General features: G+C 69.5%; 53 protein-coding genes and 4 tRNA genes (2 of these 57 cut by a window edge). 22 read left to right on the plus strand and 35 right to left on the minus strand.

Going from position 1 to position 55331, the window contains the following annotated elements:
• A protein-coding gene (gene mobA / locus AC07PR_RS21255; protein WP_495136474.1) for a molybdenum cofactor guanylyltransferase MobA crosses the window boundary here: on the plus strand, positions 1-283 show its 3' end. Its footprint begins 335 nt before the window's first position; only the last 283 of its 618 coding nucleotides appear in the window; its start codon lies off the left edge, out of view; it ends in the stop codon at positions 281-283.
• Entirely contained in the window at positions 258-818 is a 561-nt protein-coding gene (locus AC07PR_RS21260; protein ID WP_377156608.1) for a GNAT family N-acetyltransferase, read from the plus strand. The genes mobA and AC07PR_RS21260 overlap by 26 nt, the downstream gene beginning before the upstream one ends.
• Before the next feature lie 157 nt (positions 819-975).
• Here AC07PR_RS21260 and AC07PR_RS21265 read toward each other — a convergent pair whose 3' ends face one another.
• Positions 976-1755, minus strand: coding sequence for a YceI family protein (locus AC07PR_RS21265; RefSeq protein ID WP_495136475.1), 780 nt, complete (start codon positions 1753-1755; stop codon positions 976-978).
• A gap of 175 nt (positions 1756-1930) precedes the next feature.
• Here AC07PR_RS21265 and AC07PR_RS21270 point away from each other — a divergent pair, with 175 nt between their 5' ends.
• Positions 1931-2461 carry an Mpo1 family 2-hydroxy fatty acid dioxygenase gene (locus AC07PR_RS21270; protein WP_495136476.1) on the plus strand — a complete coding sequence of 177 codons (531 nt, stop codon included), beginning with the start codon at positions 1931-1933 and terminating at the stop codon, positions 2459-2461.
• A 166-nt stretch (positions 2462-2627) separates the two neighbouring features.
• Entirely contained in the window at positions 2628-3056 is a 429-nt protein-coding gene (locus AC07PR_RS21275; RefSeq protein WP_377156613.1) for a CBS domain-containing protein, read from the plus strand.
• Positions 3057-3059: 3 nt separating this feature from the next.
• Here the strand turns inward: AC07PR_RS21275 and AC07PR_RS21280 are convergent, their stop codons facing one another.
• The 19 genes from AC07PR_RS21280 to tolB all read right to left on the minus strand — a co-directional run bounded on the left by AC07PR_RS21280 (position 3060) and on the right by tolB (position 22593).
• Positions 3060-3638 (minus strand): nitroreductase family protein, encoded by a 579-nt coding sequence (locus tag AC07PR_RS21280; RefSeq protein WP_495136477.1) that lies wholly within the window; start codon positions 3636-3638, stop codon positions 3060-3062.
• Positions 3639-3675: 37 nt separating this feature from the next.
• Positions 3676-5310 carry a phosphonate ABC transporter, permease protein PhnE gene (phnE, locus tag AC07PR_RS21285; protein WP_495136478.1) on the minus strand — a complete coding sequence of 545 codons (1635 nt, stop codon included), beginning with the start codon at positions 5308-5310 and terminating at the stop codon, positions 3676-3678.
• Positions 5307-6122, minus strand: coding sequence for a phosphonate ABC transporter ATP-binding protein (locus AC07PR_RS21290; RefSeq protein WP_483105519.1), 816 nt, complete (start codon positions 6120-6122; stop codon positions 5307-5309). Before AC07PR_RS21290 ends, phnE begins: the two co-directional genes overlap by 4 nt.
• Before the next feature lie 15 nt (positions 6123-6137).
• The gene (locus AC07PR_RS21295; RefSeq protein ID WP_495136479.1) at positions 6138-7025 is read right to left on the minus strand and encodes a putative selenate ABC transporter substrate-binding protein; all 888 of its coding nucleotides are present in this window, start codon (positions 7023-7025) and stop codon (positions 6138-6140) included.
• Positions 7026-7210: 185 nt separating this feature from the next.
• Positions 7211-7306, minus strand: a tRNA-Sec gene (locus AC07PR_RS21300).
• Positions 7307-7322: 16 nt separating this feature from the next.
• Positions 7323-9380: a selenocysteine-specific translation elongation factor gene (gene selB, locus AC07PR_RS21305; RefSeq protein ID WP_495136480.1), complete on the minus strand. Its 2058-nt coding sequence runs from the start codon at positions 9378-9380 to the stop codon at positions 7323-7325.
• Positions 9377-10897, minus strand: a complete 1521-nt coding sequence (gene selA, locus AC07PR_RS21310; protein WP_495136555.1) for an L-seryl-tRNA(Sec) selenium transferase — start codon at positions 10895-10897, stop codon at positions 9377-9379. The genes selB and selA overlap by 4 nt, the downstream gene beginning before the upstream one ends.
• Positions 10898-10917: 20 nt before the next feature.
• Positions 10918-11925: a formate dehydrogenase accessory protein FdhE gene (fdhE, locus tag AC07PR_RS21315; protein ID WP_377156624.1), complete on the minus strand. Its 1008-nt coding sequence runs from the start codon at positions 11923-11925 to the stop codon at positions 10918-10920.
• On the minus strand, positions 11922-12542 hold the full coding sequence (locus tag AC07PR_RS21320) for a formate dehydrogenase subunit gamma (protein WP_377162058.1): 621 nt from the start codon (positions 12540-12542) through the stop codon (positions 11922-11924). The genes fdhE and AC07PR_RS21320 overlap by 4 nt, the downstream gene beginning before the upstream one ends.
• A 17-nt stretch (positions 12543-12559) precedes the next feature.
• A complete protein-coding gene (gene fdxH, locus AC07PR_RS21325; RefSeq protein ID WP_495136481.1) occupies positions 12560-13540 on the minus strand; it encodes a formate dehydrogenase subunit beta in 981 nt (326 codons plus the stop codon).
• 12 nt (positions 13541-13552) lie between these two features.
• Positions 13553-16621: a formate dehydrogenase-N subunit alpha gene (fdnG, locus tag AC07PR_RS21330; RefSeq protein WP_483105513.1), complete on the minus strand. Its 3069-nt coding sequence runs from the start codon at positions 16619-16621 to the stop codon at positions 13553-13555.
• Positions 16622-16966: 345 nt separating this feature from the next.
• Positions 16967-18070 (minus strand): iron-sulfur cluster carrier protein ApbC, encoded by a 1104-nt coding sequence (apbC, locus tag AC07PR_RS21335; protein ID WP_495136482.1) that lies wholly within the window; start codon positions 18068-18070, stop codon positions 16967-16969.
• 170 nt (positions 18071-18240) lie between these two features.
• Positions 18241-18316 (minus strand) — tRNA-Lys (locus AC07PR_RS21340).
• A 177-nt stretch (positions 18317-18493) separates the two neighbouring features.
• Positions 18494-18569 (minus strand) — tRNA-Lys (locus tag AC07PR_RS21345).
• 34 nt (positions 18570-18603) lie between these two features.
• Positions 18604-18679 (minus strand) — tRNA-Lys (locus tag AC07PR_RS21350).
• 100 nt (positions 18680-18779) lie between these two features.
• On the minus strand, positions 18780-19592 hold the full coding sequence (locus tag AC07PR_RS21355; RefSeq protein WP_377156628.1) for a tRNA threonylcarbamoyladenosine dehydratase: 813 nt from the start codon (positions 19590-19592) through the stop codon (positions 18780-18782).
• Between the two features lie 48 nt (positions 19593-19640).
• Complete coding sequence (gene ybgF, locus AC07PR_RS21360) at positions 19641-20450, minus strand: tol-pal system protein YbgF (RefSeq protein ID WP_377156630.1); 810 nt, start codon at positions 20448-20450, stop codon at positions 19641-19643.
• 9 nt (positions 20451-20459) lie between these two features.
• Entirely contained in the window at positions 20460-20993 is a 534-nt protein-coding gene (gene pal / locus AC07PR_RS21365; RefSeq protein ID WP_495136483.1) for a peptidoglycan-associated lipoprotein Pal, read from the minus strand.
• Positions 20994-21267: 274 nt separating this feature from the next.
• Positions 21268-22593, minus strand: coding sequence for a Tol-Pal system beta propeller repeat protein TolB (tolB, locus tag AC07PR_RS21370; RefSeq protein ID WP_483105511.1), 1326 nt, complete (start codon positions 22591-22593; stop codon positions 21268-21270).
• 249 nt (positions 22594-22842) lie between these two features.
• On the opposite strand from tolB, the gene AC07PR_RS21375 reads away from it, so the two are divergent.
• Entirely contained in the window at positions 22843-23682 is an 840-nt protein-coding gene (locus AC07PR_RS21375; RefSeq protein WP_495136484.1) for a type 2 periplasmic-binding domain-containing protein, read from the plus strand.
• On the plus strand, positions 23679-24281 hold the full coding sequence (locus tag AC07PR_RS21380) for a hypothetical protein (protein ID WP_377156635.1): 603 nt from the start codon (positions 23679-23681) through the stop codon (positions 24279-24281). The genes AC07PR_RS21375 and AC07PR_RS21380 overlap by 4 nt, the downstream gene beginning before the upstream one ends.
• Here the strand turns inward: AC07PR_RS21380 and rng are convergent.
• The 9 genes from rng to AC07PR_RS21425 form a co-directional block, all read right to left on the minus strand.
• The gene (gene rng / locus AC07PR_RS21385) at positions 24260-25753 is read right to left on the minus strand and encodes a ribonuclease G (RefSeq protein WP_495136485.1); all 1494 of its coding nucleotides are present in this window, start codon (positions 25751-25753) and stop codon (positions 24260-24262) included. The genes AC07PR_RS21380 and rng overlap by 22 nt on opposite strands.
• A gap of 127 nt (positions 25754-25880) precedes the next feature.
• Entirely contained in the window at positions 25881-26501 is a 621-nt protein-coding gene (locus tag AC07PR_RS21390; protein WP_495136486.1) for a Maf family protein, read from the minus strand.
• A 56-nt stretch (positions 26502-26557) separates the two neighbouring features.
• Positions 26558-27028: a 23S rRNA (pseudouridine(1915)-N(3))-methyltransferase RlmH gene (rlmH, locus tag AC07PR_RS21395; RefSeq protein ID WP_495136487.1), complete on the minus strand. Its 471-nt coding sequence runs from the start codon at positions 27026-27028 to the stop codon at positions 26558-26560.
• 4 nt (positions 27029-27032) lie between these two features.
• Positions 27033-27983 (minus strand): ribosome silencing factor, encoded by a 951-nt coding sequence (rsfS, locus tag AC07PR_RS21400; protein ID WP_495136488.1) that lies wholly within the window; start codon positions 27981-27983, stop codon positions 27033-27035.
• Entirely contained in the window at positions 27984-28649 is a 666-nt protein-coding gene (gene nadD, locus AC07PR_RS21405; protein ID WP_495136489.1) for a nicotinate (nicotinamide) nucleotide adenylyltransferase, read from the minus strand. It abuts the gene before it with no gap.
• A 10-nt stretch (positions 28650-28659) separates the two neighbouring features.
• Positions 28660-29595: an oxygen-dependent coproporphyrinogen oxidase gene (hemF, locus tag AC07PR_RS21410; RefSeq protein ID WP_377156646.1), complete on the minus strand. Its 936-nt coding sequence runs from the start codon at positions 29593-29595 to the stop codon at positions 28660-28662.
• Positions 29592-30290 carry a 1-acyl-sn-glycerol-3-phosphate acyltransferase gene (locus AC07PR_RS21415; RefSeq protein ID WP_495136490.1) on the minus strand — a complete coding sequence of 233 codons (699 nt, stop codon included), beginning with the start codon at positions 30288-30290 and terminating at the stop codon, positions 29592-29594. The genes hemF and AC07PR_RS21415 overlap by 4 nt, the downstream gene beginning before the upstream one ends.
• Before the next feature lie 6 nt (positions 30291-30296).
• The gene (purD, locus tag AC07PR_RS21420; RefSeq protein ID WP_431102314.1) at positions 30297-31580 is read right to left on the minus strand and encodes a phosphoribosylamine--glycine ligase; all 1284 of its coding nucleotides are present in this window, start codon (positions 31578-31580) and stop codon (positions 30297-30299) included.
• Positions 31577-32302: a YebC/PmpR family DNA-binding transcriptional regulator gene (locus tag AC07PR_RS21425; RefSeq protein ID WP_377156647.1), complete on the minus strand. Its 726-nt coding sequence runs from the start codon at positions 32300-32302 to the stop codon at positions 31577-31579. Before AC07PR_RS21425 ends, purD begins: the two co-directional genes overlap by 4 nt.
• 105 nt (positions 32303-32407) lie before the next feature.
• On the opposite strand from AC07PR_RS21425, the gene AC07PR_RS21430 reads away from it, so the two are divergent.
• The 4 genes from AC07PR_RS21430 to AC07PR_RS21445 all read left to right on the plus strand — a co-directional run bounded on the left by AC07PR_RS21430 (position 32408) and on the right by AC07PR_RS21445 (position 37048).
• Positions 32408-34033 carry a helicase HerA-like C-terminal domain-containing protein gene (locus AC07PR_RS21430; protein ID WP_495136491.1) on the plus strand — a complete coding sequence of 542 codons (1626 nt, stop codon included), beginning with the start codon at positions 32408-32410 and terminating at the stop codon, positions 34031-34033.
• A 375-nt stretch (positions 34034-34408) separates the two neighbouring features.
• Positions 34409-34927 (plus strand): DUF6622 family protein, encoded by a 519-nt coding sequence (locus AC07PR_RS21435; protein ID WP_483105502.1) that lies wholly within the window; start codon positions 34409-34411, stop codon positions 34925-34927.
• 50 nt (positions 34928-34977) lie between these two features.
• Positions 34978-36159 (plus strand): sensor histidine kinase, encoded by a 1182-nt coding sequence (locus AC07PR_RS21440; RefSeq protein ID WP_495136492.1) that lies wholly within the window; start codon positions 34978-34980, stop codon positions 36157-36159.
• Between the two features lie 31 nt (positions 36160-36190).
• Positions 36191-37048 carry a LytR/AlgR family response regulator transcription factor gene (locus tag AC07PR_RS21445; RefSeq protein WP_495136493.1) on the plus strand — a complete coding sequence of 286 codons (858 nt, stop codon included), beginning with the start codon at positions 36191-36193 and terminating at the stop codon, positions 37046-37048.
• Positions 37049-37111: 63 nt separating this feature from the next.
• On the opposite strand, the gene AC07PR_RS21450 is transcribed toward AC07PR_RS21445, so the two are convergent.
• Positions 37112-37915 carry a hypothetical protein gene (locus tag AC07PR_RS21450; RefSeq protein WP_495136494.1) on the minus strand — a complete coding sequence of 268 codons (804 nt, stop codon included), beginning with the start codon at positions 37913-37915 and terminating at the stop codon, positions 37112-37114.
• Between the two features lie 182 nt (positions 37916-38097).
• Between AC07PR_RS21450 and AC07PR_RS21455 the strand changes: the two genes are divergently transcribed.
• Entirely contained in the window at positions 38098-39927 is a 1830-nt protein-coding gene (locus AC07PR_RS21455; protein ID WP_377156655.1) for a glutamine--tRNA ligase/YqeY domain fusion protein, read from the plus strand.
• 19 nt (positions 39928-39946) lie between these two features.
• On the opposite strand, the gene AC07PR_RS21460 is transcribed toward AC07PR_RS21455, so the two are convergent.
• The gene (locus AC07PR_RS21460) at positions 39947-40516 is read right to left on the minus strand and encodes a hypothetical protein (protein ID WP_495136495.1); all 570 of its coding nucleotides are present in this window, start codon (positions 40514-40516) and stop codon (positions 39947-39949) included.
• A gap of 324 nt (positions 40517-40840) precedes the next feature.
• Here AC07PR_RS21460 and AC07PR_RS21465 point away from each other — a divergent pair, with 324 nt between their 5' ends.
• The 7 genes from AC07PR_RS21465 to AC07PR_RS21495 all read left to right on the plus strand — a co-directional run bounded on the left by AC07PR_RS21465 (position 40841) and on the right by AC07PR_RS21495 (position 49772).
• Complete coding sequence (locus AC07PR_RS21465) at positions 40841-42109, plus strand: efflux RND transporter periplasmic adaptor subunit (RefSeq protein ID WP_377156657.1); 1269 nt, start codon at positions 40841-40843, stop codon at positions 42107-42109.
• 86 nt (positions 42110-42195) lie between these two features.
• Complete coding sequence (locus AC07PR_RS21470; RefSeq protein ID WP_495136496.1) at positions 42196-42936, plus strand: ABC transporter ATP-binding protein; 741 nt, start codon at positions 42196-42198, stop codon at positions 42934-42936.
• A gap of 14 nt (positions 42937-42950) precedes the next feature.
• Entirely contained in the window at positions 42951-44273 is a 1323-nt protein-coding gene (locus tag AC07PR_RS21475; protein ID WP_495136497.1) for a TolC family outer membrane protein, read from the plus strand.
• 17 nt (positions 44274-44290) lie between these two features.
• A complete protein-coding gene (locus tag AC07PR_RS21480; protein WP_495136498.1) occupies positions 44291-45604 on the plus strand; it encodes an ABC transporter permease in 1314 nt (437 codons plus the stop codon).
• Between the two features lie 64 nt (positions 45605-45668).
• Positions 45669-46901: an ABC transporter permease gene (locus tag AC07PR_RS21485; RefSeq protein WP_495136499.1), complete on the plus strand. Its 1233-nt coding sequence runs from the start codon at positions 45669-45671 to the stop codon at positions 46899-46901.
• Between the two features lie 106 nt (positions 46902-47007).
• Positions 47008-48357, plus strand: a complete 1350-nt coding sequence (locus tag AC07PR_RS21490) for a sigma-54-dependent transcriptional regulator (RefSeq protein ID WP_495136500.1) — start codon at positions 47008-47010, stop codon at positions 48355-48357.
• The gene (locus AC07PR_RS21495) at positions 48354-49772 is read left to right on the plus strand and encodes a sensor histidine kinase (protein WP_495136501.1); all 1419 of its coding nucleotides are present in this window, start codon (positions 48354-48356) and stop codon (positions 49770-49772) included. The genes AC07PR_RS21490 and AC07PR_RS21495 overlap by 4 nt, the downstream gene beginning before the upstream one ends.
• Positions 49773-49775: 3 nt before the next feature.
• Here AC07PR_RS21495 and AC07PR_RS21500 read toward each other — a convergent pair whose 3' ends face one another.
• On the minus strand, positions 49776-50021 hold the full coding sequence (locus tag AC07PR_RS21500) for a DUF3297 family protein (RefSeq protein ID WP_377156667.1): 246 nt from the start codon (positions 50019-50021) through the stop codon (positions 49776-49778).
• Positions 50022-50190: 169 nt separating this feature from the next.
• Here AC07PR_RS21500 and AC07PR_RS21505 point away from each other — a divergent pair, with 169 nt between their 5' ends.
• On the plus strand, positions 50191-50694 hold the full coding sequence (locus AC07PR_RS21505; protein ID WP_495136556.1) for a DinB family protein: 504 nt from the start codon (positions 50191-50193) through the stop codon (positions 50692-50694).
• A 75-nt stretch (positions 50695-50769) separates the two neighbouring features.
• Here AC07PR_RS21505 and AC07PR_RS21510 read toward each other — a convergent pair whose 3' ends face one another.
• Entirely contained in the window at positions 50770-51036 is a 267-nt protein-coding gene (locus AC07PR_RS21510) for a hypothetical protein (RefSeq protein WP_377156671.1), read from the minus strand.
• A gap of 231 nt (positions 51037-51267) precedes the next feature.
• On the opposite strand from AC07PR_RS21510, the gene AC07PR_RS21515 reads away from it, so the two are divergent.
• The 3 genes from AC07PR_RS21515 to AC07PR_RS21525 all read left to right on the plus strand — a co-directional run bounded on the left by AC07PR_RS21515 (position 51268) and on the right by AC07PR_RS21525 (position 54000).
• Positions 51268-51927, plus strand: coding sequence for a class I SAM-dependent methyltransferase (locus AC07PR_RS21515; protein WP_495136502.1), 660 nt, complete (start codon positions 51268-51270; stop codon positions 51925-51927).
• 67 nt (positions 51928-51994) lie between these two features.
• Positions 51995-53065, plus strand: coding sequence for a type IV toxin-antitoxin system AbiEi family antitoxin (locus tag AC07PR_RS21520; RefSeq protein WP_495136503.1), 1071 nt, complete (start codon positions 51995-51997; stop codon positions 53063-53065).
• Between the two features lie 17 nt (positions 53066-53082).
• Entirely contained in the window at positions 53083-54000 is a 918-nt protein-coding gene (locus AC07PR_RS21525) for an antitoxin (protein ID WP_495136504.1), read from the plus strand.
• Positions 54001-54004: 4 nt separating this feature from the next.
• Here the strand turns inward: AC07PR_RS21525 and AC07PR_RS21530 are convergent, their stop codons facing one another.
• Together AC07PR_RS21530 and AC07PR_RS21535 are read right to left on the minus strand one after the other, a co-directional pair.
• Entirely contained in the window at positions 54005-54349 is a 345-nt protein-coding gene (locus AC07PR_RS21530) for a translation initiation factor Sui1 (RefSeq protein ID WP_495136505.1), read from the minus strand.
• A 30-nt stretch (positions 54350-54379) separates the two neighbouring features.
• On the minus strand, positions 54380-55331 hold the 3' portion of the coding sequence (locus tag AC07PR_RS21535) for an alpha/beta fold hydrolase (protein WP_495136506.1). The gene runs 1358 nt beyond the window's last position; the window shows 952 of its 2310 coding nt (coding positions 1359-2310); the start codon falls outside the window, past its right edge — the gene reads right to left on this strand; its stop codon occupies positions 54380-54382.

Consider the following 55331-nt stretch of genomic DNA (forward strand, 5'->3'; position numbering starts at 1 on the left):
CGCCCGCCTGGCCGAGGGCCTCGCCCCTGACCGGACCGCGGCCATGGCGATGGGCCGCGAGGCGCCGGACGCACCGCTGCGCAGCCAGCCGCTCGCGAGCCTGATCCACGCCGGCCATCGGGCCTCGCTCGATGCCGCGCTGCGTGCGGGCGAGCGGCGCGTCGAGGGCTGGCTGTCCAGCCTGCCGCTGGCGCGCGTCGCCTTCGATCGACCGGGCGACGACCGCGCCTTTGCCAACATCAATGACAGGAGCGAGCTTGAGCGACTCGAACGACTCCGATAGCGCGAACGTCGGCGCCATCACGCTGCGCCTGCTGACCGAAGGCGACCTGGTGGCCTACAAGGCGCTGCGCGACGCCATGTTGGCGAGACACGAGCAGGCCTTCACCTCCGACGCGGAGACCGAACGCGCCCGCGAGGCTGCGAGCTATCGCGTGCGACTGCATCCGCAGGCCGGCGGCAAGTCGCTGTTCACGCTGGGTGCGTGGCGCGGCGAGCAGTTGGTGGGTGCGCTGACCTGCGAGCACGAGAACCGCAAGAAGGTGCAACACATCGCGCATCTGATCGGGATGATGGTGGACGACCGGTTCCGCGGACGCGGCATCGGCAAGCGCCTCTTGCAGCAGGCGCTTGCCTTGCTGCGCCGCGAGCCGCGCCTGGAAACCGTGACGCTCAGCGTCACCGCCGGCAATCAATCCGCCATCGCGGTCTACCGACAGGCCGGCTTCACCCGCTACGGTCACCTTCCCCGCGCCATCCGTCTCTCCGACGGCCGTTACTACGCCAAGGACCTGATGAGTCTCGATCTCCGCGCCTGACCCCGACTCCCAAGGCCCGATCACGGCCAAGGCACCGGGCCGAACTCCCAGGGCCCGATCACAGCGAGTCCCACTGGGGCCGGAATACTGCTTGGGGGTCCTGGAGGGATCCCCCATGCAGTGTGGAGCGCCCGCGCCAGGCCTCCCGCAGCCGACATCAATCGCAGGCCACCGAAGGCCGAGCCGCCACATCGACGTCGACCGTCAGTTCATCCTGGATGGCGAGCAGCCCTCCGAAGACGGAGAACGGCGCGATACCGAAGTCGCTCTGCCGCAGGACGAGCGCGCCTTGGGCGCGCAGCGGCGCATCCCCTGAAGGTCGGGCGACCCGCACGGGCACGTCGATCTCGCGGACCTGCCCATGCCACCGCACCGCGAGCTTGACGGCGAGGACCGGGAACGCACCACCCACCGCCGAGCTGCGCATCGAGATCGCCGGGAAGCGTTCGCCGTCGATGGCGCGGAGCATGTTGGTCCGCGTGCCGGCGACATCGGAGGCCGTCGGCACGCTGGCGAATTCGGGGCCGAGGCTGGCGCGCCATTCGGGCTTGTCGATGCCGATGTCGTCGAGGCGGAACCCGAGTTCGACGCCTGCGCCCGCGATCCCGTCGGCGGGCAGGAAGACGTGGCCGTCGAGCCGTTCGACTCCGAGCACATGGTTGTGGCCGAGCTTGGCGAGCCGTCCGGCGCGGAAGACGTGGATCCGGACCTGCGAGCCTGCGGCGTCAACGCGGTAGAGCCGCCCCTCGCCGCGCTGCTGCGCCGCGAGCCACGTGGGGCATGAGGACGGCGGCGCTTCAGCGCCCGGCGCCGCGCCGGATGCAGTCGATGTGGCCGATGCAGCGGCTGCACTGCGGCCCGTCGTCGACTCCGCTGTCGCCCCGATTGGTGCACTGCCGCATCCTGCGACCGCCAGCGCCACAGCGACGATCGCCACGTGGGCCGCCCCCCGTGTCCACGGGGTCCACAACACCGGAGGCACCTCGCTTGCCCGCGTCAACACTTGCATAGGGGTAAACCAAGAGTGGTCAGACCTGCATTCTGAACGGCACAAACAAGCTGGTCGCACTAGCATTGCGACATCACGACGACACCTCGCACGGAGGACTGCCATGGCACGCCAAGCCAACGACCTGATGGCGCAGTACGCCGCCTACCACCGCGACCGCCGCAACATCGCCACCCACTTCGTCGGCATTCCGCTGATCGTCTTCGCGATCGGCGTGCTGCTGGCGCGGGCGCAATTCCACGTCGCCGACTGGACCGTGTCCGCCGCCTGGGTGGTCTGGGGCGCCGCCACGATCTGGTACCTGACGCGCGGCAACTTCGTGCTCGGCCTGTCCACCGCGATCGTCAACGCGGTACTGATGGCGCTGGCGCATCCGCTGGCGGCGGGTTCCGTCGGCGGCTGGCTCGCCTGGGGACTGGGCAGCTTCCTGGTCGGATGGGTCATCCAGTTCGTCGGTCATTATTACGAGGGGCGCAAGCCCGCCTTCGTGGATGACCTGATCGGGCTGCTGGTCGGGCCGATGTTCGTTGTCGGCGAAGCGCTCTTCGCGATGGGCTGGGGCCGCGACCTGCTCGCCGAGATCGAACGCCGCGCCGGTCCCACCCATCTGCGCGACTTGACCCACCCCGCCTGAGCCTCGCGACATCACGACCTCGCTCCTTTGGGGGTCGGGTCTTGATGGGGCTTGCGGCGCGCCGCCAAGGCGCTTATCTTGGGGCGTCCGAATCCGTCAGCGATTTGCCCAAGTCCCGGCCAGGATTCAAGTCAGGATCCCAGCCAGGATTCCGCCAGGAGGCCCCATGAAACCGGTGTCCGAACTGTTGAAGAACCGCGGCCCGAGCGTCTGGCGCATCACGCCGGAAGCGACGGTGTTCGATGCGCTGCATCTGCTCGCGCAGCATGATGTCGGTGCGCTGCTGGTGATGGAGGGCGAGCGGCTGCTCGGCATCTTCTCGGAGCGCGACTACACCCGCAAGATCGCGCTGCAGGGCAGAGATTCGCGCAACACGCAGGTCAAGGAGGTCATGACGGCCAACGTGTTCGTCGTGAAGCCCGACACCGAGTGCCGCGAGTGCATGAGCCTCATGAGCCAGCGCAAGATCCGCCACCTGCCGGTGGTCGAGGGATCGACCGTCGTGGGCATGCTGTCGATCAGGGACCTGATGGACAACATCATCGCGGACGATGAGCTGACCATCGCTCAATTGCAGAGCTACATCTACGGTTAGGGGCTAACCGCCCCAGAACTGCAACGCGCGGTCGGCGCCGTCCTTGGCGGCGCGCGGCTTGGGCGGCTTGTCCGACGGCGCTGGCGTGCCCATCGCAATCCAGCCGAGCAGCGTCTCGCCCGGCTCGCAGAACGCGGCGATCAGACCCGGATCGCGCGCCTTCGCGCCGCTGAGCATCTTTCCGCCGAAGCCGAGCGCGTGCGCGGCGTTCAGGAAGTTCGTCAGCGCCCCACCCACGCAGGCCCACTGCTCGTGCGCCGGCACCTGCGGATGGCCCAGGTCCAGCCGCACGACGACGGCCACCGTCACCGGCGGACGCAGCGCGCGTTCCTCGTCCATCGCGAGGCCGGCGGCGTCCTTGCCCGCGCGGCGCGCAGCCTCGGCGAAGAGCGCCGCCATCGGGCGCTTCGCCTCGCCGCGCACGACCTTGAACCGGAAGGGCACCAGCCCGGCGTGATCGGGCGCGTGCAGCGCGGCATCGACCATCAGGCGCAGATGCCCGTCGTCGGGCCCGGGTTCGATCAGGTACTTCGGCCCGACCGAAGCACGCGTCAGCAGCAGCTTGAGGGCTTCGTCGTTCATGGCGGCTCACTTCCACGTTGCTCGGCAACGTCTCTCTTCAACGATTCAATTTCCGGCGCGCCGCGTAGGAACAGGCGTCGACCAGCATCACCAGCGCCAGCATCGCCAGCAGCACGGTGCAAGTCTCGCGCATCTGGAACAGGCTGAGGTGCAGGCTCAGCATCTGGCCGAGCCCGCCGGCCCCGACCACCCCCAGCACCGTCGCGGCGCGGATGTTGTTTTCCCACCGGTACAGCGTGTAGCTGAGCAGTTGCGGCGCCGCCTGCGGCAGCGTCGCGAACGCGAAGACCTGCCAGCGTGACGCGCCCGCCCAGCGCAAGGCCTGGGCGGTCTGCGGCGGTGCGTTCTCCAGCGCCTCGGCCATCAGACGGCCGAGCACGCCCGTCGTGTGCAGCGCCAGCGCCAGCGTGCCCGGCATCGGCCCCAGGCCGGCGGCGACCAGCAGGATCGCCGCCCAGACCAGTTCCGGCACGCTGCGCAGCACGTTCAGCAACAGCCGCGAAGTCCAGCGCAGCAGCCCCGGCGGCCGGCTGGCCAGCAGCGCGATCGCGAGCCCGGCCACCGCTGCCAGGACGCTGCCCAGCGCCGACATCGCCAGCGTCTCCAACGCCCCCTGGCCGACGCGTCCGAGAAAGGCCGGCGCCCACTGCGGCGGAAAGAACTCCGCGATGAAGCGCCCCATCTGGGCGAGCGCCCCCGCCCCCAGCAGTTCACCCCAGCGCAGCGGCAGCGTCACGAAGCTCGCGATCAGCAGCGCCAGCAGGCCGATGAGCAGCCCCCGCACGCCCCATCGCGGAGACGGCCGGGCGGTGCGACGGGACGCCTCCGCGCCCTGGCCGGCTTCACGCGCCGGACGCAGCCAGGCGCTGATCCGATCGGCCATCGCCACGAGCGCGATGAACACGAGCAGGATGGTCGCGACCTCGGCGCCGGCGAACATCTTGGTCGCGTTGTCCAGTTGCTGACCGAGCCCGCCCGCGCCGACGAAGCCCAGCACGACCGAGGACCGGATCGCGCATTCCCAGCGGTAGACGGTGTAGCTCACGAGCTCGTCGGCGCATCCGGGCAAGGTGCCGAAGAGCAGCGCCTGCAGACGTCCGGCGCCACCGCGCAGCAGCGCCTGCGTGGGCGCGGCGTCGGCGCTTTCGAGGATCTCGGCGTAGACCTTGCCGAGCATCCCGCCATAGGACAGCGCGATCGCCAGCACGCCGGCGCCGGGGCCGAGACCGATCACGCGGACCAGCATCAGCGCCCAGACCAGCTCCGGGACCGAGCGCAGCACGATGAGCACGAGGCGCACGATCCCGCGCAGCGCCGCCGGCCCCGGGCCCATGCGACCCGCCACCGCGGACACCGACAGCCGCGCCGTCGCCAGCAGCGCCATCGGCACGGCGATCACCCAGGCGAGCGCCATCCCCACCGTCGCCATCGCCACGGTGCGCCACGTGTCGGCGGCGAGCATCGTCAGGAACTCGGCATCCAGGCGCGGCGTCAGGAACTGCGCGCCGAAACGCATCGTCGCGCGCAGGCTGCGTTCATCGAGCAGTTCCCAAGGACGGAACTCGCACCAGACGAGGAGCGGCCACAGCAGCACGAGCAGGCCGACGGCCAGACCGAGTCGTCGCGTGGCGGCGGGATCGCGGCGCCACGGGGCCGCGGCGGCGGCGCTCATCGACACATCGCCTGTGGCAACGACGCCGGCGGCAACGTGTCCTGCGCCACAGGCGGCGGCTCGTTCAGCAGGTCGGCGTAGATCTCGTCCAGTTGACGCGCGCCGAGGTCCCGCGGCGGGCCGTCGTAGACGAGGCGCCCTTCGCGCAGCGCGATCACGCGCGGAAACACCCGGCATGCCAGGTCGACCTGGTGCAGGCTGCAGACCAGCGTGCGGTCCTGGGCGCGGGCCGTGTCTCGCAGGACCTCGAGCACGCGCTGCGCGCGCTGCGGGTCCAGCGCCGACAGCGGCTCGTCGGCGAGCCAGAGCCGCGCCTTCGACACCAGCAGCCGCGCGACCGCGACGCGCTGGCGCTCGCCGCCGGAGAGCTGATCGACGCGCGACCAGAGCCGATCGCCGAGCTCCAGACGGTCCAGCGCGTCGAAGGCGAGCCGCGCCTGCGCCTCGGTCGGGTTGAACAGCATGCGCAGGGTCTGCGCCATCGACGCGCCGGGCAACTGCCCGGCCAGCACTGCGGTGACCACGCGCTGGCGCGGCGGCAGCGGCGGATGCTGCGGCGCCAGCATCAGCTCGCGGCGCAGCCAGTGGCGATCGCGGGACGCCAAGGCCCAGGCGTCCTGCCCCGCCAGGCGCATGGTCCCGCCCACAGGTGCCAGCGCCATCGCCATCGCGTGCAGCAGCGAGGTCTTGCCGGCGCCCGACGCGCCGATCAACGCGACCTGCTCGCCGGTCTCGATGCGCAGCGTCAGCGGCTCGACCAGCGTGCGCGCCCCGGCCCTCAGGTGCAGGCCGTCCAGTTCCAGCAGCGGCATCGCGATCGTCTCAACTCACTTCAGCAGACCGGCGTTCTCGGCGGCGGCCTTGATGCCGGCATAGTTCTCGGGCTGCGTCGGCACGAACTTCGTCGCGCGCTGCAGGTCGAGGATCTCCTTGCCTTCCGGCGTCGACGGGTTGAGCTTCAGGAACGCGGCCTTGAGCTTCTCCTTCGTCGCGGCCGGCATGTCGGCGTGGACGCTCCAGTTGTAGTCGTAGTACGGCGGCGTCGTGAAGAAGACCTTGACGGCCGCGGTGTCGACCTTCTTCTCGGCGACGAGCTTCTCCCAGACGGAGATGTTGAGCGCACCGGCGTCGACCTTGCCCGAGGACACGGCGGCGACGGTGGCGTCATGCGCGCCGGAGAAGGAGATGCGCTTCAGATCCGCGTCGGGGTTGATCTTCGCGGCCAGCAGGAACGAGCGCGGCATCAGGTGACCCGAGGTCGACGACGCGGAACCGAAGCTGAGCGTCTTGCCCTTGAGGTCCTCGAGCTTCGTGATGCCCGACCTGGCGTCGGTGATGAAGACGGAGCGGAACTTCTCGTCCTCCTCGCGCTGGACCAGCGGGACGATCCTGCCGCCCGAGCGCACGTTGGCCTGCACGAAGGTGAAGCCGCCGAACCAGGCCAGGTCGATCTTCTTGTTGACGACGGCCTCGACGGCGGCGGCGTAGTCGGTGACGGGCGTCCACTCGACCTTCACGCCGAGTTCCTTCTCCAGGTACTTGCCGAGCGGCGCGAACTTGCGGGCCAGCTCGGTCGGCGATTCGTCGGGGATGGCGGTCACGCGCAGCACCTGCGGCGTCTGCGCCATCGCCGTTCCGGCGAGACCTGCGGCGATCAGCGACGCGGCGACGATTCCCTGCAGCGCACGGCTGACTTGTCGGAAGAGGCTAGACATCGGAGGCTCCAGTCAAAACGGTCGAAGTCAAAGAAATTGCCGCCCCGAGGGCGGCCGCAAGAACCAGCGACATCGGATGGCCGAAGCGAGCGGCCCGAGCTTGCGCCGAGGCGCGCAGCCGTACGCCCGTACGGCGAGCACCGCAGGCGCAAGATCGGGTCGCGCAGCCGGCAAGCCGATGTTGCTGGCGGAGAGACGTGGGAGTCGAACCCACCCGGCGATGCGTGGCATCACCCACCGGATTTGAAGTCCGGCCGATCCACCAGGATCGTTGTCTCTCCATTGATCGTTGCGCGTTCATGCGGTCTCGACGGCGTCGACGCGCGCGGCGCCGCCCCCCTCATGATCGTCGATGAACAGGCGGCTGTCGGTCCGCAGCCGGTGCGCGTCGCCGACGCGCCGCAGCACGCCGACCTTGTCGAAGAACTCCAGCACCTGGATCGCGCGCTTGCGCCCCAGGCCGCTGCGGTCGCGGAACACCGCGGCCTTCACGTCGCCGCCGATCGCCGAGGCCCGCGCGATGCGCGCCAGCTCATGGATCGCCGTCGGCGCGTAGTACAGGTCCTTCACGACTTGGAACAGCTCGCCCCGCTGCGACAGGCGCGCCAGGGTCGTGCGCACCAGCGCTTCGGGCTCGTGCGCGTCCTTGGCTAGGTCGCGCGCCCAGGCGCCTTCGAAGCCCGCCGACAGCAGCCGCGGCATCACCTTCTGCGCGAGGCGCTCGTCCAGCGCCGACAGCTGGATGCCGTGCGCCGGCAGATGCGCCGACGCGCCGCTGATCGCCACCTGTCCGGCCGACGCCATCCGCCGCACGAGCGACTGCCACAGCGCCTCCGCCATGCGTGGCGCGGCCAGTCGCCGCCAGCGCGCGAGGTCGGGACCGAGCTCCTCGGGCTGTTCCTCGTGATACCGCGCCAACCTGACCAGCGCGACGCCCTCCCACTGCGCCGTCTGCGCGGCGCCGAGCGCCCACGCCGGTCCGTCGGCGCCGGGCACGATCGTCGATGCGCTGTCCGCCGCCAGCTGGGCCGCGCGCGCGTCGCTCGCCACGCCCTGCCCCGCGGCGAATCGCGCGAGATCGACGCCCATCGGCGCCTGCGCCAGCAGGCCGGCCAGCCGTTGCGCGGGCGAGTCCGCCGTCAGCGCGACGAGTTCCGCGAGCCGCTGCGTCGTGCGGCGATAACGTGCCGGCGCGTGCGGATCGAGCACGACCCCGCCGGCCAGCGCGCGCGTCGCGGACGCGTCGCGCAGCACGACGCGGTCGCCGGCCCACGCGCCGATCGGTCGATGCAGCACGAGCTGCACCAAGCCCTCCTCGCCCGGCTGCAGCGCCTCAGCCGGCGCCACAGGGCTCACCCCCTCTCCCGCTTGCGGGAGAGGGCAGGGGTGAGGGCCAGCGGCCTGCGCCGTACCGAGGCGTCCGAGCATCGCCACCGACCCGGTGACCGCTTCCGCGCCGACATGCACGTGCACCGGCAGGCCGCTTCGCAGCGCGCGCGCTTCCTCGGGCCACAGCCGCAGCCGCGCATCGAGGCGGTCCGTCCACTGCGCGACCTCGGGCGCGGCCAGCCATTGGCCGCGCTCGACCTCGTCCTTCTCCAGACCGGCAAGGCCGATGGCGACGCGTTGTCCGGCCGACGCGCGCTCCGCCGGCTCGTTCTGTGCATGCAGGCTGCGCACGCGGCCGCGCCGCGGCGACTGTCCCGGCGCGGGCGGCAACAGCAGGAGTTCGTCGCCGACCGCCACCTCGCCCGCATGCGCGGTGCCGGTGCAGACCGTGCCCACACCGGGCAGGCTGAACACGCGGTCCACCGCGAGCCGGAAGGCCTGTCCCGCGACCTCGTGCGGCGGCAGCGCCTTCGCCTCGGCGATCAGGTGCTCGCGCAACGCGCGCACGCCCTCGCCCGCGGTCGCGGCCACCTCGAAGACCGGTGCGTCCGCCAGCGGCGTACCGGCCACCAGCGCGCGGATCTCCTCGCGCCGCTGCGCGCGCGTCGCGATGTCCACGCGGTCGCACTTCGTCAGCGCGATCGTCCCGCGCGCGATCCCCAGCAGCGACAGCAGCGCCAGATGCTCGCGGGTCTGCGGCATCACGCCGTCGTCGGCGGCCACCAGCAGCAGCGCGTGGTCGATGCCGGTCGCGCCGGACAGCATCGTGTGCACGAGGCGCTCGTGTCCCGGGACGTCGACAAAACCGATGCGCGGGCCCTCGCTCGCGTCCAGGAACGCATACCCGAGCGCGATGCTGATGCCGCGCCGCTTCTCCTCGGGCAGCCGATCCGTGTCGACGCCGGTCAGCGCCTTCACCAGCGTCGTCTTGCCGTGGTCGATGTGGCCGGCGGTTCCGACGATCACGCGAGCGCCTCCTTCAGCTGCGCGAGCTGCTCGAGGAAGTCGGGCTCCTCGCGCGCCTCGTCCAGGCAGCGCAGGTCCATCCAGAGTTCATCGGCCTGCACGCGCGCGATCACGGGCAGCGGCAACCCGCGCAGGGCCGTGAGCAGGTCGTCGAGCGCGCGCCCGATCCCCCGCTTGCCGGGCAGCCGCGGCGTCAGCACCAGCCCCGCCGACGGCAGCGTCTCCACCGGCAACGAGCCCGAGCCGATCTGCCCGCGCATCGCGCTGACGCGCGCGTCGAAGCGCGGTGCGACGGCCTCCTCGACGCGGGCCAGCAGCCGCTGCGCCTGCGCCTCGATCTGGCCCACCGGCCGCGTCAGCAGCCGCAGCGTCGGCAGGTCCTGCGTCAGCCGGTCCGGCTGCAGGTACAGCCGCAGCGTCGCCTCCAACGCGGCCATCGGCAGCTTGGACAGGCGCAACGCGCGCTTCATCGGGAACTTGCGGATCTTCTGCACCAGGTCCTTGCGACCGACGATCAGACCCGCCTGCGGCCCGCCCAGCAGCTTGTCGCCGCTGAAGGTCACGATGTCGCAGCCGTCGGCCAGCATCGCCTGAGGCAGCGGCTCGGCCGGCAGGCCCCATTGCGCCAGGTCGACCAGCGAGCCGCTGCCCAGGTCCGTCATCAGCGGCACGCCCGCGGCCTTCGCGATCGGGGCGAGTTCGGCCTCGCTCACCGACGACGTGAAGCCCTGGATCGCGTAGTTGCTGGTGTGGACCTTCAACAGCAACGCAGTGTCCGGACCGATCGCGGATTGATAGTCCCGCGCATGCGTGCGGTTGGTCGTGCCGACCTCCACCAGCCGCGCCCCCGCCGCCGCCATCACGTCGGGCATGCGGAACGCGCCGCCGATCTCGACCAGCTCGCCGCGCGACACGACGACCTCCTGGCCGCCGGCCAGCGCGGCGATGCCCAGCAGCACCGCGGCGGCGTTGTTGTTGACGACCGTCGCCGCCTCGGCGCCGGTGATGTCGCACAGCAGCGATTCGACGAGGCTGTCGCGGTCGCCGCGCTCACCGCGCGCAAGGTCGAACTCCAGGTTGTTGGGCGAGCTCATGCAGCTCAGCACATGGCGCAGCGCCTCGTCGGCCAGCAGCGCGCGGCCCAGGTTGGTGTGCAGCACCGTGCCGGTGAGGTTGATCACGCGGCGCATGCGCGGCGCGAGGCGCTCGACGCACAGGCGCTCGAGCTCGGACGTCAGGCGCTGAAGCTCCTCCGCCGGCAGCGTGCCCGCCAGCGCGCGCTGGCGCCACGATTCGAGCAGGTGTCGCGCCTGCGCGGCGACGAAGGCGTGACCGTGTCGCGCCATCAGGTGCGTCACCGCCGGATCGCGCAGCAGACGATCAACGGAGGGAAGGTCCTTCGGGGCCGCGGCCGCAGCGCGCGGCGCGGCGTGCCCGCGCGAGGGAACAGAGCGATCGTCGGGCGCGGCTGGGTCCTGACTGCTGACCGGGGAGCCTGCCGTCGGACCATGAACCATGGATGCCTCGGGCTTCATGCTCAGTGTCCTCCGGGGTCCGGAGGAGGCGCCTCGGCCTCGCCGAGGATCAGCAGCGGGTTGAACCCCTGCCTCACGAGGCCGAGTTCGCCGACCAGCAGATCGAGCGTCAGCGTCGCCAGGTCGTCGGCCAGCGGCTCGACCTGCAGGTCCTTTTCCATGTGGACCTGCTTGAGGTAGTGCCCGCAGGTCTCGCAGCACTCGGCCGCGACGGCCTCGGACTTGTTGCCGTCGGCGTCGACGAGGCTCTGGAAGGTGATGCCCTTCGTGCCCTGGCAATGCGTGCACTTGATGCGCACGTAGTGCCACTGCGCGCCGCACAGCGAGCAGGCGAGGAAGCGCTGCCCGGACTGTTCCGCCGCGATGCGCGTGATCGAGGCCACCGGTCGCGAGCCGCAGCACGGACAGACCGTCGGATCGTCGATCATGCCGAAGGGCGCGACGTGCTCGCCCTGGTCGCTGCCGTCGTAGCGCGCCTGCAGCTGCACGACGAGCCGCGCCCAGTACACCTGCAAGGCCGCGGCGATCAGCGGCGCCGCCGCCGGGTCCAGGCCCGGCGCTCCGCCGGCGAGCAACGCGCCCGCCTGCTGCTCCAGCCAGTCGTCGTCGGCTTCGCCCAACTGCGTCACCAGCGCCTTCGCCGGATCGGGGATCGCCGCCGTCGCCATCGCGCGCAACAAGGCGCGGAGTTCCTCGCGCCACACCGGATCGCGCCGGAAGGTCGTCACGTCGAGCGGCGGCAAGCCACCGACCATCGCGCTGTTGACCAGCACCTCGTCCAGCAGCTTCATCGGCTCGGCGCGCCGGAAGCGCTCATGCTGCGCCTGCGCCAGCTCCGCCACGAACAGCAGGTAGTCCCGCATCGCATGCCCCTCGGCCAATTGGCGCAGGCGCAGCGCGCGCTCGGCGAAGAGGCCGGGCTCCGGCACCTTCACCGGCGCGGCGCGTGCGCCGGCGTTGACCGCGATCTCTTCCGGGGTCATGACCCGGACGGGGCTGGGGGATGTCATGCGCGGGGCCGCTCCTTCGCTTCCTTGTGCCACAGCGGGTGATGGTGCGCGGCCCAGGTGTCGGTGACCGTACCACGGGTCATCGCCCGGAACGAGCCCTTGACCCAGATTGCCGCGTAGACATGGATGATGATTGTCAGGATCAGGATCGTCGCCGATACCGAGTGCAGCAACACCGCGATGCGACGCAACATGATGTTGCCTTCCGGGAACCAGGCGTGCCAGAACATGAAGCCGGTGACCAGCAGGAGGATCAGCGTCACGACCATCACCCAGAACACGATCTTCTGGCCGGCGTTGTACTTGGCCGCGGGCTGGACGCCCTCCTTGCCGGCGCCGGTGATCATGGCGGGGCTCTGCCGCATCCATTGCGTGTCGGCGCCGATCCAGAGGTTGTCGCGCCACATCCGCACCGCGAGGAAGGCGAAGGCGATCACCATGCCCACGCCCAGGTAGGGATGCAGCACGCGCGTCCACGGCCCGCCGCCGAAGAGATTGCTGAGGAAGTAGAGGCTCGGGTGGAAGAAGGCCAGGCCCGAGAGCCCGGCGCACAGGAACAGCAGCACGATGAGCCAGTGGTTGAGCCGCTGGCTGTCGCGATAGCGTTGCAGCAACATGGTGAGCTCCCGGTGGGTCACAGGCCGCCGCTGGGCGGGGTGTACGTCGAACGCCGCGGCTCACCGCCCGGCACGCCGTCGGGGCCTTCGCCATGCTTGGCGCGTTCGTAGGCCAGTTCCTCTTCGGGATCCGGCTCGTCGTGCTCCGTCTTCTGCGGGCCGACCTTCATGTAGTGGAAGAAGCCCGCCACCGCCGCGCCGACCATCGCGGCGACCGCCAGCGGCTTGGCCGCGCCCTTCCACAAGGACACCAGCGGACTGATCTGCGGATCCTTCGGCAGCCCGTGATACAGCGTCGGCTGATCCGCATGCTGCAGCACGTACATCACGTGCGTGCCGCCGACGCCCTGCGGGTCGTACACACCGGCGTTCTGGTAGCCGCGCTCCTTCAGGTCGACGATGCGTTCGGCGGCGAACTCGTGCATGTCCTCCTTCGAGCCGAAACGGATCGCCCCCGTCGGGCAGGCCTTCACGCAGGCGGGTTCCAGGCCCACGCCGACGCGGTCCGAGCACAGGCTGCACTTGTAGGCCTTGTTGTCGGCCTTGCTGATGCGCGGCACGTCGAACGGACAGCCGGTCACGCAGTTGCCGCAGCCGACGCAGTGCTCGGAGATGAAGTCGACGATGCCGTTCTGGTACTTCACGATCGCGCCCGGCGCGGGGCAGGCCTTCAGGCAGCCGGGGTCCTCGCAGTGCATGCAGCCGTCCTTGCGGATCAGCCACTCCAGCTTGTTCTCGACGACCTCCACTTCCGAGAAGCGCATCACCGTCCACGACTGCGGGGTCAGGTCGCGCGGGTTGTCGTAGGTGCCGTGGGTCTCACCGACGTCGTCGCGCAGGTCGTTCCACTGCATGCAGGCGACCTGGCAGGCCTTGCAGCCGATGCACGAGGAGACGTCGATCAGCTTGGCGACTTCCGTCGTCGTGCGCCGCGCGTCGGGGCTGGGCAGCGTCGTCGCGGAGCGCTTGGCGATGTCGAGGGATTGCAATGAAGACATGGCTGAGGCTCCTCAAGCTTTCTCGATGTTGACGGTGAAGCTCTTGAACTCCGGCGTCTGGGTATTCGCGTCGCCCACGAACGGGGTCAGCGTATTGACCAGATAACCGGGCTTGGCCACGCCGACGAAGCCCCAGTGGTTCGGCAGGCCCACGGTGTGGACCCGCTTGCCGCCGACATCGAGCGATGCCACGCGCTTGGTCACCACCGCCACGGCCTTGATGAAGCCGCGGTTGGAACTGACCTTCACCTGGTCGCCGTTGCCGATGCCCTTCTCCTTCGCGAGTTCCTCGCCGATCTCCACGAACTGCTGCGGCTGGATGATCGCGCTCGTGCGCACGTTCTTGGTCCAGTAGTGGAAGTGCTCGGTGAGCCGGTAGCTGGTCGCCACGTAGGGGAACTTGTCCGGCTTGCCGAACTGCTCGCGGTCGGCCTTGAACACCCGGCCGGCCGGGTTGTTCATGGCCTTGGCGTTGGTCGGGTGCATCGGGTTGACCGTCAGCGGCGACTCGAAGGGCTCGTAATGCTCCGGCAGCGGGCCGTCGACCATGCCGCTGGGCGCGAACAGGCGCGCCACGCCCTCGGCGGTCATGATGAAGGGCCGCACCGCGTCCTCGTCATTGGGGTTGGCGTCCGGCCGGATGTCCGGCACGTCGGAGCCGCCCCATTTGTCGGTGTAGCTGATCAGTCGCCGCTTCGGATTCCACGGCTTGCCGCTCGGGTCGCAGGACGCGGCGTTGTAGAGCACGCGCCGGTTCGCCGGCCAGGCCCAGGCCCAGTTCAGCGTCTGGCCGATGCCCCACGGGTCGCTGTTGTCGCGCCGGGCCATCTGGTTGCCCGCCTGCGTCCACGCGCCGGCGTAGATCCAGCAGCCGCTGGAGGTCGTGCCGTCGTCGCGCAGCAGGCCGAAGCCGGAGAGCTGCTCGCCCGCCTTCGCCAGGACCTTGGTCGGGTCCTTCGGATCGGTCACGTCGGCCAGCGCCTTGCCGTTGAACTCCATCGCCAGCTCCTCGGCCGAGGGGCTGTGCGGGATCTTGTACGGCCAGCTGAGGTTGACGATCGGATCCGGATACGCACCGCCGTCCTTCTGGTACAGCGCGCGCAGGCGCAGGAAGATCTCCGCGATGATCTCCGCGTCGCCCTTGGCCTCGCCCGGGGGCTCGGCGCCCTTCCAGTGCCACTGCAGCCAGCGTCCGGAGTTGGTCAGCGAGCCGTCCTCCTCCGCGAAGCAGGTGCTCGGGAAGCGGAACACCACGGTCTGGATCTCTTCCGTCTTCACGTCGTTGTGCTCGCCGTAGTTCTTCCAGAACTCGGCGGTCTCCGTGTTGAGCGGATCGATGATCGCGAGGAACTTCAGCTTGGACAGGCTCTCGACCACCTTCTTCTTGTTGGGGAAGGAGCCCACCGGGTTGAAGCCCTGGCAGATGTAGCCGTTGACCTTGCCCTGGTGCATTAGCTCGAAGGCCTGCAGCACGTCGTAGCCCTTGTCCCACTTCGGCAGGTAGTGGTAGGCCCAGTCGTTCTCCTTGGTCGCGGCCTTGCCCCACCACGCCTTCTGCTGGCTGACGAAGAACTTCGGATAGTTCTGCCAGAAGCTCATCTGGTTGGGACGCAGCGGCTTGAGCGCGCGGGTCTTGTAGTAGGTCTCGAGGTCCTGCTCGGAGTCCTTGGCCAGCGACATGTAGCCCGTCAGCGAGGTCGACAGCAGGCCCAGGTCGGTGAGGCCCTGGATGTTGCTGTGGCCGCGCAGCGCGTTCATGCCGCCGCCGGGCTGGCCGATGTTGCCCAGCAGCAGTTGCACCAGCGCGCCGGTGCGGATGATCTGCGAGCCCTGGCTGTGCTGCGTCCAGCCCAGGGCGTACAGGATCGTCATCACCTTGCCGGGGGCCGAGGTCTCGCCGATCTGGCGGCAGATCTCGACGAACCGGTCCTTGGGCGTGCCGGTGATCTCGCTGACCTTCTCGGGCGTGTAGCGCGAGAAATGCTGCTTCATGACGTTGAGCACGCAGCGCGGGTGCTGCATCGTCATGTCGACCTTGGCGAAGCCCTTCTCGTCCATCTCATAGGCCCACGACGCGTTGTTGTAGGCGCGCTTGGCCTCGTCGTAGCCCGAGAAGATGCCATCCTCGAACTTGTAGCCCTCACCGACGATGAACGGGGCGTTCGTGTAGTGCCGGACGTACTCGGTCTGGATCTTGTTGTTGCTCAGCAGGTAGTGGATGACGCCGCCCAGGAAGGCGATGTCGGACCCCGCGCGGATCGGCGCGTAGTAGTCGCTCATCGCGGCCGAGCGCGTGAAGCGCGGGTCGACGACGATCAGCCGGGCCTTGTTGTGATGCTTGGCCTCGATCACCCACTTGAAGCCGCAGGGATGCGCCTCGGCGGCATTGCCGCCCATGATCAGCACGAGATCGGCGTTCTTGATGTCCACCCAGTGGTTGGTCATCGCGCCGCGTCCGAACGTCGGGGCCAGACTGGCCACCGTCGGTCCGTGTCAAACGCGGGCCTGGTTGTCGAACGCGAGCATCCCCGTCGAGCGCATCGCCTTGTGGGTGATGTAGCCCGACTCGTTCGAGGATGCCGAAGCGCAGATCATGCCGGTCGAGAGCCAGCGGTTGACGGTCTTCCCGTCGGCGTTGCTGGCGATGAAGTTGGCGTCGCGGTCGGCCTTGAGCAGCTTCACGAAGCGGTTCATCGCCTCGTCCCAGCTGACGCGCTTCCACTCCTTGGCGCCGGCCTCGCGGATCTCCGGGTACTTCAGCCGGTTGGGGCTGTGGACGAAGTCCAGCAGGCCCGCGCCCTTCGGGCACAAGGTGCCGCGATTGACCGGATGATCGGGGTCGCCCTCGATGTGGATGATCTCGGAACTGACGTTCTTCGCCTTGTCCCCGAGCGAGTACATGATGATCCCGCAACCGACCGAGCAGTAGGGGCAGGTGTTGCGGGTCTCGGTCGCCCGGGCGAGCTTGAACTGGCGCGTCTCGGCCAGTGCGGCAGTCGGAGAGAACCCCAACGCCACGAGGCTCGAGCCCATCACGGCCGCCCCGCTCACCCGGAAGAAGTGCCTCCGGTTCATGTCCATCTTGTGCCTCCTGGGCTCGGCCTCCGCTCACGAAGACCGACCTGGGTGAAATGCACGGCCGTCACGCGGCCCGTTCGAGCATTTCGGCACAAAGCTCCCGCTTTGTCCAATGGGGACTCACCCTCTGACGCGAGGGACAACCGCAGGGCGCACCGCGATAGGCGATGGGATTTTCTGACGGTCCGGTTTGTGCGTTGCAGCGACCGAGCGGCCCGCCGCGCAGGCCGGTGCCCCTCTGCGCTCAATCTCCTCCTCGCCGCTCGGAATTCGCTCCGAGGGGCACCGGCCTGCGCGGCTCCCGTTGCAGTGCAGCACGGCGTGGAGGGACCGCCGCGGGCGGCGGGGTCAGGTGTTTTTCGAGATGGTGATCGTCGGGAATTTCGATGAGTAGTCCTTGGCCTGGCCGGCCAGCTTCACCGCGATCTTGCGCGCGATCTGCTTGTAGGCCTGGGCGTGCGGGCCGTCGGGCTCCGCGACGACCGTCGGCTTGCCGCTGTCCGCCTGCTCGCGGATCGACAGGGCCAGCGGCAGCGAGCCGAGCAGCTCCTGCGAGTACTGGTCCGCCATGCGCTGGCCACCGCCGCTGCCGAAGATGTGCTCGGCATGGCCGCACTGGCTGCAGATGTGGATGGCCATGTTCTCGACGATGCCCAGGATCGGCACGCCGACCTTCTCGAACATCTTCAGACCCTTCTTCGCATCGATCAGCGCGATGTCCTGCGGCGTGGTCACGATCACCGAGCCGCTCACCGGCACGCGCTGCGACAAGGTCAGCTGGATGTCGCCGGTGCCCGGCGGCATGTCGATCACGAGGTAGTCCAGATCGCGCCAGCGCGTCTGGCGCAGCAGCTGATCCAACGCCTGCGTCGCCATCGGACCGCGCCAGACCATCGCCTGGTCGTCCTCGACCAGGAAACCGATCGACATCAGTTGCAGGCCGTGCGATTCCAGCGGCTCCATCGTCTGGCCATCGGTGCTCTCCGGACGCCCATGGATGCCCAGCATCAGCGGCAGGCTGGGGCCGTAGATGTCCGCATCGAGCAGGCCGACGGTCGCGCCTTCGGCCGAGAGCGCCAGCGCCAGGTTGGCGGCCGTCGTGCTCTTGCCGACGCCGCCCTTGCCGGACGCCACCGCGATGATGTTCTTCACCCCCGGCAGCAGTTGCACGCCGCGCTGGACGGCGTGGGCGGTGATCCTGGTCGTCACGCCGACGCTGACGTTGCCGACGCCCGGCACCGACCGCGCCGCCTCGACCAGCGCCGCGCGCAGCGCATCGATCTGGCTGGCGGCGGGGTAGCCCAGCTCGACGTCGAAGCTGACCGCGTCGCCCTGCACCTTGAGGTTGCGGAGTTGCTTCGTGGAGACGAAATCGCGACCGGTGTTGGGATCGACGACCTGCTGCAGGGCCTGCAGCAGCGGCGCTTCTTGAATCTGGGGAGCTTGGGACATGGGCGAAGGTGATCGTGGCGATCAGAGGAATGTCGACGGGCAGTCTAGCCGAGCGGCCAAAACCCGATACTCGAAGGCGGATGCCGGAATCAGTTTCCGGCGCACTTTCCGGGCACATCCGGCGCAGAAAAGGAAAAAGGGGTTGCAGCACTGCTGCAACCCCTTTGTTCTGGTGGGCCCTGAAGGATTCGAACCTTCGACCAACGGATTAAGAGTCCGCTGCTCTACCAACTGAGCTAAGAGCCCGAAATTCTCTTTGTCTTCTTGTCGTCCTGCAGGTTTCTATCGAAACTTGCGAAGCCGAGATTATGTCAGATATTTTGTCCTCGTCACACCAGATCCCCTCTGACATCGTCTCGTCGTCCGTGAATCGCACGCAACATCCTGCGCGTCTTTCACTCTGACGATCCGACAAGGATCGGTTGGTGGGCCCTGAAGGATTCGAACCTTCGACCAACGGATTAAGAGTCCGCTGCTCTACCAACTGAGCTAAGAGCCCCCGAGAACATTCAACTGACTGCCATCTGAAACGATGGTGGGTCGTGCAGGATTCGAACCTGCGACCAACGGATTAAAAGTCCGCTGCTCTACCGACTGAGCTAACGACCCGAAGCCTGCACGCCTAAGCCTGCTTCAAGCAGTGAAAGCCGAGTTGCCCCGGCCTCCGCTGCATCGCTTCGAGGTGTTCGCCCCTCAGCAGAGCCTCACATTATAGGACGGTTTTTTGGGGTCGCGCAAGCGCCTTCAGATACCGTTTCACCAGCTCCGCCGCCGCGACCATGCCGAAGCCGGCAGTGACCGCGACACTCGATCCATACCCATGGCAATTCAGGTTGCCATCCAGGTCGCAGGCATCGACGCCTTCCGGCCGCGTCACCGGCTCTCGCGAGAACACGCAGGTCACGCCCATCGCGCCCTGGCGCGGCGCGGCGTGGAACTTGCGCAGCCGCTGACGCAGGTTGGCCAGCAGCGGATCATGGGTGGTCTCGGACAGGTCCAGGATCTCGACGTCCTGCGGCCGGTGCTTGCCGCCGGCGGCGCCGATGCAGATCTGGGGGAGTTTGAGCGCCCTCGCCCACGCCGCGATCTGCGCCTTGGCGCGGACCTGGTCGCAGGCATCGACGATGCCGTCGACCTGCACGTCGCCGAGCAGCGAGGGCCAGTTCTTGTCGTCGACGAAGTCCTCGATGGTGACGACCTCGCAGCCCGGGTGGATGTCCGCGATGCGCTGCTTCAGCGCTTCCGCCTTGGCCATGCCCAGCGTGCTGCCGAGCGCCTGCACCTGGCGGTTGATGTTGGATTCGGCGACATGGTCGAGGTCGACCAGCACCAGTCGCGCCACCCCCATGCGGGCCAGCGCCTCGACGACCCAGGAGCCCACGCCGCCCAGCCCCACGACGCAGAAACGCGCCGCGCGCAGCCGCGCGTAGTCCCGCTCACCGTGCAGACGGCGCAGACCGCCGAAGCGGCGCTCCGCGTCCGCTTCCAGATCAAGGGGGCCGTGCCCGGTCTCCAGACTCAAGATCGTTGCGCGCCGGAGCGCGTCCTCAGCAGGTCGGCAAGCAGCGGATCAGCGCAGTCCCGCCGCGCGTTCCTTGGCGGCCTTCGCGGCCTCGCTGCCGGGGTAGGCCTTCTGCAGGTCTTCCAGCGTCTTGCGGGCGCTCTTGGTGTCCTTGAGCTCGATCTGGCAGTTGGCGATCGCCAGCAGGCTCTCGGCCGCGCGCGGATGGTCCGGATTCGCGGCGACGAAGGCCTTGAAGGTCGCGATCGCGCCCTTGTAGTCGCGCTTGCCGTATTGCGCGTTGCCCAGCCAGAAGCGCACCGAGTCGGAGAAACCGCTCGCCGGGAAACGCTGCAGGAAGGACGTGAAGGCGGACACCGCCTCGTTGAAGTCGCCGCGGCGGATCAGGCCCATCGCGGCATCGAACTGGCGCTTCTCTTCCGGATCGGCCTGGAATTCCTTGCCGTCCAGCGACACCTTCTGCGGCTCCAGCGGGCGCAGCCGGTTGTCGAGCGTGGCCGACTGGTCGGCCACCTTGCGCTGGGTTTCGGACAGGTCGCGCGCCAGCTGTTCGTTCTGGCCGCGCATCTTGGCCAGGTCCGACTTCAGCGCCTCGATCTGTCCGGACAGGTCCAGCAGACCGCGTCGCGCGGTCTCGAGCTGGCCCTGCAGCTCCGTGACACGGGCACGCTGCGCGTCCTCGTTCTGCGCCATCTTGGTCCGCAGGTCGAGGATGGCCTTGCGGGCCTCGTCGTCCTCGAACAGCGCCGCCCGCGCGGGGCCGGCGGCGCTCAGCGCCATCAGCACGCCGATCAGCGCGGCCTTGGCCGCCGACACCGGCGCGAAGGGGAAGGAACGATGGAATCGCAGCATGCTCATGTCACCGGATCACTTGTCGCGCAGTTCGACGCGACGGTTCTTGGCCCACGCCTCTTCGTTGTGGCCGGTGTCGGTCGGACGCTCCTTGCCGAAGCTCACCGCCTCGACCTGGCCCGAGGACACGCCCAGCAGCGTCAGCGACTTGGCGACGGCTTCGGCACGCTTCTGGCCCAGGGCCAGGTTGTATTCGCGGCCGCCGCGCTCGTCGGCGTGGCCTTCGAGGCTCAGCTGCAGCGACTTCTTGTTGTTCAGGCGCTTGGCGTGGTTCTCGATCAGGCTGCGGTACTCGTCCTTGACGACGAAGCTGTCGAAGTCGAAGAACACGACGCGCTGGTTGGACACGGCGGCGTCCAGCTGGGCGCCCAGGTCGACGGTCTCGACCTTGCGTTGCGCGTTGGCGTTCGGGTCGACCTGCGGGCCGCTCGGCTGCGTCACGACCGGGGTCTTGTTCTCGACCGGGGCCGGTTCATCCAGCTTGGTCGAGCTGCAGGCGGACAGGGCTGCCGCGGCCACCAGGCCAAGCATCAGTTTTTCGAGTTTCATGGGCATACGCTCCTAGAGGTCAAGCGGGCGGGAGTTACGGTCTGGACATGGCGGTGGACAGCGCCGCCGGTGAAGCCGCGGGGAACAGCAATTGTGAATCATCGGCTAACACATCCGTGGGGCCGGCATGCCGGCGCGGAGGGGTCGTCGAATCGTCGCGATCACGCTTCGCACGGGATGGGCGAAGCGCGACGCCAACGTAGGCAATCCATGTGCCCGGCGTTGCGAAATGCGTCGATTTCCCGGACGTACGAGCGCTCGGCACCGGAGGTCCTCAGTTGCCGAAGGGGCCCCACGCGGGTTCCCGGATGTCCGAGACGCCCGGCGTGGCCAGCTTCGCCTTGACCTTGCCGTCGAGCGTCGTCGTCATCAGGACGTCGCGGCCGCCGGCGCGTGTCGCGTAGACGATCAGCTTGCCGTTCGGGGCGAAGCTGGGGCTCTCGTCGTCGCTGGTGTCGGTGATCTGCTGGACCTGGCCGCCGCCGAGGTCCATCACGCACAGCTTGAAGGTGCCGCCGCCCACGCGCGTGACATAGGCCATCGTGCGGCCGTCGGGGCTGATGGACGGGCTGATGTTGTAGTTGCCGCTGAAGGTGACCCGTTCCGCGTTGCCGCCGCCGGCCGGCATGCGGTAGATCTGCGGCGCGCCGCCGCGGTCGCTGACGAAGTAGATCTGCGCGCCGTCGGGCGAGAAGGTCGCCTCGGTGTCGATGGCCGAGGTCTGCGTCAGGCGCTTCGCGCCCGAGCCGTCCTTGTTGATCAGGTACAGCTGCGAGCCGCCTTCGCGCGAGAGCGTGACCACCAGCTGCTGGCCGTTCGGCGAATACGACGGCGCGCTGTTGGTGCCGCGGAAGTCTGCGACCTTGCGGCGCTTGCCGGTGCGCAGGTCCTGGATCCAGACCACCGCCTTGCGCGACTCGAAGCTGACGTAGGCGACCTCGTTGCCGTCCGGCGACCAGGCCGGCGAGATGATCGCCTCGGGGCTGTTGAGCACGGTCTGCTCGCCCTCGCCGTCCGCGTCGGCGACGCGCAGCGAGTAGCGCGGGCCGGCCTTGTTCACGTAGACCAGCCGCGTGGCGAAGACGCCGCGCTCGCCGGTGAGCTTCTGGTAGATCGTGTCGGCGATCTTGTGCGCCGCCAGGCGCAGGTCGCCGGCGACGACGGGGACGCTCTCGCTGCCCAGGTCCGTGCCCTTGACGACGTCCCACAGGCGGTAGCGCACGTCGAAGCGGCCGTCGGCCAGGCGCGTCGCGGAACCGGCCGCCAGCGCGTCGGCGGCGCGCGCGCGCCAGTCGACGAACTGGGGTTGGGAGGTCTCGCTCATGCCGGCCTGGCCGGGCACGATGCTGAACTGGCCGCTGCGCTCGAGGTCGGCGCGGATGATCGCCGCCAGCGGCTGGCCGGTGGCCGATTCGTTGTTGAAGTCGCTGATCGCGATCGGCAGCCGGGTGGCGCCGACACCGGCGATCTCGACCCGGAACTGCGCGAGCGCCGGCATCGCCAGCCCTGCGGCCATGCCGCCGAGCAGTCCACGGCGCGTCAGCGCGCCAATGCCGGGAGGAAGAAGAGCGGAAGGGGTGGCAATCGTCTTGGTGCTCATCGGCTTGCGGAACGAATGGAGGCCTGATTGTGCCCGAGGCCTGTACGGGTGTTTCGGATCGGCGAGGTTACAAAGGGCAAGGCCCTCGGCAAGCCGCGCGCCACCCTGCATGGACAAGTTGGCCGACTACTCGAACCAGTTGATTTCAACGGCGCGTTCCATCAATTGCAGTCATGGCGTCGGATCCGCCCTTTTCCCAGAATCACTTCTTTCGCCCGCGCGCCCCGCCGCGACCACCGAAAGGAAGTCATGTCCCTGCCGCCCTCCGTCCATCGCCCGCCCGCCTGGTCCTGGTGGTCGTTCGTCGGCCGCCTGCTTCTGCCGCGCATGGGCGGCACGGTCCAGGCGTGGCTGATCGCCATCGTGTGCCTGGTGTGCATCGGGCTCTACCGGGCCGTACTGGCCCAGACGCTGCCCTCCGCCACGGACACCCGTGAAGGGTCGTTGACGCTGGTGATCCCGTTCAGTGCCGGCAGCGGACCGGACCATGTCGCGCGCACGATGGCGCTGGTCTGGCGCGAGCGTTCAGGGGAGCAGGTGCTGGTACGCAATCTCCCGGACCGCCAGGGCTACGTCGCGTCGCGCCAGGTGGCGACCGCGCCACCCGACGGACGGATGCTGCTGCTGACCTGCAGCACCTTGCTGGAGCGCCCCGCGCGCCTGGCCGACGACCCGTTCCAGCCCCCGGCCGCTTCGGCGGAGGACTTCACCCCGATCGCGCGCGTCGGCCAGCTCCCGTTCGTCACCGTGTTCCCGCCGCGCATGTTCGGTCGATGGCTGACGCCGCTGTCGACGCCGCCGTCCCTGGCCGGCGTGGCCAGCGCCCTCCCCGCGTCGATCGCCGATCCCCGGTTCGCGGCCGGTGCGGCACTGGCCGATCCGCCGGATCGTGCGGATTTCGACGACCTCGACATGCGTGACGTGCCGGCCTGGAACGCGTTGCTCGCACCGCCGCGACTGCCCGGTGCACTCGCGGCCCGGTTGCGCACGGTCTGGGGGCAGGTCGTGTCCGATGCCCGCGTGCGCCTCGCGCTGGCGCAGAGCGGCACGGAACTGTGGGAACGGATCCCCAAGGAGTCCTCGCGATGACCGGCATTTCCTTCAAGCACGTCGTTGCGGCGACCGCACACTTCCACCGGCTGGTCCGCGCCCGGCTGGTGATCGAGGACGGCCTCGCCCATGCGCAGACGCAGATCCTCGGCGCCGCACGGCTGGCGGGTCTGCTGATGTTCCGCAGCTTCCGCGTCGACATCGCCACGCTCGCGCCGGGCATGCGACTGCCGTCGGAAGAGGCCGAGCTTCACGGTGCCCGGCTGCGCGAGGTCCTGCTGGCGACCTTGCAGCAGCTCGGCCATGCGCTCCACCTCGACGAGGTCGATCATCACTGCAAGAGCGCGGCACTGTCCCGGCTGGCGTTCGTCGAAGTGCACGAGCGCCTCACCCTGCCGGTGCTGGCGTACCTGGAGCAGTCGCCGATGAGCGTGCGCGATGCGGCGGTGGCCGCGGCCACCGCGACCGCCGGCGTGATCCATGACCATGCGCCCGCGATGCCCGCGTACCAGGCCACGGCGCTCGCGCTCCACGGCTTCGAGGAAGGCTTGACGACGGTGCCCTGGCCGCTGGCGTCGACCTGCGCCGCCGCGATCTTCGGCCGGCCCTCCCGGGCCTACATCAGCACGATGTCGTAGTGCTCGGTCTGGTTCGTCGGCTCGGCGGTCAGCGAGATCGGCTTGCCGATGAAGTCCGACAGCCCGGCCAGATGCTGGTTCTCCTCGTCGAGCAGCATCTCGACGACGTTGGCCGCCGCCACCACGCGGAACTCCTTCGGATTGAACTGGCGCGACTCGCGCAGGATCTCCCGCAGGATCTCGTAGCAGATGCTGCGGGCGGTCTTGACCTGGCCGCGGGCCTCGCAGGTCGGGCACGGCTCGCAGAGCATGCGGGCCAGCGACTCGCGGGTGCGCTTGCGCGTCAGCTCGACCAGCCCCAGCTGCGTGAAGCCGCCGATCGTGACCTTGGTGCGATCACGGCTGAGCTGCTTGCGGAACTCCTGCAGCACCGCGGTCTTGTGCTCCTCGCGGGTCATGTCGATGAAGTCGACGATGATGATCCCGCCCAGGTTGCGCAGCCGCAGCTGGCGCGCGATGGCGCCCGCCGCCTCGAGGTTGGTCTTGAAGATCGTGTCGTCGAAATTGCGCGCGCCGACGAAGCCGCCGGTGTTGACGTCGATCGTCGTCATCGCCTCGGTCTGGTCGATGATCAGGTAACCGCCTGACTTCAGGTCCACGCGCCGCGCCAGCGCGCGGGCGATCTCCGCATCGATGTTGTTGAGGTCGAAGATCGGGCGCTCGCCGCGATACAGCTCCAGCTTGGCGGTCGCCGTCGGCATGTAGGTCTCGCCGAACTGGCGCACCACGTCGTACTGGAGCTTGGCGTCGATCCGGATCGAATTGGTCCGGTCGCTGGCCAGGTCGCGCAGCACGCGCTCGACCAGGCTCAGGTCCTGGAACAGCAGGCTGCCGGGCGGCAGGCTCAAGGACTTCTCGCGGATCGAGTTCCAGGTCTTGCGCAGGTAACCGATGTCCGCGCCGAGTTCCTCGTCGCTGGCCTCCTCGGCGTTGGTCCGCAGGATGAAGCCGCCCGTGTTGCCGTCCTGCACGCCGGCCGACACCAGCGTCTGCATGCGCGCCCGCAGCGCGTCACGCGCCTCGGGCGAACCGATCTTCTGCGAGATGCCGATGTGGTTGTCCTGCGGCAGGTGCACGAGCAGCCGGCCGGCGATCGAGATCTGCGTCGACAGCCGCGCGCCCTTGGTGCCGATCGGGTCCTTGATGACCTGCACGGTCAAGGCCTGGCCCTCGTAGACCTGGCGCTCGATCGGCACGGCCTGGGCGCCGTCCCCGTGCGCGCCGTGATGGCCGCGGGGATTCACGCCGTTCAGGTGCAGGTCCGCGACATGCAGGAAGGCCGCCCGTTCCAGCCCGATGTCGATGAACGCGGACTGCATGCCCGGCAGCACCCGCGCGACCTTGCCGAGATAGACGTTGCCGACGAGGCCGCGTTCCAGCGTCCGTTCGATGTGCAGTTCCTGCACGGCCCCGTTCTCGACCACAGCCACCCGCGTCTCCTGCGGGGTCCAGTTGATCAGGATGTCTTCCATGTTCTTGTACTCCAGCGCTCTCGTCAGCCTCGGGGCTGGCGGCAACGCTCGAGTCGCCTTACGGAAAGCTTTGTCGGTCCAGGGTCCGCTCTTGATGCTTCGTCAGGCTCAGCGCCGCGCTCCGGTCTCAGACAACGACACCGGCCTCCCGCAACAGCTGAGCCGTTTCGAACAACGGCAGGCCCATGATGCCCGAATAACTGCCGGCGATGTGTTCGATCCAGGCGGCGGCCTGACTTTGTATCGCATAGGCGCCGGCCTTGCCCATGGGTTCGCCGGAAGCCACATAGGCGCGCAGGCGCTCGTCGCCGATCTCGGCGAAACGCACCAGCGACACGTTGACCGCGCTCAGCACGCGGCCGTCCGGCGTGCCGATGGCGACGGCCGTCAGCACGCGGTGTTCGCGGCCGGACAGGCTGGCCAGCATGGCCGACGCATGCGCGGCGTCGTCGGGCTTGCCGAGGATGCGATCGCCGATCGCCACCGTCGTGTCCGAACACAGCACCGGCGCCGACGGCAAGCCGCGGCGTTCGCGGCGTTGCAGCGCAGCATCGAGCTTGGCCGCGGTGACGCGGCGCACGTAGGCGTCCGGCGACTCACCGTCGATCACGGCCTCGAGCGCTTCGGCATCTTCCTCGGCGCCGGGCAGCAGCAGTTCATGGCGGATGCCGATCTGCTCCAGCAGTTGCCGGCGGCGCGGGCTCTGCGAAGCGAGGTAGACGAAGTCGGTGGAAGAGACGGCGGTCATGTCGAAGCGCTGGAACGATGGAGGCGGTGGAACAGCGACGTGGAGCGCGCGATGGCTCACTCCCGGTGATACGGATGGCCTTCCATGACGGACCAGGCCCGGTAGAGGCCTTCGGCCAGCAGCACGCGGACGAAGGCGTGCGGCAGCGTCAGGTCGGACAGGCGCAGCTTCTCGTCGGCGCGCGACTTGATGCTGCCGTCGAGTCCGTCCGGGCCGCCGATGAAGATCGCGACGTCGCGCCCGTCGCCGCGCCAGGTCTCGAGCCGCTGCGCGAGCTGCTTCGAGGTGACGCGCTCGCCGTGCTCGTCGAGCACCACGCGCCTGGCGCCCTTGGGGCAGACGGCGTCGAGGCGCTGCGCCTCGGCCGCCATCAGCTGCTCGGTCGACTTGCCGGTGGTGCGCGGTTCCGCCTTCACCGCCTTGAGCTCCAGCCGCATCTCGGGCGGGAAGCGCTTGGCGAAATCCTCATAGGCCTCATCGGCCCAGGCCGGCATCTTCTGGCCGACCGCGCACAACACCAGGCGCACGGGGTCAGGCCTTGGCCTTGGACTTCGTGCCGGTCTTCACCGTCGTCTTCTTGGCGGCGGGCTTGGACACCGACTTGGCCGCCGGTTTCGCTGCCGGCTTTCTCGCCGCGGCCGCCGGCTTGGCGGCGGCGACCTTGGGCGACACCTTCTTCGTCGCCGGCTTCTTGCTGCCGACCTTCACCGTCTCGACCGACGCCTTGGTAGCGGCAGGCTTGCGGGTGGACTTGGCGGCAGGCTTGGCCGCGGCCGCGGTGGTCTTGATGCTCGTCTTCTTGGCGGCAGGCTTGCCAGCCGGCTTGGCGGACTTGGTCGCGGCGGACTTCGCCGGCGCGGCCTTCGTCGCCGACTTCGCGGCGGCCGACTTCGTGCCGGTCGCGCGCGTCGGGGCCTTCTTGGACGCGGCGCCGATCGCCTCGCCGTCGACGGACTTGAGCTTGGTGGACTTCTTGTCGGCCTTCTCAGCCTTCTCGGCCTTCTCGGCCTTCTTGTCGGCCTTCTTGTCCGCGCCCTTGTCAGCCTTGTCGGCCTTCTTGGCCGAGGACTTCTTCGCCTTCGGCGCGTCGTCCTCGTCGTCCATCGGCTCGGACGCCTTCACCAGCTTCGTGCCGCTGTTGCCCAGCTTGAGCTTCACCGGCTTGCCGCCCCAGATCTCTTCCAGGTGGTAGTACTGGCGGATCGCCGGCTGCATCAGGTGGACCACGGCGGCGCCGCAGTCGACGATGATCCATTCGCCGTTGTCTTCGCCCTCGGTGCGCATGACCTGCATGCCGCGCTTCTTGACCGTCTCGCGCACGCTGGAGGCCAGCGCCTTGGTCTGCCGGTTGCTCGTGCCCGAGGCGATGATCACGCGCTCGAACAGCGGCGACAGGCGCTCGGTGTCGAAGACCAGGATGTCCTGGCCCTTCACATCCTCAAGACCATCGACGATGGCACGTTCCAGTTTCTTGATGTCCATTCAGTTCTCACTGTAGAGACGGTGCCGGGCAATATAACCCGCCACCTCGTCGCCCACCACGGGCCCTACGTCAGCGCCCTCGGCCGCCAGTCGGCGGGCCTCGGTGGATGACCATTCCAGCGCCGGCATCGTCAGCCGGACCAGCCGATGCGGCCGTTCCAGCAGCGCCGCCGGCGCCTGTACCTTGTCCTGCGCGCGGGCCGCGACTGCCAGCCCCATGCGCTCGACCAGTTCCTCCCAGCCGTTCCAGCTTGGGAAGCCGGCCAACTGGTCCTGCCCGAGGATCAGCCAGAGCGCGTCGTCGGGGCGCTCCTGCTGATACTCGCGCACCGAGTCGAGCGTGTAGCTCGGCCCGGCACGTGTCATCTCGCGATCGTCGAGGACGAAGCGGGGATCCCCGCCCGCCCCCCCGATCGTCAACCGCACCATCTCGGCGCGGTCCGCGGCGTCCGCCATCTGGCGGCCCGACTTCTGCCACGGTCGCCCGGCGACGATCCAGCGGACCTCGTCCAGCGCCAGCTGGTCCAGCGCCGCATGCGCCAGCGCCAGGTGCGCGCGGTGCACCGGATCGAAGGACCCGCCGAACCATCCGACCTGCCGTGCCCGGTCCGGGCGGTCCGGGTGGTTCAAGCCGTTCGAGGGCCCCTCGGCAGCGCTGTCGCTCACTCGCGTCCCTTCAGAACCACAGGTGCGTCGGCACTTCGTCCGCCCAGTCGCGGGGGCGGAGGAAGTCGCTGTAGAGCTTCGCCTCGGGCGAGCCTGCCTCCGGCTGCCAGTCGTAGCGCCAGCGCGCCACCGGCGGCATCGACATCAGGATGGACTCGGTGCGCCCGCCCGACTGCAGCCCGAACAGCGTGCCGCGGTCGAAGACCAGGTTGAACTCGACGTAACGTCCGCGCCGGTATTCCTGGAAGTCGCGCTCGCGTTCGCCGTAGGCCAGGCCGTGCCGACGGTCGACGATCGGCTCGTAGGCGGGCAGGAACGCGTCGCCGACGGATTGGACCATGCCGAACGCCTTTTCGACGCCGCCCTCGGCGAAATCGTCGAAGAAGATGCCGCCGACGCCGCGCGGCTCGTTGCGATGCTTCAGGTGGAAGTACTCGTCGCACCACTGCTTGAAGCGCGGATAGAGCGCGTCGCCGTGCGGCTCCAGCGCCGCGCGGCAGGTGCGATGGAAATGCTGCGCGTCGCGCTCGAAGCCGTAGTACGGCGTCAGGTCCATGCCGCCGCCGAACCAGATGACCGGCTCGCGGTCGGGCGGCAGCGCCGCGAACATGCGCACGTTCATGTGGACCGTCGGCACGAACGGGTTGTGGGGGTGCAGCACCAGCGACACGCCCATCGCCTCGAACGGCGCGCCGGCGAGCTCGGGCCGATGCGCCGTCGCCGACGGCGGCAGCACGCGGCCGCGCACATGCGAGAAGTTGACGCCGCCGCGTTCGAACACGGCGCCGTTCTCGATCAGGCGCACCAGGCCGTCGCCTTCGAGGCGGCCGCCGGGCTCGCGCTGCCAGGCGTCGGTGATGAAGTCCTGACCGTCCAGACGCTCCAGCGTCGTGACGATCCGCTGCTGCAGACCGAGCAGGTAATCGCGCACCAGTTGCGTATTCATCGGGGATCTCCGTCCTTGGCGGCTTCGGGGTGGAATGCGGGGTGGGCGGCCGGGGGGGACGCCGGTCGGGGGTCAGTCTTCAACCGGATCGCTCCGGCGTTCCCGGGGTGCTTGCCCTGGCGGCCGCCCAGCACCTCGGCGAACAGCGCGAAGTCCTGCGCCGGATCGCCGCTGACCTCGACGAAGTCGGTGAACAGCACGCGCTTCGTCGAGAAGTCGAACGAGGCCAGCCCGACCGGCACGCCGGCCTGGACGGCGACGTGGTACGCGCCGGACTTCCAGTGATCGACATAGCCGCGCGTGCCCTCGGGCGCCACGATCAGCCAGAAGGAGTCGTCGCGCGCCTTGGCCTCGAGCATCTGCTGGACCGTGTCGGCGACCATGCCGTTGGCCGAGCGCCGGTTCACCGGCACGCCGCCGATCGCGCGCATCCAGCGGCCGACGACCGCCGGCTTGAACAGGCTGTCCTTGGCCCAGAACTTCAGCTGGAAGCCCAGGCTCCACTTCGTCAGCACGCCGATCGGGAAGTCCCAGTTCGACGTGTGCGGATAGACCATCACGACCCCCTGCTTCGCCGGCAGGCCGTCGCAGACGATGCGCCAGCCGAAGGCGCCCAGCACGGCGCGCGCCAGCGCGCTGCCGCCGGGCATCGGCGTCAGCGCGCCGGTCCATCGGCGGGGAGCGGAAGGGGCCACGTCAGGTCAGCGCTTGATGGCGCGATGGCCGATGTCCTGGCGGTACTGCTTGCCGTCGAACTGGATCGATTGCGCGGTCTGGTAGGCCAGCTGCTGCGCGTGGCGCACGGCCTCGCCCAGCGCCGTCACGCACAGCACGCGGCCGCCGCTGGTCACCAGCTGGCCGTCGTCCTGCATCGTGGTGCCGGCGTGGAAGACCATGGCCTCCTCGCCGTCCTCCGGAAGACCGGAGATCGCGTCGCCCTTGCGCGGCGACAGCGGATAACCGCTCGCGGCCATCACGACGCCCAGCGCGGCGCGGCGGTCCCACTGCAGCTCGACCTGGTCGAGCGTGCCGTCGGTCGCGTGCATCAGCACCTCGAACAGGTCGCTCTTGAGCCGCATCATGATCGGCTGCGTCTCGGGGTCGCCCATGCGGGTGTTGAACTCGACGGTGCGCGGCTGGCCGTGCGCGTCGATCATCAGCCCGGCGTACAGGAAGCCGGTGAACGGGGCGCCGTCGCGGGCCATGCCCTGGATCGTCGGCATGATGATCTCGTGCATCGCCTTGGCGTGGACGTTGGGCGTCACGACCGGCGCGGGCGAGTACGCCCCCATGCCGCCGGTATTCGGGCCCTGGTCGCCGTCGAGCAGGCGCTTGTGGTCCTGGCTGGTGGCCAGCGGCAGCACGTTGCGGCCGTCGCACAGCACGATGAAGCTGGCTTCCTCGCCTTCGAGGAACTGCTCGATGACGACGCGCGCGCCGCCTTCGTTGTGCACGACGCCGAGCTTGTTGTCCGCGAGGATCCAGTCGATCGCCTCATGCGCCTCGGCCAGCGTCATCGCGACGACCACGCCCTTGCCCGCCGCCAGGCCGTCGGCCTTGATGACGATCGGGGCGCCCTGCGCGTCGACGTAGGCATGCGCCTGGGTCGCGTCGCTGAAGGTCTCGTAGGCGGCGGTCGGGATGCCGTGGCGCTTCATGAACTCCTTGGCGAAGGCCTTGGAGCTCTCCAGCTGCGCGGCGGCCTTGGTCGGACCGAAGATGCGCAGGCCGCGGGCGCGGAACTCGTCGACGACGCCGGCGGCCAGGAAGGCTTCCGGGCCGACGACCGTCAACGTGATCTTCTGCTCGATGGCGAAGTCGGCCAGCGCCTTCACGTCGGTGATCGGGACGTTCTTCAGCAGCGGGTCGCGCGCGGTGCCGCCGTTGCCGGGGGCCACGAAGACCTGCGTGACACGCTCGCCCTGCGCCAGCCGCCATGCCAGCGCGTGTTCACGGCCACCATTGCCAAGGACCAGGACCTTCATTCGGACAGGCTCGCGTTGTTGTAGACGTCCTGGACGTCGTCCAGGTCCTCGATCACATCCAGCAGCTTCTGCATGCGGGCGGCATCTTCGCCGGTCAGCTCGATGGTGTTCTCGGCGCGCATCGTGACTTCGGCGATCTCCGGCTTCAGGCCGGCGGCCTCGAGCGCGTTCTTGACGGCTTCGTAGTCGGCGGGCGCGGTCAGCACCTCGATGGCGCCGTCGTCGTCGGTCAGGACGTCCTCGGCGCCGGCTTCCAGCGCGACTTCCATGACCTTGTCCTCCGACGTGCCCGGCGCGAACACCAGCTGGCCGCAGTGCTTGAACTGGAAGGCCACCGAGCCTTCGGTGCCCAGGTTGCCGCCGTACTTGCTGAACGCGTGGCGGACTTCGGCCACGGTGCGGACGCGGTTGTCGGTCATGCAGTCCACGATGATCGCGGCGCCGCCGATGCCGTAGCCCTCGTAGCGGATTTCCTCGTAGGTCACGCCGTCGAGATTGCCGGTGGCCTTGTCGACGTTGCGCTTGATGTTGTCGGCCGGCATGTTGGCGGCCTTGGCCTTCTCGATGGCCAGGCGCAGGCGGGGATTCATCGCCACGTCGGCACCGCCGGCGCGGGCCGAGACGATGATTTCACGCGTCAGACGGGTCCAGACCTTGCCGCGCTTCTCGTCCTGGCGGCCCTTGCGGTGCTGGATGTTCGCCCATTTGGAATGCCCTGCCATGTCCTCGTTCTCCTGTGTCGCGGCCTGGAACAAATTCTCCGGGCCGGCGCGGTGGTTGCTTCGTTAGACTGCGATTTTAGCTTTTTTGCCTCTGGAGACTTCCGCATGGCCGACCCGATCCTGCTGGCCCGCCACGGCGACATCGAGTGCCAGTTGTTGCCCGCGCTGGCCAACCGCCACGGTCTCATCACCGGCGCGACCGGCACCGGCAAGACGATCAGTCTGCAGAAACTGGCCGAATCGTTCAGCCAACTGGGCGTTCCGGTCTTCATGGCGGACGTCAAGGGCGACCTGACCGGCATCTCGCAGGCCGGCGCGCCGTCGGCCAAGCTGCTGGCGGTGCTGAAGGAACGCGGCTTTGAACCGCCGGCGCCCATCGCCTGCCCGACGACGCTGTGGGACGTGTTCGGCGAACAGGGCCATCCGGTGCGCGCGACGGTCTCCGACATGGGCCCGCTGCTGCTGTCGCGGATGCTGGGGCTCAACGAGACTCAGGGCGGCGTGCTCCAGATGGTGTTCAAGATCGCCGACGACCACGGCCTGGCGCTGCTGGACCTGAAGGACCTGCGCGCGATGCTGCAGCACGTGGGCGACAACGCCAGCGAGTTCACGACCCAGTACGGCAACGTCTCCGCGGCCAGCGTGGGCGCGATCCAGCGCGGGCTGCTGCAGATCGAGGCGCAGGGCGGCGACAAGTTCTTCGGCGAGCCGATGCTCGACATCCACGACTTCATGCAGACGTCGGATGGACTCGGGGTCATCAACATCCTGGCGGCCGACAAGCTGATGGCCGCGCCGCGGCTGTACGCGACCTTCCTGCTGTGGATGCTGTCGGAGCTGTTCGAGGCGCTGCCCGAGGTCGGCGACCTGGACAAGCCCAAGCTGGTGTTCTTCTTCGACGAGGCCCACCTGCTGTTCAAGGACGCGCCGGCGGCGCTGGTGGAGCGCATCGAGCTGGTGGTCCGGCTGGTGCGCTCGAAGGGCGTCGGCGTCTACTTCGTGACGCAGAACCCGCTGGACATCCCCGACACGGTGCTGGGCCAGTTGGGCAACCGGGTGCAGCACGCGCTGCGCGCGTTCACGCCGCGCGATCAGAAGGCGGTCAAGGCGGCGGCGGACACGATGCGTCCGAAGCCGGGGCTGGACATCGCGATGGCGATCACCGAGCTGGGCGTCGGCGAAGCGCTGATCAGCCTGCTCGACGAGAAGGGCCGGCCCGCCATCACCGAGCGGGTGTTCGTGCTCCCGCCGGGCAGTCAGATCGGACCGATCACGCCGGAGCAGCGCAAGGCGCTGATCGCCGGGTCGCTGGTCGCCGGCGTCTACGAGAAACACGTCGACCGCGAGTCGGCATATGAAAAACTGACCGGCCGGGCCGCCACGTCCGCCGACGCGGCGCCGCAGCCGTCGCAGGCCGGCTCGCCGCGCGGCGGCGCCGGTGCCGGGTCGATGGCCGACGAGGCGGACCAGGCCTTGCGCCGCGCGCCGACCACGGGCCGCGGCGGGTCGCCCGCCCCCGCGCCCGCGCAGGACGACGGCGGCGGCCTGCTCGGCGGGCTGAAGGACGTGCTGTTCGGCAGCACCGGCCCGCGCGGCGGGCGTCACGAGGGGCTGGCGGAGACGGCGGCCAAGTCGGCGCTGCGCAGCATCGGTTCGTCGGTGGGTCGGGAGATCGTCCGGGGCGTGCTGGGCAGCCTGCTGGGCGGCGGGTCGACCAAGCGTCGACGCTGAACGGGCCCCGCGTCGACTGCCCCTCTCCCGCCTGCTGTATGGACGGGCAGTGGGGGCATCGGTACTGCGACCGCCGCTGGCCCTCACCCCTTCCCTCTCCCGCAAGCGGGAGAGGGAGCAAGAAGGGCGCAAGCATGGCCCCTCTCTCGCAAGCGAGGGGGATTCAGAGGAGCGCCGGTCGGACTCCCTCTCCCGCTTGCGGGAGAGGGCGGGGGTGAGGGCCAGCGGCGGCGGAAGTACCAGCAACCGGTGCATTTCACGCTGCCCGGCCACCGTTCGCGCCGGATCCGGGCGCCTCATCGCAATCCCATGGCCGGCCCGGGCGGGCGCCACGACAGTCGAGCCCATCGACAACACCCCGCCCCGGAGCCCGCCATGCACCCGACCCCGCTTCAGATCCTCTCCCACATCCCCGGCTTCGTCTGGGCGATCCTCGTGGTGATCCTGTACTTCGGCCTGAAGCAGAGCACCGCCACCGCAGTGCGCGCCAAGCGCCTGATCGTGCTGCCGGCGCTGTGGCTGGTGTTCGGCGCCTGGGGCGTGGAAAAGAGCTTCGGCCTGGACGGCCTGCCGGGCCTGGCCTGGCTGGGCGGCATCGTCGTCGGCGTGCTGGCGCTGCGCGCCCTGCGCTGGCCCGGCAACGTGCGCTATGACGCCGCCAGCCGCCGCTTCCTCGTCCCCGGCAGCTGGGTGCCGATGGGGCTGATGCTGGGCATCTTCGTCCTGAAGTTCGCCTCCGGCATGAGCCTGGCGCTGCACCCCGACTACGCCCACAACACCGCCTATGCGATCGGGTTCAGCGCCGCCTTCGGCCTGTTCAGCGGCGCCTTCCTGGGCCGGGCGATCAACATCCTGGGCCACCGTCCCCAGACGTCGGACGCGGTCGCTGCCTGACTGCCGGCCTGAGTTCCGACCCTCGCCGCGATCGCCGACACTCCGATCCCATGAGCACCCTGCCCCTCTCCCCGCCCGTGCGCTGGATCGTCCGGCACGTGCTCATCGTGCTGACGCTGACCCTGGTCATCTCCCTGGCGCTGACGATCGTGTTCAGCCAGCCCTTCGGCCCCACGCTGATCTACTGCTTCTTCATCTCGCTGTTCTGCGCCGCCAGCATCAACCTGCTGCGCTACGGACTGGGCTGGATCCGCTGGCGGCTGCTGGACCGCCTCGGCCGCGCGCCGGCCGAGCCCTTCGACTGGCCGGGCTGGCCGCTGATGGTGCTTTGCCTGCTGCTGGGCACCGGCGTGGGCTACAGCCTGGGCGTGGAGGTCGGCAACATGGTGACCGGCCTGCAGGAGAAGAGTCTGCTCTCCAGCCCCTTGCGTCGCGTGCTGAGCGTGATGGTGATCGCGCTGATCCCCGGCTTCGGCGCGACGCTGTTCTTCCTGTCCCGCCATCGCATCGCCGCCGCCGAGGCACGTGCCGAGACGCTGCGCCGCCAGGCCGCCGAGACGCAACTGCGGCTGCTCGAATCGCAGCTCGAGCCGCACATGCTGTTCAACACGCTGGCCAACCTGCGCGTGTTGATCGGGATGGACGCGGACCGGGCGCAGGCGATGCTGGACCACCTGATCGCCTTCCTGCGCGCGACGCTGTCGGCCTCCCGCGCCGAACGCCATCCGTTGAAGGACGAGTTCGCCCGCCTGGCCGACTACCTGGCGCTGATGCAGGTCCGGATGGGGTCGCGGCTGCGCTTCGAGTTCGACCTGCCCGAGGCACTGCGCGAGGTGCCGGTGCCGCCGCTGCTGCTGCAGCCGCTGGTGGAGAACGCGATCAAGCACGGCCTGGAGCCGCACGTCGGCGGCGGCACGCTGCGGGTGCGGGCGGCCGAGGTCGAGGGTCAGTTGTTGCTCGACGTCGAGGACGACGGCGCGGGCTTCGACGCCGCGGCGGCGCGGTCGCCGGAGGGCGGCTTCGGCACGGTGCAGGTGCGCGACCGGCTGGCCGTCGCCTGCGGGCCGCAGGCGCGGCTGGAGCTGTCGCGGCTGGACCTGTCCCGCCCGGAGGGCGGCGGCACGCGGGCGAGGATCCGCATGCCGCTGCCCTCGCCTACGCCCGCATCCGGGGCTGCATCCGGGTCCGCCTCGGAATCGGCGTCCAGGCCCGGCCCCTGCGTCACGCGCTGAATCGATCCGTCCCTTCTGGAGGAAAACATCCATGCCCACCGCCCTGATCGCCGAAGACGAGGAACTGCTGGCCGCGCACCTGCGGCAGGAACTGAAGGCGCTCTGGCCCGAGCTGGAGGTCGTCGCGATGGCCACGCACGGCGAGGAGTCCGTGACGCTGGCGTTGCGGCACCGGCCGGAGGTCTGCTTCTTCGACATCCGCATGCCCGGCATGACCGGCCTGGAAGCGGCGGCGCAGCTCGCCGACGACTGGGACGACGAAGGATCCGGCGGAACTGCATTTCCGTTGCTGGTGTTCGTGACCGCCTACGACCAGTTCGCGCTTCAGGCGTTCGATCGCGCGGCGGTGGACTACGTCCTCAAGCCCGTGCAGCGCGAGCGGCTGGGGCAGACGGTCTCGCGATTGAAAGCGGCGCTCGCGCAGCGGCAACAGCCGCCCGCGGCGCTGGAGTCGGCGCTCGAGCAACTGCGTGGGCTGCTGGGCGTCGGGGCGCCCTCGACGGCGGGCGGGGCGACGGCCTCCGCGCCGTCCGGCGCGCCTGCCGCGGCCGGGAGCGTGGCAGCGACGCTGCGCCACCTGCAGGTCGGTGTCGGCGAGTCCATCGTGCTGGTGCCGGTCGACGACGTCGTCTACCTGGAGGCCGCGGACAAGTACGTCCGCGTGCTCACCGCCGATCAGGAATACCTGGTGCGGATCTCCCTGCGCGAGCTGCTCCCGCAGCTCGACGCGAACCGCTTCTGGCAGGTGCACCGCGGGCACATCGTGCACGTGGACGCCATCGAGCGCGTCCTCCGCGACGACACCGGCAAGCTCACCCTCCGGCTGCGCCGCCGGCCCGAGAAGCTGGCGGTGAGCCGGATGTACGGGCACCTGTTCCGGGCGATGTGAGCCGCCGGACGGCGCTGACCCGTCCCCGGTGCGCGCCAGTCACTGGCCCGATGAGCGCTGAGGTCAGAGGACGAAGGTCGCTCCGGACGCCAGGTGGATCGTCAGGTCCGTGCCGTGGTTCGCCGTGACGAGGGTCCGCGAGTCGAAGCCGGTGGAGATGTCGTCCCCGGGATAGGGATAGGCCTGGCCCTTCTCGTCCTTGTCGATGCCATCGACACGCACCTCGACGTCCGCCCCCAGCAGGCGATCCATCGTCGCGTGCGGCGAATGCAATGCCAGTTCCGGCGTGGCGGGCAGCGGCCGGCCCGGCGACTTGTCATCCATGTCCAGGATGGCATCGGACGTGGCGTCGGGCTTCCGATCCGGTGGGGGATCGGGCGCCGACTCCGGCTTCCGCTCCGGCGTGGGATCGGGCTTCGGCCCGGGCAGCCGTTCCGGCCTCGGCTCCGGCGTCGGCTTTGGCATGAGCGGCGTCGGCCCCGATCCCCCGGCCAGGGCTGTCGCGGAGCCCGCAGCACCCACCAGCCCGGCCACCAGGGCGGGAACGGCCTTGTCGATCGCGCCATCGGCGTTGCAGGCGGACCCTGACGCAGCCTCGCGATCGGCCTGTTCAGGCGCGTCGCCGGCGACTGGAGCGACGCGCTCCGGTTCCGTGCCTGCCGACGCCTCGGCTTCGGGCTCGTCGGAAGGCGCTGGGGCGGACGCGGACTCGGCCGCCTGGTCGACGACGCGGCGCTGGCGCGGATCCGGTGTTTGAAAGCGCAAGGAAGACGTCGGGGTCGCAGTTCTGGAAGCTCGCATCGGCGTGTGTTCAGGTTGTCGCATGAGGAACCTGGCAGTCTCAAAGAGATGCTGATCCGCCTCCATGACCCTCACCGCCCGTCGCCGGATACGCCGCCCGCTCATCGAAGGGTGTCACCGGCTTCGATGCGGCATCCGCCCCAGGCGAACGCCGGCAGCGACGCCGCTGATCGAACATCTGCCCATTGAGAGTGAGCGCGTCGGCCCCCACGTAGAATCCACGGCCTTCCTTGAGACTTCATCCACCGATGTCCAGCCACGACAAGACCGCCGGCGCTCCCGCGCCCGACAAGACGGACGCCGCCGTCAAGCCCAGCAACTTCCTGCGCGCCATCATCGAGCGCGACCTGGAACAGGGCTTCCAGCCGGCGCGCCACTTCGGCGGCAGCCCGGGCGACGCGGCGCATCACGCCGCCGGTCCGCTGGACCCGGCCAGGATCCGCACCCGCTTCCCGCCCGAGCCCAACGGCTACCTGCACATCGGCCACGCCAAGTCGATCTGCCTGAACTTCGGCCTGGCGCGCGACTACGGCGGCATCTGCCACCTGCGCTTCGACGACACCAACCCGGAGAAGGAAGAGCAGGAATACGTCGACGCGATCAAGGAGATGGTCGCCTGGCTGGGCTGGCGCTGGGACGCCGCGGACGCGGGCGGCCACGAGACCAGCCACCTCTTCTACGCCAGCAACTACTTCGACCTGATGTACCGGGGCGCGGAGTACCTGGTGTCGCAAGGCCTGGCCTACGTGGACGAGCAGTCCCCCGAGGACATGCGCGCCAACCGCGGCGACTTCGGCACGCCGGGCAAGAACAGCCCCTTCCGTGACCGGACGCCCGAGCAACACCTGACCCGCCTGCGCGAGATGCGCGACGGCAAGCACCCCGACGGCTCGATGGTGCTGCGCGCCAAGATCGACATGGCGTCGCCCAACATCAACCTGCGCGATCCGGCGCTGTACCGCATCCGCCGCGCGACGCACCACAACACCGGCGACCAGTGGTGCATCTACCCGATGTACACCTACGCGCATCCGATCGAGGACGCGCTGGAGTGCATCACGCACAGCGTCTGCACGCTGGAGTTCGAAGACCAGCGCCCGTTCTACGACTGGCTGGTCGAGCACCTGGCCGAAGGCGGCCTGCTCGCCCGCCCGTTGCCGCATCAGTATGAATTCGGCCGGCTGAACCTGACCTACGTCGTCACCAGCAAGCGCAAGCTGCGCCAACTGGTCGAAGAAGGCCACGTCGACGGCTGGGACGATCCGCGCATGCCCACGCTGGTCGGCATGCGCCGGCGCGGCTACACGCCCGAAGCGATCCGCGCGATGGTCGAGAGCACCGGCGCGTCCAAGACGAACGCCTGGATCGAGTACTCGGTGCTGGACGGCTACCTGCGCGCCGACCTCGAAGGCAAGGCCGCCCGCGCGATGGCGGTGCTGGATCCGGTCAAGCTCAAGCTCGAGAACTACGCGGAGATCTTCGGCTCGACCGATCACCGCGAGCCGTGCTCAGCCCCCGCCCATCCGCATGTGCCGGAACTCGGCACGCGCGCCTTCAGCCTCGGCCCCGAGCTCTGGATCGAGCGCGAGGACTTCATGGAAGTCCCGTCCAAGGGCTACCACCGCCTGTTCCCCGGCAACAAGGCGCGGCTGAAGTACGGCTACGTCATCGAGTGCACCGGCTGCGAGAAGGATGCCGACGGCACCATCACCGCGGTGCTCGCGAAGCTGGTGCCGGACACGAAGAGCGGCACGCCCGGTGCCGATGCCGTGAAGGTCAAGGGCGTGATCACCTGGGTCGGCGCGCATGAAGGCATCGCCACCGAGCTGCGCCTGTACGACCGCCTGTTCACCGAGGCCCAGCCGGACGCCGGCGACCGCAACTTCCTGGAGTTGCTGAACCCGGACGCCAAGCGCGTGACGCGCGGCTACCTGGAGCCCTCGCTGAAGGACGCCGCCCCGGACACCAAGGTCCAGTTCGAGCGGCACGGCTACTTCGTCGCCGATCGCGTCGACCATCGGGCCGACGCGCCGGTGTTCAACAAGATCACCGGGCTGCGGGACAGCTTCGGGAAGTAAAGGCGGCGCGCCGCGCCGCTCAGACCACCGGGTAGGCAGGGACGGCGAGCGTGTCCATCACGCCCGCCGTCACGCCACCCGCCGCCACATACGCGAGCTCCGCCGCCTTCTCGACGGCGTGCTCATGCTCGGCCGGTCGGCTGAGGGCCGGCTCCCCCTTGGACCGGCGGAACATGTCGGGCGTTTCCTTGACGAGGATCGGCGGCAGGGCCGCCTCATTCACGTCGACGGCATCGACGCCCTTCGTCGCGTGCTGCGCGCGCACCCATGCGCCCAGCTGGCTCAGCGCCGAGGCGAAGGTTTCCAACGCCTGCTCCAGACGGGGAGCGCCCGCGGCGAAGCCATCCTGGCAGGCGCCCGATCGAAAGCCCAGGCCCGTGTAGGGACCGAAGTCCCAGGTGGTCGGCGTGTACGTCGACCCAGGCTCGTACCTGTTGAACCCGCATCCATGGGAGAACAGGACGGGCATGACCGGCGTGACCGGCGTGACCGGCGTGACCGGCATGAGCGGCATGAGCGGCATGAGCGGCATGAGCGGCATGAGCGGCACGAATGGGACGGGCGGTCCAAAGAAGAAGTTGTTGAACATGGCGATGCTCCATGCAGTGGGACAAGCCGCCAGTGTCCGGAGCGTTCCAGCGATGCGCCATCGCGCGAGCATGCCGCGCCCCGAGGGGCGGCTCCCATCGACGGGTCAGCCGATGCCCTGCCCGGGCCGCGGACGTTCGCGCGGACACACGACCTGTCCGGGTCTGTCCACCCAGCGTCCGCCGACTGTCCGCGGACACTGACCCGCGCCGGGTGCCGATCGACAACCCGTTGATTTCAAACGGGAATCCACGGGTCCGCCGTGTGGCACGCCCCTTGCGAACAAGTGCGGCATCGATCACACGGACCACCCTCGGACACCTTCATGATTCGCGACACCTCCGGACAGGACGTTCCCCTCGCCCGCCCCCAGGGACGCCGCCGCCTGTGGCTGGCGCTGGCCGGCGCGGGGCTGCTGATCGCCGCGGTCGCCGCCGCGCCCGCCGTGCAGCGGATGATGGGCAGCGGCAATTCGGTCAGCCTGCAGCGCCTGTCCGTCGCCCCCGTCGAGATCGGCCCGCTCGTGCGCGACGTGGCCGGCGAAGGCAAGGTCGTCGCCGCGATGAGCCCCACCGTCTACGCGCTGCACGGCGGCAACCTGGTGCTCAAGGTCAAGGCCGGCGACAAGGTCGCCAAGGACCAGTTGCTGGGCGTCATCGACAGCCCGGACCTGCGCGCCAAGCTCGCCCAGGAGCAGAGCAACGCCGACGCGCTGCGCACCGAGGCGCTGCGCGCCGAGGTCGACGGCCGCGAGCAGCGCGCCGCCCTGCGCTCCACGTATGAGAACGCCGCGATCGACCTGCAGACGGCCCGCAACGACCTCGACCGCCAGACCAAGGCCTACGAGGCCGGCGCCGTCGCCGGCATGCAGGTCGAGAAGGCCCGCGACGCGATGGAGAAGGCCCGCATCACCGCCGCCCACGCGCAGGCCGGCCTCGGTCTGAAGGACGACAGCCTGAAGTTCGAGCTCCAGTCCAAGCAGCAGGCGCTGCAGCGTCAGCAACTGCTGGTCAAGGACCTGGAACGCCAGGTCGCGGAACTCGAGCTGCACTCGCCGGTCGACGGCCAGGTCGGCCAGCTGCTGGTGGCCGAACGGGCCAACGTCGCCGCCGGCACGGGCCTGCTGTCCGTCGTCGACCTGAGCGCGCTGGAAGTGCAGATGCAGGTGCCCGAGAGCTTCGCCCGCGACCTCGCCATCGGCATGCCCGGCGAGATCTCCGGCAACGGCCGGCAGTGGAAGGGCCTGGTCAGCACGGTGTCGCCGGAGGTCGTCAACAACGAGGTCGCCGCGCGCCTGCGCTTCGACGGCGCCACGCCCGACCAGCTCCGCCAGAACCAGCGCCTGTCGGTGCGCGTGCTGCTGGACCGCCGCGACAAGGTGCTCACCGTCGCACGCGGCAGCTTCGTCGAGGACGGCGGCGGCCGCTTCGTCTACGTCGTGCAGGACGGCCAGGCGGTCAAGCGCCCGATCCGCCTGGGCGCGCAGAGCCTGTCCAAGGTCGAGATCCTGGAAGGCCTCAAGCCCGGCGAGCAGGTCATCGTCTCCGGCACCCAGGCCTTCGAGGGCGCCGAGCGCGTGACGCTCAGCCCATGAGCCCATGAGCCCTTCAGGCATCGCCGCTCTGATCCCCACCCCTCCTTCAACGATTTTCACCCCATCACCGCCCCGCGAGGAACCTCATGCTGAAGATGCAATCGCTCTCCAAGGTCTACCGCACCGAAATGATCGAGACCTACGCCCTGCGCGAGTTCAACCTGGACGTGCGCGAAGGCGAATTCGTCGCGGTGACCGGGCCGTCGGGCTCGGGCAAGACGACCTTCCTGACCATCGCCGGCCTGCTGGAGGCCTTCACCGGCGGCCGCTACCAGCTCGACGGCGTGGACGTCAGCGGCATGGACGACACGCAGCGCTCGCGCATGCGCAACGAGAAGATCGGCTTCATCTTCCAGGCCTTCAACCTGATCCGCGACCTCAACGTGCTGGACAACATCGAGGTCCCGCTGCGCTACCGCGGCATGAAGGCCGCGGAGCGCCAGCAGCGCGCCCGCGACGCGCTGGCCCGCGTGGGACTGTCGGCGCGCGAGCGCCACTACCCCGCCGAGCTGTCCGGCGGCCAGCAGCAGCGCGTGGCCATCGCCCGCGCGCTGGCCGGATCGCCGCGCCTGCTGCTGGCCGACGAGCCGACCGGCAACCTCGACAGCGCGATGGCGCGCAGCGTGATGGACCTGCTCGAGGAACTGCATCGCGACGGCGCCACCATCGTCATGGTCACGCACGATCCGCAGCTCGCCGCACGCGCGCAGCGCAACGTGCATGTGATCGACGGCCAGGTCGTCGACATCGCCGCCGAGCTCCACATGGACCCCGAGCTGCTGCGCGCCGCCAAGCCCGTCACCCCGACCACGCCGACCTCGGCCTGAGCCTCAGCCTGACCATGAGACTGCCCATCCCTTCGAGGCGCGCGGTGCTGCCGGCGCTCGCGGCAGCCCTGCTCTGCGCGGGCTGCTGCCTGCCGGCCGCGGCCGAGGACCTGCTCGAGATCTATGCGCAGGCCCGCGCCGCCGACCCCGTGCTGGCCGGCGCCCGCGCCGTGCGCGGCGAGCAGCAGGAACTCGCCGTCCAGGCCCGCGCGCAGCTGCTGCCGCAGTGGTCCGCGCAGCTGAGCGAATCCCACTCCCGCGACGACGGCCGCCAGCACCAGCTGACGCACAGCCTGAACCAGGTCCTCGTCGACCTGAGCCGGCTGCGCAGCTGGGATGCGGCCAAGACGCTGGTCACCGCCGAGGACGCCCGCGTGCGCGCCGCCGAGGCCGACCTGTGCGCCCGCGTCGCCCGCGCCTACTTCGGCGTGCTGAACGCGCAGGCCACGCTGCAGACCGCGCAGGCGATCGAGGATGTGTACGGCCAGCAGGTCGCGCAGGCGCAGTCGCGCTTCGATGCGCAGCTGTCCGCGTCGCTGGACGTCGAGCAGGGCCGCGCGTATTACGAGCTCGCGCGCGGCAACACGGCGTCGGTGCGAGAGGACCTCCTCGACGCGCGCCAGGCGCTGGCGCAGATCACCGGCCGCATGCCGGGCGAGCTCAAGCCGCTCGCGCCCGACCTCGCGATGCTGATGCCCGATCCGGCCGATCCCGAGGCCTGGGTGACGCAGGCGCTGCGCGACAACCCGTCGCTGCAGGCCGCCGCACTGGCGGTGAGCGCCGGCGACCAGCGCGTCGCCGCCGCGCGCGCCGCGCACCTGCCGACGCTGAGCGCCGGCCTGGACGGCCAGCGGCTGTCCGGCCCGGCCGTCGCGCCGCAGGACTCGGGGCGCTACACGACGACGGTCGGCCTGAAGCTGACGATCCCGATCTTCGCCGGCGGCGCGACCGAGTCGCAGAAGCGCCAGGCGATCTACCAGCGCGAGCAGTTGCGGGACGATCTTGAAATCGCGCGCCGGTCCATGACGCGCGAAACGCAGGCGCAATACCAGGCGGTGCTGTCCGCGCTGAGCCAGATGCGCACGGCCGGCGCCGCGGTGCAGGCGGCGGAGAAGGCGCTGGCCTCCACGCGCAGCGGCCTGGACCTGGGCCTGCGCACGATGACCGACCTGCTGCTGGCGATCCAGACGCAGAGCAACGCCCGCAACGCCTGGGAGCAGGCGCGCCACCGGTACGTGCTGTCCAAGCTGCTGCTGCAGCAGGCGGCCGGCGCGCTCGGCGAACCCGAGCTGGCGTCCGTGAACACGCTGCTGAATCCCGTGCCCGTCAAGCCGTGAGCTGAGAGAGGACCCCCATGCTGACCTACTACCTCGAACTCGCCCTGCGCGCCATGCGCAGCCACCGCGGCCTGACCGCGCTGATGCTGCTGTCGATCGCGATGGGCGTGGCCGCCTGCATGACGACGCTGACGGTGTTCCACGTCATGTCCGGCGATCCGATCCCGGACAAGAGCGGCCGGCTCTTCAACGTGCAGCTCGACGCCGAGACCAAGCGGGACTGGAAGCCCGGCGACGAACCGGTGCTTCAGGTGACCCGCTTCGACGCGGAATCGCTGCTGCGCGAGAAGCGCGGCGTGCATCAGGTGGTGATGACGGGCGCGTTCCTGGCGATCGACCCCGCCGGTTCCGGCGATGCGGCGCAACCGCCGTTCTTCACCGGGGCGCGATTCACCTCCGCCGACTTCTTCGCGATGTTCGAGACGCCCTTCAAGTTCGGCAACGGCTGGACGGCCGCGGACGACGGCGCCGAGGCGCGCGTGACGGTGATCTCGAACGAGCTCAACGACAAGCTCTTCGGCGGCGCCGACAGCCGCGGCAAGATGCTGCGGCTGCGGGACAAGGACTTCACCATCGTCGGCGTGCTCAAGCCGTGGCGGCCCGCGCCGCATTTCTTCGACCTGACGCTGGGCGCCTACGCCAAGCCGGCGGACGCCTACATCCCGCTGTCCACCTCGCTGGGACTGCGCTTCGGCGGTGCCGGCAACATGAGCTGCTGGGGCGACACCAACGGCCAGGATCCCCGCGCGCTCAACACGCCCTGCGCCTGGCTGCAGTACTGGGTCCAGCTGGACACGCCGCAGCAGCTCGCGGACTACCGGACCTACCTGACGCAGTATTCCGACCAGCAGCGCGAGGCCGGCCGGTTCGAGCGGCCCGCCAATCCGAAACTGAGTTCGGTGATGGACTGGCTGAACCAGCGCAAGGTCGTGCCCAGCGACATCCGGCTGCAGGTGTGGCTGGCCTTCGGTTTCCTGGTCGTCTGCCTGACCAACACCGTGGGCCTGCTGCTGGCCAAGTGCCTGCGCCGCAGCGGCGAGATCGGCGTGCGTCGCGCGCTCGGCGCGCCGCGGCGGCAGATCTTCCTGCAGTTCCTCGTCGAGGCCGGCACGCTCGGCCTGGTGGGCGGCCTGCTGGGCCTGGCGCTGACCTGGGTCGGACTGTGGGTGGTGCGGCAGAACCCGTCGGACTACGCCCAGCTCGCGCAGCTGGACTGGGAGATGCTCGCGACCACGCTGGGCGTCTCGTTGGCGGCCAGCGTGATGGCCGGCCTGCTGCCCGCCTGGCGCGCGTGCCAGATCACGCCCGCCATCCAGCTCAAGACGCAATGACGCACTGACGGCGCCGCCGCACGGACGCGCCGCCGCACTACCGACGAGTCAAGGAGACCGCCCCATGGACATCCTGCCCATCCTCTCGACGCTGAAGCGTCACAAGACCGCCGCCGGGCTCATCGTGCTGCAGATCGCGCTGACCTGCGCGATCGTCTGCAACGCCCTGTTCCTGATCGCCCAGCGCATCGAACGCATCTATGCCCCCACCGGCATGGCGGAAGACGCGCTGGTGGTGCTCTCCCTCTCCAGCATGGCCCGGGTCGAGAACCCCGAGCCGCAGACGCAGGCCGACCTCGTCGCGCTGCGGCAGGTCCCGGGCGTGGTGTCGGCCAGCCTGACCAACCAGTACCCGTTCGGCCGCAACTCCAACAACTCCAGCGTGCGCCTGACCGCGGACCGCAATACCTCCAGCCGCGTGGTGGCCGGCCACTACACGGCCGGACCGGGCTTCCTCTCGACGATGGGGCTGCGCCTGGTGGAGGGACGCGATTTCCAGCCTGAAGAATTCGTGCTGGGCTCGACCCTGGACACCAACCCCGACCCGCGCGTGCCGGCGACGATCATCAACAAGCGCATGGCGGAGCGGCTGTTCCCCGGCGAGTCGGCGCTGGGCAAGGCGATCTACGTCTACGGCAACGAGCCGCAACGCATCGTCGGCGTGGTGGAGAACCTGGCTTCGCCGAGCCCGGGTTCGCAGGACGAGAACGCACTGCACACGATGCTGATGCCGGTGCAACCGAGTTTCCGCGGCGGCACCTTCATGATCCGTGTCGCGCCCGGCGCCAACCCCGAGGCCGTGCTGAAGGCGGCGGGCGAGAAGCTGCTCGGCAACAGCCCGGGCCTGCGTCGCGTCATCCGCGAGCAGGAGACCTTCATCAAGCAGCGCAACGACTACTACCGCCAGGACCGCTCGATGATCCAGCTGCTGGCCGGCGTCTGCATCGGGCTGCTGGTGGTGACCGCCTTCGGCATCGTCGGACTGGCCAGCTTCTGGGTGCAGCAGCGCACGCGGATGATCGGCACGCGGCGCGCTCTGGGTGCCACGCGCGGCCAGATCCTGCGCTACTTCCAGACCGAGAACCTGCTGCTGTCCACCGCCGGCATCGTGCTCGGCATGATCGGCGCGTACGGCATCAGCCTGCTGCTGATGCGCAGCTACGAGCTGCCGCGCCTGCCGCTCGTCTACCTGCCGCTCGGGGCGGTGGTGCTGTGGGCGCTCGGGCAGATCGCGGTGTTCGCGCCGGCGCGTCGGGCCGCGGCACTGCCGCCGGTGGCCGCGCTGCGCGGAGGCTGACGACCGACGGCCCGCACGCGGCCGTTCCGCTTCCCTCGCTCAGCGCGGGAACCTCACCGGCGCGAGGCCCTTCGCGCCGGTTTCCACTTGATATGCTGCGCCTCCAATGAGAACCGTCCTGATCATCGATGACCACGCCGGTGTCGGCGAGGCGCTGTCGCTGCTGCTCTCGCTGCACGACATCGAGGCGCTCTACGCGGCCTCGCCGGCCGAGGGGCTGGCGCTGCTGGCGCAGCGCCGCGTCGACCTGGTGATCCAGGACATGAACTTCAGCGCCGACACGACCTCGGGCGAGGAAGGCCGCGAGCTCTTCCAGCAGCTGCGCGGACGCCATCCCGACCTGCCCATCATCCTGCTGACCGCCTGGACGCAACTGGAGCAGGCGGTGGCGCTGGTGAAGGCCGGCGCGGCGGACTATCTCGCCAAGCCCTGGGACGATGCCAAGCTTCTGGCCACGGTCGAGAACCTGCTGGAGCTGGCCGAGAACGGCCGCGCGCTGCGCGAGAGCCGGCACGAGCAGCGCCAGCGCCGCGACGAGCTGCGCCGCCGCTACCGGCTCGACGGCCTGGTGTTCGAGTCGTCGGCGCTGCTGCGCTGCCTGGAGCTCGCCTGCCAGGTCGCGCGCTCGGCGGCGCCGGTGCTGGTCACCGGCCCGAACGGCAGCGGCAAGGAACGCGTCGCGGCCATCGTGCATGCCAATTCGGCGGTGGCCGACGGTCCCTTCGTCGCGATCAACTGCGGCGCGCTGCCGGGCGAGCTGATCGAGGCCGAGCTCTTCGGCGCCGAGAGCGGCGCCTACACCGGCGCGGCGCGCGCCCGCGAGGGCCGCTTCGAGACCGCCGACGGGGGCACGCTCTTCCTCGACGAGATCGGCAACCTGCCGCTGGCCGGCCAGGTGAAGCTGCTGCGCGTGTTGGAGACGGGGCGCTTCGAACGCCTGGGCTCGAGCCGCACGCGGCAGACGACGGTGCGCGTGATCTCCGCGACCAACGCGGACCTGCGCGCGATGGTGCGCGCCTGCACCTTCCGCGAAGACCTCTACTACCGGCTCAACGTGATCGAGGTCGCCCTGCCGGGACTGGCCGAGCGCGTGGCCGACATCCTGCCGCTGGCGGAACACTTCCTGGCCGGCCGCGCGACGCTCAGCGACGGCGCGCGCGAGGCACTGATGGCGCATCCCTGGCCGGGCAACGTCCGCGAGCTGAAGAACGCCATCGAGCGCGCCGCGCTGCTGGCGCCGGGCCGCGTCATCGGAGAGCAAGACCTGGCACTGCCGGCCCTCTCGCCGCTGACCTCGCCGCTGGCCTCGCGCAACCTCGACGAGCCCAGCCGCGAGGCCGTGGTGGCCGCGCTGGCCTCGGCGTCGGGCGTGGTCAGCCGCGCGGCGCAGTCGCTGGGGTTGTCGCGCCAGGCGCTGTACCGGCGCATGGAGCGCTATGGGCTGGACGCCGGATGAAGGAGGCGCCGCCGGGCCCGACCGGGCACGCCACGGGGCGCGCCAACCGGCACGCGAGCTGGCATCGCTCGCTGCACATGCGGCTGGCGCTGTGCCTGATCGCCGCGGCCGTCGCGGCGGTCTCCATCCACCTGACCCTGACGCTGTGGCCGGTGCCTCAACTGCTGCGGTCCCTGGGCCACGAAGCCCCGGCGACCTGGAGCGCCGCCGCGGTCGGACTCACCTTCCTGCTGATGCTCCCCATCGTCTGGGGCCTGGCGAGCCTGCTGCTGATGCCGCTGGCGCGGCTGCTGCGGGCGCTGGAGAGCACGGTGCTCAGCTACCGCGACGGCGAGTTCGGCAGCGGCATTGCCGCCGATCCTCCCGGCGGGCTGGCGGAGCTGTCGACCCTCACGCGGCTGCACAGCGAGCTGGGCCTGGCCCTGCGCGAGCAGCGGCGCCACCTTGCGCAGCGCGAGCTGCTGCTGGACACGGTGGTGCAGAACACGCCGGTGGCGCTGCTCCTGACCGACGCGAACGAGCGCATCGCCTACGCCAACATCGCCGCGCGCCAGTTGATGGACCAGGGCCGCAGCCTGGCGGGTCGCGGGCTCGACGAACTGCTGGTCGACGCGCCCGAAGACCTCCGCCTGGCCTTCGCCGGCGCGCAGGACGGGCTGTTCAGCGTCATGCAGGATGGGCAGGAGGAGCGCTACCACCTGTCGATGCGCGACTTCCGGCTGCAAGGGCAGCCGCACCGCCTGCGCCTGCTGCGCCGCATGACGAAGGAGCTGTCGCGGCAGGAGGTGGCGAGCTGGAAGCGCGTGATCCGCGTGATCAGCCACGAGCTGAACAACTCGCTGGCGCCGATCTCGTCGCTGGCGCACAGCGGTGCGGAGCTGTCGCGGCGCGGCATGCACGAGCGCGTGCCCGGCGTCTTCGCCAGCATCGGCGACCGCGCGAAACACTTGCACCAGTTCCTGGCCGGCTACGCCAGCTTCGCGAAGCTGCCGGCGCCCGTGCTGGCGCCGGTCGAGTGGTCGCCCTTCATCGAGTCGCTGGGCGCGCACTACCCGTTCGCGCTGATCGGCGGGCTGCCCGCGGTGCCGGGGCGCTTCGACGCGGCGCAGATGGAGCAGGCGCTGATCAACCTGCTGAAGAACGCGCACGAGTCCGGCAGCGCGCCGGAGGGCGTGAGCCTGAGCGTCGGCGCGGCGCGCGAGGACTGGCGCATCGAGGTCGGCGACCGCGGCCCCGGGATGACCGAGGCGCAGCTGTCGCAGGCGCTGATGCCGTTCTATTCGACCAAGCGCAGCGGAAGCGGCCTGGGCCTGGCGCTCGCGCGCGAGATCGCCGAGGCGCACGGTGGCCGCATCGCGATGGGCAACCGCGAAGGCGGCGGCCTGTGGGTGGCGATCAGCTGGCCGAGAAGCTGATCGTCACTTGTAGAACGCTTCGACCTTGCCCTTGAGCTTGATCATCATCGGCTGACCCTTGCGGTCCAGCGTGCGTCCGGCGGGAACGCGGATCCAGCCTTCGGAGACGCAGTATTCCTCGACGTCCTTGCGTTCCTTGCCGTTGAAGAGGATGCCGATGTCGTGCTCGAACACGGCGGCGACGTGATGCGGGCTGCGCGGGTCGATGGACAGGTGGTCGGGCAGTTCGGGGCGGGTGGTGTCGCTCATGGTGTCGCTCATCACGGGGGCGTTCTAAGGGAATCGGAAAACGCGGCATTGTCCCGCAGACCGACGCCCTAATATCGCCGGCATGACAGCCAACGCCATGCCCTCCTCATCCCTCGCTCCATCCGGCGTCACTTCCCGCGCCTCATCCGGGGCCTTATCCCGCTCCGCCATCGACGCCGTCACGCTGGACGCGCTGGCGGCCTTCCCCGCGCAACTGGCGGCGCACTTCGCGCTCTTCCCGGTCGAAGCGCGGCACTGGGCACCGTCCTCATGGGACGGCGTGCCGAGCGAACCGCTCACCGCGATCGAACAGGTCTGCCATGTGCGGGACATCGAGATCGACGGCTACCAGCAGCGCATCCGCCGCACGCTGGGCGAAGACGACCCGCTGCTGCCCTCGCTGGACACCGAGGCGCTGGCGCGCGAGCGCCGCTACGGGGAGGACGATCCGGCGGCCGCTCTGGCCGCCTTCGCGGCGGCGCGCCAGGAGACGCTGGCGCTGCTGGCGTCGATCACGCCGGAGCAACTGGCGCGTCGCGCTCGCTTCGAAGGGTATGGTCCGCTGACCTTCAAGTCGCTGATCCACTACCTGTGCAGCCACGACCAGCAGCACCTGGCGGGCCTGCAATGGGTGCTGGGGCAGTACGACGCGGCGCAACTCACGGCGCGTTGACCGCCTGGTCGGCCGGGTCTACCGAGCGCATCGAGCGCACCGGGCGCACCGAGCGCGTCGACGTCGGTCAAGGACTCAGTCGTCGCAGCGCTGGACCACCGGCGTCGCGTACTCGTGGCCGACGACGGCGCGGGCGAAGAGGTAGTTCTCGCGGGCCTGCTCGCTGAGCTGGTCGAGTGCGACCTGGCCGCGCTCGTCGCACGGGAAGGACAGGCCGCGGCCGGAGTGGAACAGCGACTCGAAGCGCAGCAGGTAGCGGCCATGGCCGTGACCATGGACGTGGGCGTGATTGCTGCGGGAGCCTGACTCGCGCTGGAGCGCACCGAACTGGGAAGGACTCATGGACGGTCTCCGCGGCCCACGGGGAGGTGGGGCCGGACGAGACAACATTAGGACGCCGCCTCCAGCACCGCGCGTGCAAACGTCGCAAGTCGCGCGACTGTTTCCAACCCGCCCCCTCACTCGCGTGACGCTATGCGCCCAAGGTCCTGCTTCAGGTATCGCCTGACGTCTGCCTGACGTCCGCCCGACGTCCTGCCCGACGCTCGCGCGGAGCTGCGGCATCATGGATCCATGGACCCTCGCACCGACGACTTCTACCGGCGCTACGCCGGGCGCCTCGCCTCGCAGCCCGAGTCGCGACGCAGCGCGATGCTGCCCGTCGTCGAGGCGGCGCTGCCACGCGGCAGCCGCGTGCTCGACGTCGGCGCCGGCGCGGGGCGCGATGTCGCCGGCATGCTGGCGGTGGGACTGGACGCTTATGGCGTCGAGCCGAGCGCAGAGATGCGCGAACGCGCGCTCGTGCAGTTCCCGGAACTGGCGGGCCGTCTGCGCAACGGCGCCCTGCCCGACCTGGGACGCCCCTTCGGCGATGTGGCTCCGGACGGATTCGATGGCGTCGTGTGCAGCGCGGTGCTCATGCACGTCGGCGCGGGCGACCTCCCTGGCGCGCTGTCCGCATTGGCCGCCATGTTGCGGCGCTCAGCCGACGGGCAGCAGGCCGCGGAGGGCGCGGTGATGCTGCTGGCGCTGCCCGAGCAGCTCGACGGCACGTTGGCCGAGGGCCGCGACGTCGACGGCCGCAGCTTCGCGAATCACGCGCCGGCGTGCGTGGCGGAGCTGCTGGCGACCATAGGTTTCTCACTCGCCGCGCACACGGTGAGCGACGCGGTGCTGAACGCGACAGGGACGCGCTGGCACACGCTGACACTCCGCGCCGCCGATCGCGCTTGAATCCGACGTCAATATTTCGCATACTAGCCTTATTTACTCGTGACGAAATAAGGGCAAAAAACGAAATATGGCTTCACTTCGACCTTCGAACCGCAGTCGCGCTCAGCTCGTCGCGCTCGGCGAAGCGCTTGGCAAGCTGCCGCATGTGTCGCACGTGAAACCCAGCGCTACGGCTCACGCCATGGGGCACGACGCCTTGATCGATCTCCATGTGGCCGGGCGGAGGTTGACCTTGCTGGTCGACGTGAAATCGAAGGTCTATCCCCAACAAGCCCGGGATCTCATCGTCCGGCGCGAAAAGGGGCAGCACGTCGTCGTGGTCGCAGATCTCATCTCGCCAGGCGCTCGGGAGCTGCTGCTCGAGTCGGGGACCGGCAGCTTCTCAGCCGATGGGAAGTTGCGGCTCCCCTTTGAGGACATCTACGTCATCGTCGATCTCGACCCCAGCCCGGTCCTCGGCGCCGTTCGACCCTCTCGATTCAAGCTGTTCTCCTCCGCACGCACGCCCGTGCTCCATGCCTTGTTGCTCGCGCCGGATCGATGGTGCTCCGTGAACGAGCTGGCCGCGGCCAGCGGCATCTCGCCGGCGAGCGTGTCCAAGCTGCTGGCGCACCTGGAGTCAGACGAGTGGGTCGACACGCAGGGCAGCGGTCCGACCAAGGTTCGCAAGTTGGCAAAGGCGCCCGCGTTGCTCGACGCCTGGGTGACACAGGAGCAGGACCAACTGGGTCATCGGCGCGTCCATCGATTCTTCGTACCCGGGCAGAAAGGCGAGGATCTGCTGCGTTTCGCCGCGAGCGCTTTCGCCGGGGACGCCGACTCCACCGATGGCTATGCGATCACGAGCGAAGCGGCGGCGCAGATCTATGCGCCCTACCTGACCCAATGGAGCGTGGCGACTCTGCGCGCGACCCCTGCGGCGCTGGAGCGGGCCATCGCACGATGCGGCTTGCGGGAAGTGCAGCAGGGCTCGAACCTGAATGTGATCGAAGTCGAACCATCCGGACTGCGCTTCGTACAGCGGAGGGACGAAGTCCTTCTCGCCTCGCCTGTGCAGACCTATGTCGATCTGATGGTCGCCCCGGGTCGCGCACCCGATGCCGGCCGATTCTTGCGGGAGCAGGTGCTGGGCTTCTGAACGAAGGAGCCTCCACCGTGAACAAACCTCAGACGGCCGACGCCTATGCGGCCGATCTCACCCTCGATTGCGAGCGCCTGCTCGTCACCCTCATGCGCGGACTTGGACCTTGGGCCGATTCCGTCGTCCTGGTCGGCGGGCTGACGCCGCGCTACCTCGTCAAGCGCAATCCACCGGAGGTCCCGGAACACGCCGGCACGCAGGATGTCGACGTCGTCGTCGAGACCGCCTTGCTTGCAACGGTCGACGCCTACCGCTCACTCGAGGACAACCTCAAGAAGCTCGGCTTCGAACGAGGACTGAACGAGCGGCAACAGCGCATCAACTGGCGGTGGGAGGTCCGGACAGGCCGCACGCTGCTGCGGCTGGAGTTCCTGGCCGACATGCCCGGGCAAAAGCGTGTCGAGGCGCTGCCCACCGAGGGCAACATCAGCGCGCTCAACGTGCCGCATTCATCGATCGTCTTCGACCACTTCGAGACAGCGACGATCACAGCCGAGACGCTGGGCGGGAACGGCATCGTGACGCAACGCTTCAAGCACGCCGACCTCGTGGCATTCACGACGCTCAAGGCATTCGCGTTCCACCAGCGCTGGGAGCGCAAGGATGCGCACGATCTGGTGTTTTGCCTTGAACACGCCCGTCCGCTCCAAGTCGCGGCCGACGCATTCATGCCCGCGCTGACGGGCAGGCACGCAGCGGCCATTGAGGAGGCGCTGCAGCTACTGGCGCGGCATTTTGCGGATGACCTCGGCGTCGAGGGTTACCTCAAGGACGGTCCGGTCGGGACGGCCCGTTTCGAGTTGGGCGACGGGCCGGACGACGAGGAAATCCGCCTGCTGCGGCAGCGGGAGGCGAGCCACATCGTGTCCGAACTCCTGAAGGCGATCGCGACCCGGCGTGCCGGTGGATCAGGCTCGGACAGCAGCACCTGAAGCCTCAGCCCCCCGCCTTCTTCGGCGCGAATCCCGCCGTCGTCAGCCAGGCCATCACCTTGTCCAGGTGATCGCCCTGGATCTCGATCGCGCCGTCCTTGACGGTGCCGCCGCTGCCGCAGGCGGCCTTCAGCTTCTTGGCCGTCTCCGTGAGCTCCGCCGCCGTCATCGGCAGCCCGAGCACCACCGTCACGCCCTTGCCCTTGCGGCCCGCCGTCTCGCGGCGCACCCGCACCTTGCCGTCGCCCAGCACCGCGTTCGCCGCCTGCGCCTTGCAGCGGCAATCGGCCTGCGCCTGCCGGCAGTCCGGGCACACGCGCCCGCCGTTCGTCGAATACACCAGCGCCATCGCTCCGCTCCTGTCTCGTGAGGCCCGCGCTCAGCGCGCCAGCGTGCGCGCGAAGAAGGCGTCGATCGTGCGGTACAGGTGCAGCTTCGCGCTGCGCCCCGCGATGCCGTGCGCCTTGCCCGGGTAGATCATCAGCTCGAACGGCCGCGCCTCGTTCTGCAGCGCCTCGGTCAGGCGCAGCGTGTGCTCGAACAGCACGTTGTCGTCCGCCGTGCCGTGCACGATCAGCAGCGGCTTGGTCAGCAGCTTCGCGCGCATCACCAGGTTGGACTGGCGGTAGGCGTCGCTTTGGCCGTCCTTGCCGTCCTTGCCGTCCTTGCCGTCCTGCGGCATGCCGAGGTAGCGCTCGGTGTAGGCCGTGTCGTAGAGCGTCCAGTCCGTCGGCGGAGCGACCGCCACCGCCGACGCCAGCGGCGTGTCGGCGTCCAGCATCGCGCGTTCCGCCAGGAAGCCGCCGTAGGACCAGCCGAAGAAGCCGATCCGCGTCGGGTCCACGCCCGCCACCTGCCTCGGCAGCTGACGCACCGCGGCGAACAGGTCGTTCACGTCGACGGCGCCGAAGGCCAGGCGATGCGCGCGCGTGAACTCGCGGTCGCGGTTCTGCATGCCGCGCGTGTCCAGCGTGAACACGCCGTAGCCGCGCCGCTGCCAGTAGGCGATCAGCGCCGTGTCGCGGCTCCAGTTCCAATTGGTCGTCGAGGTGCCCGGCCCGCCGTAGGCCATCGTGATCACCGGATGCGGACCGGGCTTGCCGTCCAGCGGCGCGAAGTACAGCGCGTTCAGCGGCGTGCGGCCGTCGGCGGCGGTGACGTCGACCACCGCCGGCTTCGGCACGATGCGCGCCAGCAGCGCGTCAGGCGCATCGCCCGGCAGCGACAACGGCTTCGCGCCGGCCTTCACCGACTGCAGCGACAGCGCGGGCGGCTCGCCCCACGCGCCACGCGTGACCAGCACCCGCGCGCAGTCTCCGTCGCCGCGGGCG

Source organism: Roseateles sp. GW821-FHT09H11 (genome assembly GCF_059415845.1).

What these genes read in the sequence shown, in the direction of transcription:
- AC07PR_RS21270 (WP_495136476.1), top strand. Translation starts at nt 1,931, where the DNA reads ATGGCACGCCAAGCCAACGACCTGATGGCGCAGTACGCCGCCTACCAC.
- AC07PR_RS21275 (WP_377156613.1), top strand. Translation starts at nt 2,628, where the DNA reads ATGAAACCGGTGTCCGAACTGTTGAAGAACCGCGGCCCGAGCGTCTGG.
- AC07PR_RS21280 (WP_495136477.1), bottom strand. Translation starts at nt 3,638, where the DNA reads ATGAACGACGAAGCCCTCAAGCTGCTGCTGACGCGTGCTTCGGTCGGG.
- phnE (WP_495136478.1), bottom strand. Translation starts at nt 5,310, where the DNA reads ATGAGCGCCGCCGCCGCGGCCCCGTGGCGCCGCGATCCCGCCGCCACG.
- AC07PR_RS21290 (WP_483105519.1), bottom strand. Translation starts at nt 6,122, where the DNA reads ATGCCGCTGCTGGAACTGGACGGCCTGCACCTGAGGGCCGGGGCGCGC.
- AC07PR_RS21295 (WP_495136479.1), bottom strand. Translation starts at nt 7,025, where the DNA reads ATGTCTAGCCTCTTCCGACAAGTCAGCCGTGCGCTGCAGGGAATCGTC.
- selA (WP_495136555.1), bottom strand. Translation starts at nt 10,897, where the DNA reads ATGGTTCATGGTCCGACGGCAGGCTCCCCGGTCAGCAGTCAGGACCCA.
- fdhE (WP_377156624.1), bottom strand. Translation starts at nt 11,925, where the DNA reads ATGACATCCCCCAGCCCCGTCCGGGTCATGACCCCGGAAGAGATCGCG.
- AC07PR_RS21320 (WP_377162058.1), bottom strand. Translation starts at nt 12,542, where the DNA reads ATGTTGCTGCAACGCTATCGCGACAGCCAGCGGCTCAACCACTGGCTC.
- fdxH (WP_495136481.1), bottom strand. Translation starts at nt 13,540, where the DNA reads ATGTCTTCATTGCAATCCCTCGACATCGCCAAGCGCTCCGCGACGACG.
- apbC (WP_495136482.1), bottom strand. Translation starts at nt 18,070, where the DNA reads ATGTCCCAAGCTCCCCAGATTCAAGAAGCGCCGCTGCTGCAGGCCCTG.
- ybgF (WP_377156630.1), bottom strand. Translation starts at nt 20,450, where the DNA reads ATGAGCATGCTGCGATTCCATCGTTCCTTCCCCTTCGCGCCGGTGTCG.
- pal (WP_495136483.1), bottom strand. Translation starts at nt 20,993, where the DNA reads ATGAAACTCGAAAAACTGATGCTTGGCCTGGTGGCCGCGGCAGCCCTG.
- tolB (WP_483105511.1), bottom strand. Translation starts at nt 22,593, where the DNA reads ATGAGCACCAAGACGATTGCCACCCCTTCCGCTCTTCTTCCTCCCGGC.
- AC07PR_RS21375 (WP_495136484.1), top strand. Translation starts at nt 22,843, where the DNA reads ATGTCCCTGCCGCCCTCCGTCCATCGCCCGCCCGCCTGGTCCTGGTGG.
- AC07PR_RS21380 (WP_377156635.1), top strand. Translation starts at nt 23,679, where the DNA reads ATGACCGGCATTTCCTTCAAGCACGTCGTTGCGGCGACCGCACACTTC.
- rng (WP_495136485.1), bottom strand. Translation starts at nt 25,753, where the DNA reads ATGGAAGACATCCTGATCAACTGGACCCCGCAGGAGACGCGGGTGGCT.
- AC07PR_RS21390 (WP_495136486.1), bottom strand. Translation starts at nt 26,501, where the DNA reads ATGACCGCCGTCTCTTCCACCGACTTCGTCTACCTCGCTTCGCAGAGC.
- rsfS (WP_495136488.1), bottom strand. Translation starts at nt 27,983, where the DNA reads ATGGACATCAAGAAACTGGAACGTGCCATCGTCGATGGTCTTGAGGAT.
- hemF (WP_377156646.1), bottom strand. Translation starts at nt 29,595, where the DNA reads ATGAATACGCAACTGGTGCGCGATTACCTGCTCGGTCTGCAGCAGCGG.
- purD (WP_431102314.1), bottom strand. Translation starts at nt 31,580, where the DNA reads ATGAAGGTCCTGGTCCTTGGCAATGGTGGCCGTGAACACGCGCTGGCA.
- AC07PR_RS21425 (WP_377156647.1), bottom strand. Translation starts at nt 32,302, where the DNA reads ATGGCAGGGCATTCCAAATGGGCGAACATCCAGCACCGCAAGGGCCGC.
- AC07PR_RS21430 (WP_495136491.1), top strand. Translation starts at nt 32,408, where the DNA reads ATGGCCGACCCGATCCTGCTGGCCCGCCACGGCGACATCGAGTGCCAG.
- AC07PR_RS21435 (WP_483105502.1), top strand. Translation starts at nt 34,409, where the DNA reads ATGCACCCGACCCCGCTTCAGATCCTCTCCCACATCCCCGGCTTCGTC.
- AC07PR_RS21440 (WP_495136492.1), top strand. Translation starts at nt 34,978, where the DNA reads ATGAGCACCCTGCCCCTCTCCCCGCCCGTGCGCTGGATCGTCCGGCAC.
- AC07PR_RS21445 (WP_495136493.1), top strand. Translation starts at nt 36,191, where the DNA reads ATGCCCACCGCCCTGATCGCCGAAGACGAGGAACTGCTGGCCGCGCAC.
- AC07PR_RS21450 (WP_495136494.1), bottom strand. Translation starts at nt 37,915, where the DNA reads ATGGAGGCGGATCAGCATCTCTTTGAGACTGCCAGGTTCCTCATGCGA.
- AC07PR_RS21455 (WP_377156655.1), top strand. Translation starts at nt 38,098, where the DNA reads ATGTCCAGCCACGACAAGACCGCCGGCGCTCCCGCGCCCGACAAGACG.
- AC07PR_RS21460 (WP_495136495.1), bottom strand. Translation starts at nt 40,516, where the DNA reads ATGTTCAACAACTTCTTCTTTGGACCGCCCGTCCCATTCGTGCCGCTC.
- AC07PR_RS21465 (WP_377156657.1), top strand. Translation starts at nt 40,841, where the DNA reads ATGATTCGCGACACCTCCGGACAGGACGTTCCCCTCGCCCGCCCCCAG.
- AC07PR_RS21470 (WP_495136496.1), top strand. Translation starts at nt 42,196, where the DNA reads ATGCTGAAGATGCAATCGCTCTCCAAGGTCTACCGCACCGAAATGATC.
- AC07PR_RS21475 (WP_495136497.1), top strand. Translation starts at nt 42,951, where the DNA reads ATGAGACTGCCCATCCCTTCGAGGCGCGCGGTGCTGCCGGCGCTCGCG.
- AC07PR_RS21480 (WP_495136498.1), top strand. Translation starts at nt 44,291, where the DNA reads ATGCTGACCTACTACCTCGAACTCGCCCTGCGCGCCATGCGCAGCCAC.
- AC07PR_RS21485 (WP_495136499.1), top strand. Translation starts at nt 45,669, where the DNA reads ATGGACATCCTGCCCATCCTCTCGACGCTGAAGCGTCACAAGACCGCC.
- AC07PR_RS21490 (WP_495136500.1), top strand. Translation starts at nt 47,008, where the DNA reads ATGAGAACCGTCCTGATCATCGATGACCACGCCGGTGTCGGCGAGGCG.
- AC07PR_RS21495 (WP_495136501.1), top strand. Translation starts at nt 48,354, where the DNA reads ATGAAGGAGGCGCCGCCGGGCCCGACCGGGCACGCCACGGGGCGCGCC.
- AC07PR_RS21500 (WP_377156667.1), bottom strand. Translation starts at nt 50,021, where the DNA reads ATGAGCGACACCACCCGCCCCGAACTGCCCGACCACCTGTCCATCGAC.
- AC07PR_RS21510 (WP_377156671.1), bottom strand. Translation starts at nt 51,036, where the DNA reads ATGAGTCCTTCCCAGTTCGGTGCGCTCCAGCGCGAGTCAGGCTCCCGC.
- AC07PR_RS21515 (WP_495136502.1), top strand. Translation starts at nt 51,268, where the DNA reads ATGGACCCTCGCACCGACGACTTCTACCGGCGCTACGCCGGGCGCCTC.
- AC07PR_RS21520 (WP_495136503.1), top strand. Translation starts at nt 51,995, where the DNA reads ATGGCTTCACTTCGACCTTCGAACCGCAGTCGCGCTCAGCTCGTCGCG.
- AC07PR_RS21530 (WP_495136505.1), bottom strand. Translation starts at nt 54,349, where the DNA reads ATGGCGCTGGTGTATTCGACGAACGGCGGGCGCGTGTGCCCGGACTGC.